This is a genomic window from Nonomuraea sp. MTCD27 (genome assembly GCF_041950495.1).
GTDB lineage: Bacteria > Actinomycetota > Actinomycetes > Streptosporangiales > Streptosporangiaceae > Nonomuraea.
The window spans coordinates 11780-68166 of sequence record NZ_JBGNUW010000034.1 but is presented as its reverse complement, the minus strand read 5'-3'; the positions used below and the strand labels follow the sequence as shown (position 1 = coordinate 68166).

51 protein-coding genes and 2 pseudogenes (1 of these 53 cut by a window edge) are annotated in these 56387 nt (G+C 68.3%); 25 read left to right on the top strand and 28 right to left on the bottom strand.

All coding sequences use genetic code 11. From position 1 onward, the window contains the following. From ACBJ59_RS56545 to ACBJ59_RS56535, 3 genes are all read right to left on the bottom strand, one after another. Positions 1 to 1015, bottom strand: partial view of a serine hydrolase domain-containing protein gene (locus tag ACBJ59_RS56545; RefSeq protein WP_375118257.1) — the 5' portion only. Its footprint begins 122 nt before the window's first position; the window shows 1015 of its 1137 coding nt (coding positions 1-1015); its start codon is at positions 1013 to 1015; the stop codon falls past the left edge of the window. A gap of 103 nt (positions 1016 to 1118) precedes the next feature. Continuing rightward, complete coding sequence (locus ACBJ59_RS56540; RefSeq protein WP_375118256.1) at positions 1119 to 1520, bottom strand: hypothetical protein; 402 nt, start codon at positions 1518 to 1520, stop codon at positions 1119 to 1121. A gap of 826 nt (positions 1521 to 2346) precedes the next feature. Further along, positions 2347 to 2487, bottom strand: a complete 141-nt coding sequence (locus tag ACBJ59_RS56535) for a hypothetical protein (protein WP_375118255.1) — start codon at positions 2485 to 2487, stop codon at positions 2347 to 2349. Between the two features lie 182 nt (positions 2488 to 2669). Here ACBJ59_RS56535 and ACBJ59_RS56530 point away from each other — a divergent pair, with 182 nt between their 5' ends. Next, positions 2670 to 3641, top strand: a complete 972-nt coding sequence (locus tag ACBJ59_RS56530; protein ID WP_375118254.1) for an ankyrin repeat domain-containing protein — start codon at positions 2670 to 2672, stop codon at positions 3639 to 3641. Positions 3642 to 3947: 306 nt separating this feature from the next. Then, positions 3948 to 4247 carry a hypothetical protein gene (locus ACBJ59_RS56525; RefSeq protein WP_375118253.1) on the top strand — a complete coding sequence of 100 codons (300 nt, stop codon included), beginning with the start codon at positions 3948 to 3950 and terminating at the stop codon, positions 4245 to 4247. Between the two features lie 109 nt (positions 4248 to 4356). Here the strand turns inward: ACBJ59_RS56525 and ACBJ59_RS56520 are convergent, their stop codons facing one another. Both ACBJ59_RS56520 and ACBJ59_RS56515 read right to left on the bottom strand, forming a co-directional pair. After that, on the bottom strand, positions 4357 to 5145 hold the full coding sequence (locus ACBJ59_RS56520) for a hypothetical protein (RefSeq protein ID WP_375118252.1): 789 nt from the start codon (positions 5143 to 5145) through the stop codon (positions 4357 to 4359). Positions 5146 to 5348: 203 nt separating this feature from the next. After that, the gene (locus ACBJ59_RS56515) at positions 5349 to 5714 is read right to left on the bottom strand and encodes a hypothetical protein (RefSeq protein ID WP_375118251.1); all 366 of its coding nucleotides are present in this window, start codon (positions 5712 to 5714) and stop codon (positions 5349 to 5351) included. Positions 5715 to 5862: 148 nt separating this feature from the next. Between ACBJ59_RS56515 and ACBJ59_RS56510 the strand changes: the two genes are divergently transcribed. Then, positions 5863 to 6072, top strand: a complete 210-nt coding sequence (locus tag ACBJ59_RS56510; protein WP_375118250.1) for a hypothetical protein — start codon at positions 5863 to 5865, stop codon at positions 6070 to 6072. Positions 6073 to 6210: 138 nt separating this feature from the next. Here ACBJ59_RS56510 and ACBJ59_RS56505 read toward each other — a convergent pair whose 3' ends face one another. The 3 genes from ACBJ59_RS56505 to ACBJ59_RS56495 are packed head-to-tail and all read right to left on the bottom strand — an operon-like array spanning position 6211 to position 7888. After that, entirely contained in the window at positions 6211 to 7230 is a 1020-nt protein-coding gene (locus ACBJ59_RS56505) for a DUF4331 family protein (protein WP_375118249.1), read from the bottom strand. 11 nt (positions 7231 to 7241) lie between these two features. Next, a complete protein-coding gene (locus ACBJ59_RS56500; protein WP_375118248.1) occupies positions 7242 to 7718 on the bottom strand; it encodes a hypothetical protein in 477 nt (158 codons plus the stop codon). An 11-nt stretch (positions 7719 to 7729) separates the two neighbouring features. Then, positions 7730 to 7888 carry a hypothetical protein gene (locus ACBJ59_RS56495; RefSeq protein ID WP_375118247.1) on the bottom strand — a complete coding sequence of 53 codons (159 nt, stop codon included), beginning with the start codon at positions 7886 to 7888 and terminating at the stop codon, positions 7730 to 7732. A 278-nt stretch (positions 7889 to 8166) separates the two neighbouring features. On the opposite strand from ACBJ59_RS56495, the gene ACBJ59_RS56490 reads away from it, so the two are divergent. Then, positions 8167 to 9099, top strand: coding sequence for an alpha/beta fold hydrolase (locus ACBJ59_RS56490; protein WP_375118246.1), 933 nt, complete (start codon positions 8167 to 8169; stop codon positions 9097 to 9099). A gap of 232 nt (positions 9100 to 9331) precedes the next feature. On the opposite strand, the gene ACBJ59_RS56485 is transcribed toward ACBJ59_RS56490, so the two are convergent. The 4 genes from ACBJ59_RS56485 to ACBJ59_RS56470 form a co-directional block, all read right to left on the bottom strand. Beyond that, on the bottom strand, positions 9332 to 9835 hold the full coding sequence (locus ACBJ59_RS56485) for a hypothetical protein (RefSeq protein ID WP_375118245.1): 504 nt from the start codon (positions 9833 to 9835) through the stop codon (positions 9332 to 9334). A 204-nt stretch (positions 9836 to 10039) separates the two neighbouring features. Continuing rightward, positions 10040 to 10168: a hypothetical protein gene (locus ACBJ59_RS56480; protein WP_375118244.1), complete on the bottom strand. Its 129-nt coding sequence runs from the start codon at positions 10166 to 10168 to the stop codon at positions 10040 to 10042. A gap of 314 nt (positions 10169 to 10482) precedes the next feature. After that, on the bottom strand, positions 10483 to 12153 hold the full coding sequence (locus ACBJ59_RS56475) for a hypothetical protein (protein ID WP_375118243.1): 1671 nt from the start codon (positions 12151 to 12153) through the stop codon (positions 10483 to 10485). A 709-nt stretch (positions 12154 to 12862) separates the two neighbouring features. Then, a complete protein-coding gene (locus ACBJ59_RS56470; protein ID WP_375118242.1) occupies positions 12863 to 13669 on the bottom strand; it encodes an LLM class flavin-dependent oxidoreductase in 807 nt (268 codons plus the stop codon). A 90-nt stretch (positions 13670 to 13759) separates the two neighbouring features. On the opposite strand from ACBJ59_RS56470, the gene ACBJ59_RS56465 reads away from it, so the two are divergent. The 3 genes from ACBJ59_RS56465 (at position 13760) to ACBJ59_RS56455 (ending at position 16410) form a co-directional block, all read left to right on the top strand. Then, positions 13760 to 14209, top strand: a complete 450-nt coding sequence (locus tag ACBJ59_RS56465) for an integrase core domain-containing protein (RefSeq protein WP_375118241.1) — start codon at positions 13760 to 13762, stop codon at positions 14207 to 14209. Positions 14210 to 14441: 232 nt separating this feature from the next. After that, positions 14442 to 15659: an MFS transporter gene (locus ACBJ59_RS56460; protein WP_375118240.1), complete on the top strand. Its 1218-nt coding sequence runs from the start codon at positions 14442 to 14444 to the stop codon at positions 15657 to 15659. A gap of 64 nt (positions 15660 to 15723) precedes the next feature. Further along, entirely contained in the window at positions 15724 to 16410 is a 687-nt protein-coding gene (locus ACBJ59_RS56455; RefSeq protein WP_375118239.1) for a CGNR zinc finger domain-containing protein, read from the top strand. A 56-nt stretch (positions 16411 to 16466) separates the two neighbouring features. On the opposite strand, the gene ACBJ59_RS56450 is transcribed toward ACBJ59_RS56455, so the two are convergent. From ACBJ59_RS56450 to ACBJ59_RS56440, 3 genes are all read right to left on the bottom strand, one after another. Next, complete coding sequence (locus tag ACBJ59_RS56450) at positions 16467 to 17288, bottom strand: alpha/beta fold hydrolase (RefSeq protein ID WP_375118238.1); 822 nt, start codon at positions 17286 to 17288, stop codon at positions 16467 to 16469. Between the two features lie 19 nt (positions 17289 to 17307). Further along, positions 17308 to 17877, bottom strand: a complete 570-nt coding sequence (locus ACBJ59_RS56445; protein ID WP_375118237.1) for a DJ-1/PfpI family protein — start codon at positions 17875 to 17877, stop codon at positions 17308 to 17310. A gap of 87 nt (positions 17878 to 17964) precedes the next feature. After that, the gene (locus ACBJ59_RS56440; RefSeq protein WP_375118236.1) at positions 17965 to 18708 is read right to left on the bottom strand and encodes a GntR family transcriptional regulator; all 744 of its coding nucleotides are present in this window, start codon (positions 18706 to 18708) and stop codon (positions 17965 to 17967) included. 461 nt (positions 18709 to 19169) lie between these two features. On the opposite strand from ACBJ59_RS56440, the gene ACBJ59_RS56435 reads away from it, so the two are divergent. From ACBJ59_RS56435 to ACBJ59_RS56395, 9 genes and pseudogenes are all read left to right on the top strand, one after another. After that, complete coding sequence (locus ACBJ59_RS56435; protein ID WP_375118235.1) at positions 19170 to 20516, top strand: extracellular solute-binding protein; 1347 nt, start codon at positions 19170 to 19172, stop codon at positions 20514 to 20516. Continuing rightward, complete coding sequence (locus tag ACBJ59_RS56430) at positions 20513 to 21463, top strand: carbohydrate ABC transporter permease (protein ID WP_375118234.1); 951 nt, start codon at positions 20513 to 20515, stop codon at positions 21461 to 21463. The genes ACBJ59_RS56435 and ACBJ59_RS56430 overlap by 4 nt, the downstream gene beginning before the upstream one ends. Then, positions 21463 to 22374, top strand: a complete 912-nt coding sequence (locus tag ACBJ59_RS56425) for a carbohydrate ABC transporter permease (RefSeq protein ID WP_375118233.1) — start codon at positions 21463 to 21465, stop codon at positions 22372 to 22374. The genes ACBJ59_RS56430 and ACBJ59_RS56425 overlap by 1 nt, the downstream gene beginning before the upstream one ends. Further along, positions 22374 to 23441, top strand: a complete 1068-nt coding sequence (locus ACBJ59_RS56420; RefSeq protein WP_375118232.1) for an ABC transporter ATP-binding protein — start codon at positions 22374 to 22376, stop codon at positions 23439 to 23441. The genes ACBJ59_RS56425 and ACBJ59_RS56420 overlap by 1 nt, the downstream gene beginning before the upstream one ends. After that, positions 23441 to 24517 carry an ABC transporter ATP-binding protein gene (locus tag ACBJ59_RS56415; protein ID WP_375118231.1) on the top strand — a complete coding sequence of 359 codons (1077 nt, stop codon included), beginning with the start codon at positions 23441 to 23443 and terminating at the stop codon, positions 24515 to 24517. Before ACBJ59_RS56420 ends, ACBJ59_RS56415 begins: the two co-directional genes overlap by 1 nt. A 276-nt stretch (positions 24518 to 24793) precedes the next feature. After that, on the top strand, positions 24794 to 26254 hold the full coding sequence (locus ACBJ59_RS56410) for an NAD-dependent succinate-semialdehyde dehydrogenase (protein ID WP_375118281.1): 1461 nt from the start codon (positions 24794 to 24796) through the stop codon (positions 26252 to 26254). After that, positions 26251 to 26694, top strand: coding sequence for an Ldh family oxidoreductase (locus ACBJ59_RS56405; protein WP_375118230.1), 444 nt, complete (start codon positions 26251 to 26253; stop codon positions 26692 to 26694). Before ACBJ59_RS56410 ends, ACBJ59_RS56405 begins: the two co-directional genes overlap by 4 nt. Positions 26695 to 26745: 51 nt before the next feature. Next, positions 26746 to 27981: an iron-containing alcohol dehydrogenase gene (locus ACBJ59_RS56400; protein WP_375118229.1), complete on the top strand. Its 1236-nt coding sequence runs from the start codon at positions 26746 to 26748 to the stop codon at positions 27979 to 27981. A 308-nt stretch (positions 27982 to 28289) separates the two neighbouring features. Beyond that, positions 28290 to 28904: pseudogene (locus ACBJ59_RS56395) on the top strand (HAD family hydrolase); the annotation flags it as partial. Between the two features lie 114 nt (positions 28905 to 29018). Here ACBJ59_RS56395 and ACBJ59_RS56390 read toward each other — a convergent pair. Further along, positions 29019 to 29504 carry a hypothetical protein gene (locus ACBJ59_RS56390; RefSeq protein ID WP_375118228.1) on the bottom strand — a complete coding sequence of 162 codons (486 nt, stop codon included), beginning with the start codon at positions 29502 to 29504 and terminating at the stop codon, positions 29019 to 29021. A gap of 193 nt (positions 29505 to 29697) precedes the next feature. On the opposite strand from ACBJ59_RS56390, the gene ACBJ59_RS56385 reads away from it, so the two are divergent. From ACBJ59_RS56385 to ACBJ59_RS56365, 5 genes are all read left to right on the top strand, one after another. Next, the gene (locus tag ACBJ59_RS56385) at positions 29698 to 30087 is read left to right on the top strand and encodes a hypothetical protein (RefSeq protein WP_375118227.1); all 390 of its coding nucleotides are present in this window, start codon (positions 29698 to 29700) and stop codon (positions 30085 to 30087) included. A 340-nt stretch (positions 30088 to 30427) separates the two neighbouring features. Then, positions 30428 to 30802 carry a GntR family transcriptional regulator gene (locus ACBJ59_RS56380; protein ID WP_375118226.1) on the top strand — a complete coding sequence of 125 codons (375 nt, stop codon included), beginning with the start codon at positions 30428 to 30430 and terminating at the stop codon, positions 30800 to 30802. Next, the gene (locus tag ACBJ59_RS56375) at positions 30799 to 31704 is read left to right on the top strand and encodes an ABC transporter ATP-binding protein (protein ID WP_375118225.1); all 906 of its coding nucleotides are present in this window, start codon (positions 30799 to 30801) and stop codon (positions 31702 to 31704) included. The genes ACBJ59_RS56380 and ACBJ59_RS56375 overlap by 4 nt, the downstream gene beginning before the upstream one ends. Beyond that, on the top strand, positions 31701 to 32396 hold the full coding sequence (locus ACBJ59_RS56370) for a hypothetical protein (protein ID WP_375118224.1): 696 nt from the start codon (positions 31701 to 31703) through the stop codon (positions 32394 to 32396). Before ACBJ59_RS56375 ends, ACBJ59_RS56370 begins: the two co-directional genes overlap by 4 nt. Before the next feature lie 112 nt (positions 32397 to 32508). After that, complete coding sequence (locus tag ACBJ59_RS56365; RefSeq protein WP_375118223.1) at positions 32509 to 32754, top strand: hypothetical protein; 246 nt, start codon at positions 32509 to 32511, stop codon at positions 32752 to 32754. 296 nt (positions 32755 to 33050) lie between these two features. Here the strand turns inward: ACBJ59_RS56365 and ACBJ59_RS56360 are convergent, their stop codons facing one another. After that, positions 33051 to 33338 (bottom strand): hypothetical protein, encoded by a 288-nt coding sequence (locus tag ACBJ59_RS56360; RefSeq protein ID WP_375118222.1) that lies wholly within the window; start codon positions 33336 to 33338, stop codon positions 33051 to 33053. 1591 nt (positions 33339 to 34929) lie between these two features. Between ACBJ59_RS56360 and ACBJ59_RS56355 the strand changes: the two genes are divergently transcribed. The 3 genes from ACBJ59_RS56355 (at position 34930) to ACBJ59_RS56345 (ending at position 43829) form a co-directional block, all read left to right on the top strand. Then, on the top strand, positions 34930 to 41778 hold the full coding sequence (locus ACBJ59_RS56355; protein WP_375118221.1) for a DNRLRE domain-containing protein: 6849 nt from the start codon (positions 34930 to 34932) through the stop codon (positions 41776 to 41778). Between the two features lie 92 nt (positions 41779 to 41870). Beyond that, positions 41871 to 42461: a hypothetical protein gene (locus tag ACBJ59_RS56350; protein WP_375118220.1), complete on the top strand. Its 591-nt coding sequence runs from the start codon at positions 41871 to 41873 to the stop codon at positions 42459 to 42461. A gap of 306 nt (positions 42462 to 42767) precedes the next feature. Beyond that, positions 42768 to 43829 carry an integrase core domain-containing protein gene (locus ACBJ59_RS56345; protein WP_375118219.1) on the top strand — a complete coding sequence of 354 codons (1062 nt, stop codon included), beginning with the start codon at positions 42768 to 42770 and terminating at the stop codon, positions 43827 to 43829. A 594-nt stretch (positions 43830 to 44423) separates the two neighbouring features. Here the strand turns inward: ACBJ59_RS56345 and ACBJ59_RS56340 are convergent. The 7 genes and pseudogenes from ACBJ59_RS56340 to ACBJ59_RS56310 form a co-directional block, all read right to left on the bottom strand. Next, positions 44424 to 44996, bottom strand: a complete 573-nt coding sequence (locus ACBJ59_RS56340; protein ID WP_375118218.1) for a hypothetical protein — start codon at positions 44994 to 44996, stop codon at positions 44424 to 44426. Between the two features lie 194 nt (positions 44997 to 45190). Further along, the gene (locus ACBJ59_RS56335; protein ID WP_375118217.1) at positions 45191 to 45889 is read right to left on the bottom strand and encodes a class I SAM-dependent methyltransferase; all 699 of its coding nucleotides are present in this window, start codon (positions 45887 to 45889) and stop codon (positions 45191 to 45193) included. 12 nt (positions 45890 to 45901) lie between these two features. Continuing rightward, entirely contained in the window at positions 45902 to 46243 is a 342-nt protein-coding gene (locus ACBJ59_RS56330; RefSeq protein WP_375118216.1) for a hypothetical protein, read from the bottom strand. Between the two features lie 212 nt (positions 46244 to 46455). Then, positions 46456 to 47765: pseudogene (locus ACBJ59_RS56325) on the bottom strand (aldehyde dehydrogenase family protein). Positions 47766 to 47872: 107 nt separating this feature from the next. Then, positions 47873 to 48076 carry a hypothetical protein gene (locus ACBJ59_RS56320; RefSeq protein ID WP_375118215.1) on the bottom strand — a complete coding sequence of 68 codons (204 nt, stop codon included), beginning with the start codon at positions 48074 to 48076 and terminating at the stop codon, positions 47873 to 47875. Positions 48077 to 48362: 286 nt separating this feature from the next. Then, entirely contained in the window at positions 48363 to 48767 is a 405-nt protein-coding gene (locus tag ACBJ59_RS56315; protein ID WP_375118214.1) for a nuclear transport factor 2 family protein, read from the bottom strand. Between the two features lie 107 nt (positions 48768 to 48874). Beyond that, positions 48875 to 49855 carry an aldo/keto reductase gene (locus ACBJ59_RS56310; protein WP_375118213.1) on the bottom strand — a complete coding sequence of 327 codons (981 nt, stop codon included), beginning with the start codon at positions 49853 to 49855 and terminating at the stop codon, positions 48875 to 48877. Between the two features lie 206 nt (positions 49856 to 50061). Here ACBJ59_RS56310 and ACBJ59_RS56305 point away from each other — a divergent pair, with 206 nt between their 5' ends. Then, a complete protein-coding gene (locus ACBJ59_RS56305) occupies positions 50062 to 50973 on the top strand; it encodes a helix-turn-helix transcriptional regulator (RefSeq protein WP_375118212.1) in 912 nt (303 codons plus the stop codon). Positions 50974 to 51272: 299 nt separating this feature from the next. Here the strand turns inward: ACBJ59_RS56305 and ACBJ59_RS56300 are convergent, their stop codons facing one another. The 4 genes from ACBJ59_RS56300 to ACBJ59_RS56285 all read right to left on the bottom strand — a co-directional run bounded on the left by ACBJ59_RS56300 (position 51273) and on the right by ACBJ59_RS56285 (position 56308). Continuing rightward, entirely contained in the window at positions 51273 to 52169 is an 897-nt protein-coding gene (locus ACBJ59_RS56300) for an alpha/beta fold hydrolase (protein WP_375118211.1), read from the bottom strand. 116 nt (positions 52170 to 52285) lie between these two features. Next, positions 52286 to 53110: an alpha/beta fold hydrolase gene (locus ACBJ59_RS56295; RefSeq protein WP_375118210.1), complete on the bottom strand. Its 825-nt coding sequence runs from the start codon at positions 53108 to 53110 to the stop codon at positions 52286 to 52288. 152 nt (positions 53111 to 53262) lie between these two features. Next, on the bottom strand, positions 53263 to 53943 hold the full coding sequence (locus ACBJ59_RS56290) for an alpha/beta fold hydrolase (protein ID WP_375118209.1): 681 nt from the start codon (positions 53941 to 53943) through the stop codon (positions 53263 to 53265). Between the two features lie 112 nt (positions 53944 to 54055). Then, positions 54056 to 56308, bottom strand: a complete 2253-nt coding sequence (locus tag ACBJ59_RS56285) for a tetratricopeptide repeat protein (RefSeq protein ID WP_375118208.1) — start codon at positions 56306 to 56308, stop codon at positions 54056 to 54058. Positions 56309 to 56387: the final 79 nt, after the last annotated feature.

Here is a 56387-nt window from a genome sequence, read left to right as displayed (position 1 = left end):
GGGTCTTGCTGCCGTCGGGGGTGCTGTACATGAGCGCGGCGTGGCCGGCCATGCCGCCGTTGTGGGTGATGACGGTGCCGCCGCCGGGCGCCTCCTGCACGAACACGCCCAGGCCGTAGCCGGCCTTGGCCTCCGGCGTGCACATCTCGGCCAGCAGCTCGCTGGGCAGGAGCTTGCCGCCGACCAGCGCGGTGATGAAGGTGTGCAGGTCGCGGGTGGTGGAGATCATGTCGCCGCCGCTGGAGATCCAGGACGGGTTGTGGCGGGTGACGTCGATCGTCTGCTGCTCGCCGTCTTCGTCGTAGCGGTAGTAGGCGTGCGCGTGCGGCTCGGGGATGTCGGTCTGGGTGGTCGGCTGGACGGTGCCGGTCAGGCCGAGCGGTCCGAGGATGAGCCGGTGCATCTCCTCGGCGACCGGGCGGCCGGTGACCTTCTCGATCAGCAGCCGGGCCAGCACGTAGTTGGTGTTGGCGTAGCTCCAGTCGGTGCCCGGCTCGAAGCGGGCGGGCTTGGACAGGGCCAGGCGTACCAGCTCTTCGGGCTGGTAGGTGTGGAAGCGGTTGTCCACCCATTCCTTGCCCGCGGGGGTGGCGGGGATGCCGGGCACGAACGTTCCGTCGGGGTCGAAGTCGCCGGTGAAGTTGAACACGCCGCTGGTGTGCTGCAGCAGCATCCGCACCGTGATCCGCCGGTCCAGCCCGAACTCGGGCAGGTAGTCGTCCACCGGGGTGTCCAGCCCGATCCTGCCCTCGGCCACGAGCTGCAGCACCACGGTGGCGGTGAAGGTCTTGGTGTTGCTGCCGATCCGCACGTGCCCGTCGACCGGCGGCGCTTCGGTCCCGCCGAGCTCGGCCACGCCCGCGCTGCCGGTCCACTCGCCCCGCTCGTCGTTCACGCGGAGCGTCACCCCGACGAAGCCGGAATCGACCATCTCCTGGATGACCCGCTGCAGCTCGGGGCGATGCTGCCCGGTCTGCGGGGTGAACTCGTCCTGGCCGGTACGGATGGTGGACATGATGGGCTGCTCCTTCAGAAGCTATTGATCGGGCGGTTGGAGTGTCACGGGGCCCGGAAGGGACCCCGTGACGTGCTGGAGTTGCGCAGGGCCGGCGTGGCCATCAGGCGGCGTCGAGGGCCTCGGTGATCTTGCGGGCCATCTCGGTCATGGTGGGGCTGGGCGCGCCCTTCTGGGACTGGACGGAGGCGTCGACGGCGACGGTGACGGTGCGGCGGAAGTTGTCGACCTCCTCCGGAGCCTGCTGCTGGAGCAGGGTGATGGAGGCGGTCAGGGCGGGCAGCACCTGGTCGGCGAGCGCGGCGACGGTCCTGCCGGTCAGGCCCTTGGGGGCCTTGGCGAGGACGTGCCCGACCAGGCCGGTGGCGGAGGTCAGGGCGATGGAACCGTTGGTGGCCGCCTTGTGGGCCGAGCCGGCGGCACCGGCGGCCGACATGAGCGAGACGGCGCCCCAACCGGCGATGCGGAGGGTGAGCTGGTCCTGGTCGGAGAGGATGATCGACATGATGGGGGTGCTCCTTAGCGTTTCGGTGGAACGGGCAGGCGCTGCACCGTTCATGGCGTTTACGATCGCCGACCGCTCTGATACGGGGCCGTCGCCGTGCTGACGCGACCGCTGACACCGACGACGCCGTTGGGCCGGTGAGACGCCGGACGTCTCCATCCGAGATCGCCCTCTGACAATCGACGTCGCGCGGGGATCGCCGGGCGGGGCGGCCGGTCTTCGATGGGCGGTGGCCATGGAGGCGATCTGGGTGAGCTGCTCGGCGCGGAACGCGCTCTGCCGGCGGCATTCGTGCGCGGTACGTGGGCTGGATCTCCGTACCGGAGAGGCCAAGGAGGACGACCCGGCTAGGACCGTCAGGGCCGAGGTGATCAGGGCATTGCTCCTGGGAGCCGCCGCGAGCGCGGGCGTCGAGGGACGTAGAGATTCTGGTACTGCGGCATCAGCCGGCTCGGCTGTGCTCCGCCGCCGGGTCGCTGCTCCCCGGCCGTTGTGGACGGATCGGGCGATCCTCACCGCCCTGCCCCGACGTCGCCGATGTCACCTGTTCACCACACCGCGGACGCTCCTGCGTTGGCACGCCGACCTGGTGCGGCGACGCTGGACTTACCCCGAGCATGGGCCGGAACGCCCACCGATCCGACCCACCATTCGCGCCCTGGTGTTGCGCCATCCGGACTGGTGGGGGATACCGGTGCATCGCTGGACAGATCGCCGGTCTGGGCCGGAAGGTCGCCCCGGCCACCGTGTGGGCGATCTTGAACAGGGCCGGCTTCGATCCAGCGCCGCGCCGCGGTGGTCCGACGTGGTCTCAGTTTCTGAAGGCTCAGGCGTCCGGGGTCTTGGCCTGCGACTCCTCCAGCGTGGAGACGGTGATGCTCGCGCGGCTGTACTGCTTCGCCGTCGTCGAGCACGCCACCCGGCGGGTCCACGTGCTGGGGGTGACGGCGAACCCGACCGCGGGCATCCACGTGGTACGAGACCCACTTCAAAAGGCATCGCGCGCATCAAGCTCTGCAGCAGGCCAGCCCGCTGCGAATACACCCAGGCTGCATGAGGGGACACGACATTCGGCACCCAAAGGATCAGCGGCCAGTTCTGATACGGGAAGATCGTCCCGTCCGTGAAATGCCGATCCGAGGGAGCGTTATGACCGAGCCTCAGTTGGCAGGATGGTCCGGTATCGATGGGCGTGGGTGGGCTGATCTCGAGACGATCCGCATCAGGTTGGAAGCGGGTGCCGACCCCAACTCGGGCGTCTACGCCTTCGGCGGTTACGAGGGGAAGCCGCTGCTCTTCGCGGCCGAATGGGGGACTCCTGAGACGGTGGCCGAGTTGGCCCGTCGCGTCGAGGACGTCGATGCCGAGTTCGACGACCGGACCGCCCTGTGGACGGCTGTGTTCGCCCGCCGTCCGGACAACGCCCGTGCCCTGGTCGCCGCCGGAGCGGACCCATGGCGGCCCATGATGGCCGGATGGTCTCCCGGGCGGCTCGCCCTCGCCGGTTCGACGCCCGGCCTGTTCCCGATCCCCGCCGGGTACCCCGGCCTGACCCCCGACGAGGCCGCGACGGTCGCGGAGGCGCGGCGGCTGATCACCGCACTGGAGAACGTCGACGACTACATGGGTGTGGCGTGCGTGGCGGATCTCACCGCGGCTGAGGCTGCGCGGCGGCTGGAAGCCCGGCCGGCCGACGACACCGCCATCGAGACGGTCCTGACTGATCCGTGGGCCGATCCCGATGCCCATCTGGGAATCGTCGGAATCACCGACGTCCCCGGCGGATGCGTCGTCACCCAACCCTGGGGATACGTCCCCTCCACCCCCGAAGTGACCTTGCCACTGTCCGAGGGAACCGTCTGCTACAGCCTGTTCGCCAACCCCAAGAGCGGCGACCAAGGGCTTGTGAGCCGCGATGGATCGATCGAGGACTCCGACACACATCCCGGCGGCGGCGACGCCGGTGGACACTTGACGGCCGACGAGATCCTCACCGAATACCTCTACCAGGGCGAGGCCGTGGCATATTCGTGCGCCATGGCGGGACTGCGCCTGCCTGACGCTCGGGCCGTCGTCGGCCTGCCGGATCTGTGGTTGCGGCTGCCGGAACGCGACCGCTGAAGGCAGATGGTCAAGCTCGTGACGATCCCATGATCGCCGCAGGCACCGGCTCCCGAAACATCCGCAGGACGGTACGGAGAGCAGCACCCCGGTCCATGCCCAGAGCACGTTCCGCTGCGACAAGTCGCCGCAGGTCATGTACCACAACAAGCGGGGAGGCGGTTGCGCTCACACGGCGGCGGTCCCGGCGTTCACGATGACCAGGAACGACGCCAACGCCCGGGGCGCCACCTTCTACGACCACATCAAGACGGCTCTCACCCCAGGCGCGAAGACCTACCCCGAACTCATGGTGGAGCCGATGACATGCCTGACAGCGCCGTCGAGGAGCCGGTCACCGCCCCGCGTCGGCCCCAGGCCCGCACCGAGGAGGACCTCACCCTCGTCCGCGCGGTCACCCCCGACCGCGTGGACACGGCGGTCACCAAGTTGCCGCCGGCCATCGACCAGGGTCTGCTCCGCCTGTCCTGCACCGGCTCGAGCGGACGCCGGGTCGACCTGCCCGAGTCGGGGCGGGGCGAGCTCACGGGCCGGTACATGGGCCGCGACGGCCGGCGCGGCCGCCATTCGGCCGAACGTTTCGCGGACGACTTCAGCGACCTCTGACCCGATCGCGTGGCCTTTCCGAGCGACCGCCACCCTCATGGTGGCGGCCGCATGCCAAGTCCCCCCACCAGCGTTTGCGCGCTGATCCCGCCGCCTGATCCGCCCACGGTCAGCAGCCCACTCTCCGGCTGCTCAGCGCGATGTCGTCCATCCACACGTCGAAGCCGGCGGGCGTGGGGTTCGCCTGGTAGAGCTGCCAGCCCAGCTTGACCGTGTCGAAGCGCGGGAAGACGAAGTCCACCGGGTTGCCGCCGTGCTCGCGGGTGGACACGGTGAGCTCCGGCTTGGCCACCCCGTCGAACCACAGCGAGATCCGGTTGTCGGCGGCGTCCATGCGCCACTCCACGCAGGTCCAGGCGCCGGCGACGGAGGGCGCGGTGGTTCGCCAGTTCGTCCAGTCCCCGGTGGGGCCGCCGTCCGCGCCGACGCCCCAGTACGCGGCTCCGCCGTGGGGTGGCGGGGCGTACTGGCCGCCGAGCGGGCGGACGATCTCGGGCCCGTCGCCGGTCGCCTCGACCAGCGTGTAATGCGCCCAGTCCGGTGCCGTCGGGAACGCGGCGACCCGCAGCCGGACGCGTCCGTAGAAGCTGTTGCCCGGCGCGGCGAAGTCGTCCACCTTCAGGAACGCGCGGCCGTTGCCCTCGGTGTGCACGCGCAGCACCTTCTGCCCCCGCGGCCCGCCGCGCTCGACGGTGAGCGTGCCGTGCTCGGTGTCGATCCCCCAGCGCAGGCTGCTCGCGCCGCCGACCGGCATGGCCTGGAAGTCCTCGCAGAACAGCAGGCTCGCCTTCGCGCACGTGCGCACGTCCGTCCGGGCCGAGGCGGCGGGGGCCGCCGCGGCGGCCGTCAGCGGCAGCATCAGGAACGACACAACGGCGCGAACTGACCATGTACGCACGACGACTCCCTCTGACGCGGATGCGGATGAGCGGGAGTAAGCTACGCCATCCGGCGCCCGGGGGAGGGCCCGCGGCGGCAGCCACCGACAACGGTGCTGGTAGAGCGGCTGTGACCGGAGAAACTTTCAGCGCCCAGGCCCACGTCAGGGATCGGCCCGCCCGGCGAACCCGATGGGGACGGGTTACGCGGGCCTGGCGGCGGTCACGCGTCTCCAGGGTCGATATCCGGCTCGGGGGCGCGCAAGGCGGAGTAGTCGCCGGCGAACACCGCGGCCAGCACCTGGTTGACGCGCTCGGCGTGCACGGGCACCGACAGCGTCGCCTCGCCTCCGCCCATCGCCGGACCGAGATGCACGATGACGCCGTCGCCGGTGTCGTAGGACTCGGTGATCCACAGCACCGGCAGGCGCAGCGGCCGCTCCTCGCTCCGCCAGAGCGCTCCCGTCAGCAGCTTCGGCGCGGAGCGGTGCTCACCCACCCGCTTGGTGGTGAGGTGGCGGCCGAAGCTGAGGGCGGCCGTGCACCGGTCGCGGTCGCACCACGAGGGATGGTCGTCGGAGTCGATCACGCGCCTCTCCTTTTCGTCGGGGGAAGATCGTCCGCCCCCGTTGTCCGCCAACAAAGATCGCTTAGTGTGGACAGCTGCCGGACTCCAGGGATCTTGCCGCAGCCGGCGTGATCCGGCTAGGTACGAACAGGACGGTAGGGGCACTGTTGTGGACGACCTGCTTGAAACGCTCGACACTCTGCTGGTGATCGTCCTCGGCTCAGGACTCTGGCTCGGGATCATCTGGTTCTGCGAGAACATCCTGGGCGGCGGCGACAGCGGGGGCTCTTCCGGCGCTGGGGGAGCGGGCGGCGACTTCGGCAAGGACGACGGCTTTGACGGTGACGGATATGGGTGTGGTGGGGGAAGCGGCGACTGACCGCTCCCGTCCATAGATGAAGAGACCCCGCCGGCGTGTGCCGGCGGGGTCTTGACGTGCGGGTGCTCGGAGCCGCCGGGGCGCGTCCCTGCGGGGACGGTCAGGAGGCGGCTGCCGGGCGTGTCCCTGCGGGGACGGTCAGGAGGCGGCTGCCGGGTGCGGGTCGCCGAGGTACGGGAACCGGTCCAGGGTGTCGGTGTGCGGCTGCAGGCCGGTGGGCGGGGCCTCGTTCTTGGTGAGGAACGCGACGCGGATGTCGATGACGTCTTCGGTGAAGGTCCGGCCATTGGGATACGCGGCCGGCTTGGACGGGTCGAAGCGCAGCACGTCCGGCAGCAGGCCGTGCTCCTCGATCGCGGCGATCGCCTCCTCGCGCGAGTAGCCGCCGGTGTGCCCCAAAAGGTGGACGAACTGGTCCGTCCAGTTGTCCCGGTCGTCGACCGGCTCACTGGCGTTGTAGTCCTCTTTGGTGTCGTCGGTGTTGAAGAAGCTGCTCATGGACGGGTGCCCGGCCCGGTCGGCGTGGACGAGCTCGCCGTCCCGCAGGACGCTGCACCGGCCCCAGATGTGCAGCTCGGGCTGGGGCGCCAGCTCCGCGGTCGGCAGCTCGATGGCCATGGAGAAGACGTTGGCCGTAGTGTTGGAGTCGACGCCGGTCCACGGGGACTGCCCGCTCAGATGCGGTGCGGTGAAGTTCCGCTTGCCGCTGGTGTCGAACAGGTTCTTGATCCCGTCGAAGTCGAAGAAGAAGGCGTCGCTGCGGCTGCCGGCGGCCACCTTGTACTCGCCGCTGCTGACCACGTTGGCCTGGGGGCCGAAGGAGACGGCCGCGTCCGACACGATCTCGGTGCCGGCCGCCTCGGGGCTGCGGGCCTGCGCACCCGTGGCCATGTAGACGCTGTAGGTCTGGGAGCCGTCGGCGGCCGGCGGGCTGAAGACCCAGCTGAAGGCGATGTCGGTCAGGTAGTCGCCGTCGTTGTCGATGTTCAGGCGGTACACGGCGTCGGGATGCAGGGCGTCCGCGTTGGGATTGGCGTTGAGGATGATGACGGTCCTGCCCGGATCGGCGGGCGCTGTGAAGGCGTACAGGTCGCACAGATCGAGGCGCTGGTCTCCGAGGGGTGGCCCGAGGCTGAGGCCGGTGAAGTGGTTGGACATGTCAGGCCCTTTCATTGCTCGCTCACCAGATGCCTTTTGGAACGTTCCATCGAACGCCGGGTGCGGCGCGGTCGCGTCCCGTGGAATGGCGTCGGAATCGATCTGCGCTTGATCCTGTTTCTGCAGGTTAAGCCCTGTCCGCCGAAATGACCGAGAGGTGTGGACGGGTGGCGAGTCGCGCCGGTCACCCGCGCGTTCACATCCGGGCCCGCGCGTTCCAGTCGGCGGTGCGTGTCGGCGAGTCGCTCCACGAGCCAGCCGGCCTGCGAGTGCGGGTGGGCGACGAGCCGGGCGCCGGCGATACGCAGGGCCGGCGGCAGATGGCCCGCAGAGCGCGGCGATGTCGCGGGCCGCCGGATCCCGGCTCCGGCCGGGATGAGCGGCTCGACCTGACTTTCACCGGCGGCGTCGTCCAGCACCACGAGGACGCGCCGCCCGGCCATCCTGGATCGGTAGACCTCGGCTCGCTCGTCCAGCGTTTCGGGCATCGCCTCACCGCTCACGCCGAGCGAATCCAGGAGTTTCGCCAGGCATAGCGCGGATCGACCGGCCCGGGTCCGACGCCCCGCAGGTTCACGTAGAGCTGGCCGTCGGGGAGGTCGGATCGCCGGTCGTGCGCGGCTCGTACGGCCAGCGCTGTCTTTCCCACACCAGGCATACCGGAGATGACACAGACGACGGCCGTCCCGGCGTGGCGCCCGCCCAGCGAGTCGGCGAGTCGGCGCATTTCGTCGTCGCGCCGGTCAGGTCGGGCACAACCGGCTCGTCAGTGAGCGTCTGGCCGCCGAGTGATGGCCACCTCGAGTTCGTTTCCCCCGGTCTATCGCACCCCGAGAGCACGCCATGCAGGACCAGGCGGTGACGGCGGCACGCCGCTCAGAGCGCCCGGCGCCCTCGTAAGATGAGATCATCCGGCATCGGAGAGCAGGCCACCAGATGACCTGGGCGTACAACCGCTTCGCGAGCCACCGGCGGGCTGCCCTGCGATCCGGCAGTACGGTGACCGGCACAAGGGCAGGACCGGTCGAGTACGTCCAAGACGGCCCGCAGGCCGCTGTAGCCGTGCTGCTGTTCCACGGCAGCCCCGGCGGATACGACCAGAGGTGGTTACTCGACCCGCTCCTCGATCTCGGCTGCCGGGCCATCGCGTGGTCCCGCCCAGGCTACCTGCGAACACCGCTGACGACCGGCGCGGGCTTCCCCGCACAGGCCGACGCCGCGGCTGCGCTGCTCGACCACCTCGGAGTGTCCGAGGTCATCGCCTACGGGATCAGCGGGGGCGGGCCCTCCGCCCTGGAGTTCGCCCGGCGCCACCCGGCCAGGACCGCCGCGCTCATCCTCGAATCCGCCATCACCCGCAGATACGATCCCAAGATCCCCGTCCTCGCCCGGACCGTGTTCCTGAGCAGGTACGGAACCTGGGCCACCGCCACCCTTTCCCGGCTCCGGCTACGGGCCGTCCTCGGCGATTTCGTGCGACAGGAGTCGACCCTCGACGACCGGGCCCGCGGGCAGGCCGTCGACTGGATCATGGCGGAGCGCGAGAGGCGAGAGATCACGCAACGCCTCGTCCTCAGCCTCACGCCCCACGAGGATCGGGCGCCCGGCCTGCGAAACGATCTCGCGCGGTTCGCCATGCTCGACGACTCGCTCACCGCCGACGTCGGTTGCCCGGCACTCGTCCTCCACGGCTCCCACGACGGTGACGTCGACGCGGCGCACGCCCATCACGCGGCCGCGACCATCTCGGGCGCCGTCCTGCACATCGTCCCTGGAGGCTGGCACGTACTGCGGCTGTCGGCCGGCCACGAGTCCGCGCTGGAGGCCACCCGCGACTTCCTCAACGTCCATGGCTCGAGCATGCACTAGGGGTGTCCTGAAGATGTGGTGGGTGGCCAGGTGGAATCCCGGGATCCAGGCTCAAGTCATGATGGGGCGTCGACATGTAGGCCGGTCAACGGACGCCCGCCGGTGCCGCCGGTCTGCCGGCCACGGCCGTGGTGTCGCAGGCGCTGCACGGCCTGTCGGATGGGGAGCGGTCGCGGCGCTGCGGTCCGATCCGCGGTGGAAGGCCGCCGCGCGCATACGACACGACCCGGCATCAGCCTTCGCCGAGGTTGCGGCGAGCCGCGTCCGCGATCGCCCGCAGGTCGTCCCGGCCGGCTGGTCCGCTGACGATGACCAGGCGGTCCCCGGCGAACCCGGCGATCTCCGTCTCGTTCCCGTGCGAGGCCACGTACCGGGGCCCCGGCTCGCTCTCCACACCGCCCACCGCCAGGCACTCGGCGTAGAACCGCTTGAACGACTGCGTCCCGTCCACCCGGGACACCACCAGCTGCACCACCGACGCCCCGTCGGCCGACCGGAACTCCCGGAACCGCACCGGCGACCCGCCGGGCACGATCGCCCGGCGGGAGCACGGCACGAGGTCCTCCTCCAGGTCGGCCCAGGTGACGTCCGCCGTCCGCACCTCGGTCCACGACCCGGCCAGTTGCCCCGCCTCCAGCAGCACGTCCGGGGCGGAGGGGGAAGGGACGCCCGCCGGCGCCGCGGCGCAGCCTCCAAGAGCGACCAGCAGCATGACGAGCTGTGACAGGCGCATCATCCACTCCTCCTCCCATCGGGCGGCATACCCGCTACGGCCGGTACGTCCAACGTCCCCGGAGCCAGAAACAGCCCTCCGCCAAAGCCCCGACCACCGGCGCAAGGACGAAGCCCGCGGCGCACACCCGCCCGATCCAGGCCGGCCGCCGCGACAACACCCGGTCCCAGCGCTGGGGCTCGCCGCTGAGCGTGCGCGTCAGCGGCATCAGCACGCGCCCGAGGCCGAACCCGGCCCCGGCCGGTACCCCGGGAGGATGCCGCCGGTCAGCACGGCGGCCAGGACGGGCGCGTGCGGCAGCGCCGTCGTCGTGAACGTCCACACCCCCGTCCCCATCTCGAACCCTATCTGGAACGGCCCCGTCGAGCTGCCGCCGGGGGATGATCTCCTGGGGCACGGGCCGGCGGTGCTGGCTTGGTCTTCTGGTGGTCGTCACCGGGGTCTGAACCGACGATGGCGGTCTAAACGATCAACCGTCGTACACGGCCGTGCACAAGAGCAACCACCGAGCAATCCACCATGATCAAAGACGAGATCGGAGGCCGGCGGAAACCGAGAAATTCCAGGTCGGTATGGGCTGAGTTCCGTGGTTCGGCGTGGCCAACGACATGGGTGACGGCGATTCGGATCGCCGTCACCCCGTCGGGAGGTTACGCGGGGGGCTGGGAGACGACGACCACGTGGGTGGTCTTCGCCGACTCGATTGTCGAGTTCCCTACCAGCTGGATGACGTACGTGTGCTTGCCGGCCGTCGTCGGCGTGTCAGTGAAGCTGAATGACCCGTCGGCAGCTGCAGTCATCTTGGCCAGGGCTTTCGAGGTAGTGCCATCGGGGTTGGAGACGTTGCGTACGACGGTGATGATGGTGAGCGGGAAGGTGATGCCGTCGGCGGCGAACGTTCCGTTGAATTCGAGTGGCTCGCCGACGACGCCGGTGGCCGGGCCGGTCACCGTGAGCACCGGCTGGTACCGGCCCACCGCGACGACAGCCGTGTCCCAGCTGCTCTTGAACCATGAGTTGCCCGGCCAGGACAACCTGTATTCGTACGACCCCCTTGTCGGTGCGGTGTCGGTGAACTGGTACGTGCCGTCCGCCTCCGTGGTGACTTCCCGGAAGGGCCGCGAGGTGCCGTCGGGGAGCCAGCTGTACAGCTCGAGCGTCTGCACGCCGGGCAGCGCGCCGGTGCTCAGCGTGAGCCGCCCGCTGAAGGTCAGCTGCTTGAGCGCGGTCGCCTCGGAGGGAGCCGTCATGGTCAGGGTGGAGGCGTGGTAAGGCGAATGCGGCAGCCGCCAGAGGTGCATCCGCCCGGTGCCAGGCTCCTTCAGCACCGCATAGGTGAGTACGCCGTAGAAGGCGATGCTGCCCGCCACCAGCGCCTTCCCCTGGTGGGCGGCCGAGTAGATCACCTCCGCCGTGGCCGGGTCGTACACCACGAGCTCCGCCGCGTCGCCCGCGGGAGAGTTCCAGCCGCCCACGACGTAGGCGCCGTTCGGGCTGGCCGCGACGGCGGTGGGGAGGCCGTGCTCGCTCAGCTCGCCGCTGTCGTAGGCGCGTGTCCTGGCGTTGGTCGTCGTGTCCCAGGCGTCGAACCGGTGGGTGTCGGCCAGCGCCGACAGCGCCGCTGACCCGTAGTCGGCGAGGGCGAGGTCCCGCAAGGACGTGTCAGCGCGGATCTCGCCGAGCGGGGTGGCCGGGGTGGTGTCGACGTCGTACACCCTGATCGAGGCGGGGTCGGCTCCCGGCTCTCCCACCGCCAGAGTGCGCCCGGCGACGGCGACCAGCGGAGGCTGCGTCGTGCCCGACTCGACCGGCACGAGAGCGGGTGTGGGCCTCCACGTCTCGAGGGCGACGACGCCTCCTTCCCCCGCCTGGCCGCACCCGTACCCGACCCACACCCGCTCGTACGCCTGCGCCAGTGTGGACGGGCACGGGTAGGCGCTGAGGTCGACCCGCCTGGTGATGGCTAGCGTCGCGATGTCGATCTCGATCACTTCATGTGAGTCGCGCAGCGCCGCGTACACATGCCTGCCGTTGTCCGCCACGGACAGGGCCACGGCACCGGACAGGCCGCTGATCGTGTCGATGAGCGCGCCGTCGCTCTTGGTGACCACGATCCGATCGTCGGCGGCGACGAAGATTTTGCCGCTCTGCCCCACCACGTCGCCGCCTCTGTCGGCGGCGACGCCGAGGTCGGTGATGGTGTCGGCGGCCGAGGCGGCGGGTGCCTGAGCGACGAGCAGGGCCGCTGCCAGGAACAGGGACCCAGCCAGGGCGACTAATCGGTGGGAAAGAGGAGCATGGCCAGAGCTTGAGAGGCGCACATGCACTCCATTCTGGAGGACAGTTGTCGAACGTATGTTCGCACATTGGATCATCGTCGTCCAGAACGGCCTCGGAGAAGGTGGTCCCATCGCCCGCCGCCCCAGGCGGACCTCGTACGGGGCGTCGCCGACAAGGTCCTGGCCGCGATGGGCACGGCGTGGGTGTGCCATGAGAGGTGCATCCATCGTCTTCTCGGCCGCCCGTCCAACGGGTTGCCGCTCTCGGCAGGGATCGGGTGCCATCCGAGGTCCATCGTTATCGTCGGCGCGGTGTCGCCTCCCGAGCACATGCCTGCAAGGCCGGCCAACCTGCCTTACGTGCCTATTTGGCCTGCTGGGCGGCCCGGCGCAGGCGCCCGAGGTCCTGGCGGCGCCTTGCTGTGGTGGCCCGCCCAGGCCACAGCTGATCGGCTCGGGCATGGACCCCGGCGGCGGCGCCGACCGGGCCGACTACCACACCTGGAACCTTCGCCGCGGGCGGGCTCGCGGGGGCAGTTGCGTATCTTGGGTATGAGACGGCGCGACGACGACGCCGTGGTTCGAGTACTGGCTCGCGACGCCGGACGAACTCTCAGCCGCCGTCGGTGCCGAGTCGGCGTGAACCCTGGAGGCTCTGGAACGCGACCCGGCAGGCCCCGGCTACATCGCCCGCCTGAGCTGCTGAATGCTCCCGCAGACGCCAAGGTGCCGCGCCTCCACCGCAGGTGCTTCACGCGGGCGGGCCCGCCTTCACGCGCTGCACCAGCCGTTCCACCGACCCCCGGTAGCCGTGGAGGTGCTCCAGCCACCACGTGGCGCCCGCCTCGGCGTAGGCCCGCACCGGCGAGCCCGGCTCGCTCACTCCGATGACCGCCACGTCGAGGTCGCCTGCGGTGGCCCGGTGCCGGCGCAGCTCGCTGACCTGAGCGGCCAGGGAGTCGGGCGAGAGCGTCATGCGGCCCTCCTGGTCGTCGCCGGCGACGATCCAGCCATCCCACCGGGCGGCCCGCCGAAGGGCGCCTGCGGCCGTGCCGCCGACCCACACCGGGACCCGGGGCCGCTGGAACGGCAGCGGCGCGAGCCGCACCCCGTCGACGGTGTAATGAGCGCCCCGGTGATGGACCTCGTCACCGGACCAGAGCGAGGCCATCACGTCGAGTGCCTCATCAAGCACCGCCCCGCCGGGACGCGCTGAGCCGAAGGCGGTGAACTCCTCCCTCACGCCGCCCAGTCCGGCTCCCAGGATCACGCGGCCGCCGCTCAGCCTGTCGAGCGTCGCCACGGTCTGGGCCAGGATCTCCGGGCGATGCCGGGCCACGGCCGTCACCGCCGTGCCCAGCCTGATGCGCGAGGTCGACTGGGCCGCAGCGGCCAGCGCCACCCACGGGTCCGCCGACGGTGTGCCCCAGGCGAAGGCCAGATGATCCCACACCAGCACGGCGTCCCATCCGGCCGCCTCGGCCTCCTGGGCGAGAGTGACCAGGCGCGCCGGCTCCGCGAGCTCACCGAGGATCGCGACGTCGATGCCGTAACGCATACCCACACCCAAGCACCCGGCACCGACACTTCCGTCATCGGACTTGGCCTCAGCGATGACACCGCCATCACGCCCGCGGCCACGATGCAGATGAGCGAGCCGGTGGTCGTCCTCCTGCAGGACCTGTCCGAGCAGGGCAGGCAAGCCCGCGCCTACCTGTTCAACCAGTTCTCGCAGCAGGAAACCGACCCGGAGCGGCAGCTGACGGCCTGGGAGGCGCCCGAAACCGACGCCGGCCTGCGCATCATCAAGAGCCCGCCGCAAGCTCCGAAGACGAACGCGCACTGTAAACGGCTCATCGGCACCCTACGCCGTGAACTCCTGGACAGCACGCTCATCCGCAACGAGCACCATCTACGCTGCACCCTCACCCGCTACCTGGCGCCGTACGACACGGCCCGACCTCACCGCGGCATCGGACAGCTGTCCCCATCGCAAGCCGAAACAGGACCGCCAAGCCCCATTGACCGGGCCGACCACGGTGTCCACCGCAAAGCCATCCTCGGCGGCCTCATCAACGAGCACCGGATCGCCAGCTGATAGCCGGCCCGCTGACACCACCCGAGAACCGGCAGGTCAGACCCCGCATCCTATTGATGAGCCCCACAGGAACCCGCCCCCGTGCCCGGAGTCCTGCAGCGTACCGCCTAAATTTCATTGACCGGTAGCACGCACACCTCTACATTCGTATCCAACAGGACATTTCCGCGAAGCGACCTGAAGAAGCTACCTTCATCATCCAGAACGATGGTGAACCAGCCGAGGAGACCGCGTGCAAGAACGCTTCGGAAGCAAGTCGGCCATCGTCGCACTGACCGCCCTGACCCTGGCCGTGTTCATCTACGTGACCACCGAGTCGCTGCCCATCGGCCTCCTCCCACTGATCGCCCAGGATCTCGGCACCAGCCCGTCGGCGGTCGGGCTCCTGGTCACCGGATACGGCCTGATCATCGTGCTGGTGTCCCTGCCGCTCACACGACTGACTCGCCGGCTGCCCCGGCGGCGGCTGCTGTGCGTCCTGTTAGGCGTCTTCATCGTGGCGACCTGCCTGTCAGCCATGGCGGGGAACTACTGGCTGCTCATGGGCGCCCGGATGGTGACCGCGCTGAGCCAGGCGCTGTTCTGGGCCATCGTGACGCCGGCCGCCGCCGGCCTCTTCCGGGCCGAGGTGCGCGGCCGGGCCCTGTCCATCCTGTACGCCGGCGCCTCCAGCGCCGCGCTGACCGGCATCCCGGCCGGCACGTGGCTCGGCCAGCAGACCAACTGGCGGGTGGCGTTCCTCGCGCTCAGCGGCCTGGCCCTGCTCGTCCTCGCCACGATCGCGGCCGTCCTGCCCGACACGCCCGCCGGGCAGGGCGCGGCGGACCGGGGCAGCGCGCCCGACCGCGGCCGGTACCTGTCGATCGTGGCCACCACGGCGGTCGCGGTCACCGGCGCGTTCACGGCGTTCACCTACATCAGCCCGTTCCTGAGCGACGTCAGCGGCTTCACCGAGTCATCGATCGGCCCGCTTCTGCTGGCACGCGGGATCGCGGGCCTGACCGGCGTGTTCGTGGTGGGCTACCTCGTCGACCGCCACGGCTGGATCACCATGACGGGGCTCATAGGCCTGCAGGCGTTGGCGCTCGCCGGGCAGTACGCGTTCGGCGCCTCCCCGGTCGGGGCCGTCATCGCGATCTCCCTGTCCGGCTTCACGCTCGCAGGCCTGACCGCCGTACTGGGATCGCGGGTGCTCGTGTACGCGCCGGGCGAGTCGGTCATGGCGAGCGCCGCTACCTCCACGGCGTTCAATGTGGGCATCACCGCGGGCGCGTTCCTCGGCAGCGTGCTCCTGCCCGGTCCGGGTGTGCGCAGCACGGCACTGGCCGGGGCGCTGCTCAGCCTGGCGGCGTTCGCCATCGTGCTGGCCGAGCCGGTCCTGTCCAGCCGGCGGAAGATCGCGCCGGCCACGGCCGCCGACCCCCTGCCCGAGGGCGCCCGAGTCACGTGATCCCATGCTCAACGCACCGAACCGTGCAACCTCCTTGCCTGCCTTGAGTGGTAGCCTCAAGGGCATGTCACTCGACGTGGGACACCTTCCCCTGGTCGGCGGGCACCCCGCGCTCGATCTGGTCAACACGCTCGAACGAGGGGCACCGCTCGACGGCGGGCCGCCCCACGACTATCTGTCCGACGCCCCCGCATTGCTGCGCTGGGCGGCCAGGGCAGGCCTGATCAGCGACGCGGAGCGCGATCGGGTCGGCCAGGCGTGGCACGACGATCCCGCGTCGGCGCAGGCGGGGCTGGCCACCGTACGGGACATCCGGGAAGGGCTGCACCTCGTGGCGCTCGCAACCATCCGGCCCGCCGACGGCGGGCCGGCGGGCGACACGGGCGAGGGGGATCCGATCGCGGCCGGGGCCGCGCTGGTCGCGCTGCACGAGCGATGGGCCGGGGCAGCCGCCAGAGCCGCGCTGGTGCTCGACAGAGGCGACCCGCCGCAGGTGCGGCTCACCTACGGCACGATACCCGCCATGCTGATACCCGACCGGGTCGCCGAGGCCGCACTCGACGTCCTGCGGACGGCCGACCTGACCCGGGTACGCCGCTGCCCCATAAGCGACGGCGGCTGCGGGTGGCTGTTCCTCGATCAGAGCCGCAACGGCTCCCGCCGCTGGTGCCGCATGGCCGACTGCGGCAACACGGCCAAGGCCCGGCGGCTCACCGAGCGCCGCCGCGCCGCCCGGGGCGGCACCCCGTAGGACTCGTACGCGATCAACGGTCGACGCCGCCACGGGCTGCGGACCTGTCGCAGCAATTAGGGACCTCGTTCCCGGCCGAGGAAGCACGACAGGAGTCGCCTGAAGTCGTGCGGGTGTTCGAGCGCCGGCACGTGCCCGCATCGGCCGAGCACGTACAGATGGACATCGGCCAGGTGTTCGAGCAGGGGCAGGGCTGCCGTCCCGAGCGGGGTGACTCGGTCCTCGGCGCCGTGGACGAGCAGCACGGGCGCGCGGACCCCCGCCAGCGTTTGCGCCGAGAGGGTGAGGTCGTCGGCCCAACGTGCCCTGGGTGGAGGGAACAACGACGCGAATGCGGCCGCCCCCGCTCGCATCGCGGCTGCACGGGCAGCGACGGCCGACTCGGTCACGAGCGCTTGGTCGAGGACGAGGCGACTCAACATGTCTCGTGCCCCGAGCGGGTCGGCGGCGGCGGCCCAGACCGCGTCGAGCTCGGCGGACAGCGGCGCCCCGGGGGCGCCCATCGTCGAGACCGCCACGACACGGGTGACCTGCTGGGGACGCGCGGCCGCCAACGCCAGCGCCACGGCACCGCCCATGGAGTGGCCCACCACGGCGTAGTGCTCGACACCGAGAGCATCCATCAGGCCCGCGGCCTGCTCCGTCCACAGCCGGAGCCCACCCCTGGAGTCGGCCGGGATCGGTGTACGGCCGAACCCCGCCTGGTCAGGAGCCACCAGGTGCCAGGACGTGCCCAGCGCCTGTGCCGTCGTCGCCCAGGCTCCGGATCCGGTCGTACCGGGTCCGGAGCCGTGCAGCATCAGCACCGCGGGCCCGGTGCCGCTCTCCAGGACGTGGACGGGGGAGCCGTCGACTGTGACGGTCCGAAGTGCCGTCACCGGGACAGGCCAGGTGTGCTCATGCCGATGCGGAGGTGATGGACTTCGAGAAGACCTCCATCATCGCCCTGCCGAATTGCGGCATGTCGGGCCACCCCCGGCAGGAGACGAGGTTGCCGTCCACGACGTCGGGAGCGTCGATGACCGTCGCGCCCGCGTTCTCCATGTCACCGGTGATGGGAGGGAAGCACGCCGTCTTTCGCCCCTTCAGCAGCCCGTACACAGCTGGCACCTGAGCGCCGTGGCACACCAGCGCGATCGGGAGGTTGCGCGCGAAGAAGTGCTCGGTGATGCGCCTGACGTCGGCGTCGACCCGGATCCACTCGGGGGCACGTCCCCCAGGGATGATGAGGGCGTCATAGCGCTCGACGTCGACCTCGGCCCAGGGCACGTCGACCGGCAACTTTCGGCCGTTCTTCTCCACGTAGGCGTCGGAGTTGGGGTCGAACTCGTGGATGACCAGCTGAACGTCACGCATCGTCCGTGACGAGACGTCAACGTCCCAGCCGCCCTCCTGCACGCGATAGTAGGGATACATGGTGTCGAGCTCCTCGGCGGCGTCGCCGGTCAGGAGCAGCGCTCTGGGCACCTGCTTCTCCTCGCATCTGGGGCGGGTGAGGTGGATCCAATCCGATCCGATCGGATTGAGTCAGCATTCCTCGGCCCAGCCCGCCCGTCAAGCCTCTACCGCCATTCCGTCCGCGCCCTCGGCCTCGTCGAACAATCGTCGGAACCGCTCGCCGGACAACAGGATGTGCCGGCGCATGGCGTAGGCGGCGGCGTCGGGGTCACGCGCGGCGATCGCGGCCAGAACTTCTTCGTGCTCGGCCATGGCCAAGTGAGTGACCTGGGTGTCGTGGAGAAGCCGGAACAGGTGCACGTGCGTGTGCAGGCGAGCGAGCGCTTCGCGGATGACCTGGTTCTCCGCGCTCAGGGCGACGAGATCGTGAAAAGCGGCGTCGCGTAGCCCGAAGGCGCCATAGGCCATGGGCCCGTCGCCCCCCTCCAACTCCGCCATCTCCTCCAGCATTCGTCGCAGACCGGCCACCTGCTTCAAGGATGCGCGTTCGGCGGATCTGCGCGCCGCTGCGGGCTCGAGGAGCAGGCGGACCTCAAGCATGTCCTCGAATCGGTGACGGGTGATTTGGGGGGGAATGCGATAGCCGGCATGGGGCACACGCACGACCAGGCCCTCGGCCTCCATGCGGTTCAGAGCGTCTCGGATCGGCGTCTGTGAGACCCCCAGCTCTCGCGCCAGTACGTCGATCGTGACGCGGGAGCCAGGCTCGATCCGTAGCGACATCATCTGTCCGAGCAGCGTGTCGTAAACCTCGTCGGCAAGCCGGCCGCGAGATCTTCCCGGCGGCGTTCCGCCCGTCATGGCCCCACGGCGCCGCGCGATCACCGCTTCGTCGTCCATCGTGACGTGAGGTCCTTTCTTGCGTCTTCGGGAACCTGTTGACATCGGTCGCAACACTGCGGGATGTTGACGCTCCCACTCGGATCGTATAGGAAAGGTGGCGGACGCCAGCCATCCTTCACCCATCGGGGAACCGCCCGCCATCGCTCCGCTTCGATCAGTTGGAGCCCCCATGAGCATGCTCGACGTCCTATTCGGTTCGCCACCGGGCCGCACCAGGACCGAAGGCCTTCTCGACTGCTTGAAGCCCCATTACATCGCGGCGTACTCGTGACGCCGGTCTGCGGGTCAGCCCCTGCGACAGCCGGCAACACGCCTGAACAACCCAGCAACTGCTCGGCGAAGCACGCAGCAAGGCTCCAGAAGTCCCCACCCAGAAAGCAGGCAAGAAGATGCGGTATCCACAGCGAATAGGACGATTGTCCGTTCCCGGGCGAAAGGTGCAGCTGGCGACGGCGGCCATGTTAGTGGCCACGACCGTGGCGGCTTGCGGCGGCCAGGCCGACAGCGCGCCCAAGGCACCGGCGACCATCCCGGAGCTCACCAAGGATCCGCTGACCCTCAGCTTCATCTGGTTCGACTGGCCCCCCGCCCACGCGCTGGAAGCCTTCGCGAACGCGGAGTACACCAAGGAGCGGTCGAACGTGACCATCAAGGTCAAGACCGTGCCGAACGCGAACTGGCACGACGCGATGTTCACCCAGTTCGCCGCGCACAAGACCGACTTCGACATCCCGATCCTGGACTCGCAACACATCGGCGAGGCCGTGACGAACGGCAACATCCTCGACATCACCGACTTCGTCAAGAAGAACATCGACGTCAAGGCCTACAACCCGTACCTCCTGGCGGCCTACGGCCAGTTCCCCCAGGCGGAGACCGGGAAGCGCGACGAAAACGCCAGCCTGTACGGACTGCCGCTGCTCGGCGACACCTGGACGATGATCTACCGCAAGGACCTGATCGGCGACAAGCCACCGCAGACCTGGGACCAGATGATCTCAGTCGCCGAGAAGTGCCAGGCTGACCACCCTGGCGTCAGCGGGCTGGCTTTCCACCAGGCCAACGGCTCCGACGCCGCGGCCGTGACCTACAACACGGTCAACGGCGTCTACGGCGGCAACCTCTGGGACCCCAAGACGCGCAAGATCGACGGCGTCCTCAACGACACTGCGGGCCAGGAGGCGATGGACGTCCTGGTCAACAAGATGAAGCCGCTGACCGCCAAGGGCTCCGGCAACTGGTTCATCGACGAGGTGAACGCGGCGGTCGCCCAGGGCAAGGCATGCATCGCGTTCAACTGGATCGCCGCGAGCGGCGGCCTGCTTGACCCGAAGCAGTCGACGCTCGGCACCACGCGGGAGCAGATTCTCGACAAGCTGGGTTTTGCCACCCTGCCGAGCCAGAAGACGAACCTGGTGCCTCTCGGCGGCATGGGAATGCACGTGTCGGCCTACTCGCCCGAGGCGAACCAGGCGGAGGCCCTGAACTTCATGAAGTGGTTCGAGCAGGCTGACATCCAGAAGAAGTGGGCCGCGGCTGGTGGCGTGCCATCGCGTACGGACGCCCTGGAGTCGCCCGAGTTCCTCAATGCCCAGCCGTTCAACCAGGTGTACACCGACTCGGTTCCGCGGATGCGGGACATGTGGAACGTACCCGAGTACGCGCGCCTCGTCGACATTGAGAACACCAACGTGAACGCGGCTCTCAACGGCGCGAAGACGCCGAAGGATGCGCTCGACGACATCGCCAAGGAGCAGCAGGGCGTGCTCAACGCCAGCAGCCGCAAGGGCGGCGGCGGACTGTGAGTGACTCCGCCCCTCTGACGACCGACCACCCGGTGCAGGCGGCGGCTGCGACGCCGCCCGCACCGGGTCGGTCCCGCCGCCTGAGCGACCGCGGGCTCGCCGTGGCCTTCATCTCTCCCGCGCTGCTGCTGTTGCTCGCGATGTCGGTGTTCCCGTTGCTGTGGGCGTTGTACCTGTCTTTCACCGACTACTCGGCCACCCGCGGGGGGCCCGCCCAGTTCATCTGGTTCGAGAACTACACCGCCATCGTGACTTCGGCGCAGGTCCACCTGAGGGCCTTGACGACGTTGATCTACGTGTTCGGCGCGGTCGCCCTGCAGACCGTGCTCGGTTTCGCCATCGCCTACCTGATCTCACGGCGCACGCACGGGCGAGGACTGCTGACCACTCTGTTCCTGGTTCCGATGATGCTGTCGCCGGTCGTGGTCGGGCTGTTCTGGCGATTCATGCTCGACGCGCAATTCGGCGTGATCAACAGCCTGCTCGGCTCGCTCGGCCTGGGGCAGGTGGAGTGGCTCACCCGGCAGCGAACGGCACTGATTTCCCTGATCCTGGTCGACACCTGGCAATGGACGCCGTTCATCATGCTCATCGCGCTTGCGGGCCTCACCGCGGTTCCCAGGTACTTGTACGAGGCCGCCTCGATCGATCGGGCGTCCGAGTGGTTCCAGTTCCGCACCATCACTCTTCCGCTGGTGTGGCCGCTGCTCCTCATCGCCGTGTTGTTCAGGGCCATCGAGGCCTTCCGGCTGTTCGACCTCGTCTACATCCTCACCAGCGGAGGTCCGGGGGTCTCCACCGAGACGTTGTCGTTCCACGTCTACAAGGTCGCGTTCCTGGGCTTCAACACCGGAACCGCCTCGGCGTACGGGATCCTCATGGTCCTCGTCGTCATCGTCCTTACGCAGCTCTACCTGCGCTACTTGAACAAGCTCAAGGAGGACTGATGGCCCTGTCCGTTGACGAGGCCGTGTCCACAGGTCCTGGCCGGGATCACACGCCCCCCGCGCGCCGTTTCGGCGGCAGGGGCCGCTCCGTGCTGGAGGTCGCGCTGCTGGCCGTGCTGGCCGTCGTGATGCTCTTTCCGGTGCTGTGGATGATCGAGACGTCCATCAAGGAGAACCGGGACGTCTACGCCATCCCGGCCAAGTTCTTCGACTTCAAGGTCACTATGGACCATTTCAAGGACGTGTTCGTCGCCTCCGGCGGCGGTCGTTCGACCTTGTCCGCCTCGTTCCTCAACTCCGTCGTGGTCGCCGGGGTCTCCACGGCGCTGGCCACCGTGCTGGGGGTCCCGGCGGCCTGGGCCTACTCACGCTTCGCCGTGAAGGCCAAGAAGGACCAACTGTTCTTCATCCTGTCCACCCGCTTCATGCCGCCCGTGGTGGTCGTGATCCCGATCTTCCTCATGTACCGCCAAGTCGGACTCATCGACACCAAGCTCGGTCTGATCCTCATCTACGCCGCGTTCAACGTCCCGTTCACGATCTGGATGATGAAGGGGTTCGTCGACGAGGTGCCCGCAGAGTACGAGGATGCCGCCATGCTCGACGGCTACACCCGCTTGCAGGCGTTCTGGCGATTCACCCTTCCCCTGCTCCTGCCCGGCATCGCCGCGACGGCGGTCTTCGCACTCATCTTCTCGTGGAACGAGTTCGTGTTCGCCATTTTCCTCACCTCCAGCGACGACGTGCGGACGGCCCCACCTGCCATCGCCGGCCTCATCGGTGGAACCACTGTGGACTGGGGTCTCGTGGCCGCCGCCTCCGTAGTGTTCGCCCTACCGGTGCTCATCTTCGCCTACCTGGTGCGCAAGCACCTCGTCGCCGGTGTGACGCTCGGGGCGGTGCGACGCTGATGGCGGGCATCGAGGTGACGGCCCTGCACAAGCGCTACCCGGACGGGACGGTCGCAGTCGATCACGTGGACCTGTCCATCGGCGACGGCGAGCTGTTCGTGATGCTCGGCCCTTCGGGTTGCGGCAAGACGACCACGCTGCGGGCCATAGCCGGCCTGGAGAGGCAGACGACGGGCGACATCCGCATCGGCGACACGCTGGTCAACGACCTGCCGCCCGCCGAGCGCGACATCGCCATGGTGTTCCAGTTCTACGCTCTCTACCCGCATCTGAGAACCCGCGACAACCTGGCGTTCCCACTGCGGGCCGAGGGACTGCCCAAGGCGGAGGTGCGCGAGCGGGTCGACGAGGCCGCCCGGCTGATGCGGCTCGGTCCGCTCCTGGACCGGCGACCGCGCCGGCTGTCCGGCGGGGAGCAGCAGCGCGTCGCGCTTGCTCGCGCCCTGGTACGACGACCGCGCGCATTCCTCATGGACGAACCTCTCACCAATCTGGACGCGGAGCTGAGGGCGGACATGCGCACGGAGATCAAGCACCTGCAGGGGGAGCTGGGGACGACGATGGTCTACGTCACCCACGACCAAGTCGAGGCGATGTCGCTCGGTCACAGAATCGCCATCCTCAACAAGGGCCGCGTCGAGCAGATCGGCACGCCGCTGGAAGTCTACGACCGTCCGGCGAGTCTTTTCTGCGCCGCGTTCATCGGCTCCCCGCCGATGAACCTGATCGAGGTGGAGGTGGCCGACGGGAAGCTGCGCAGTCAGGGCGGACTGGCCCTCACGCCACCGCCAGGCCTGCCACGCGACCGTCGTCTGGTCGCAGGCGTCCGGCCTGAGGCGCTGGAAGTCACAGAACCACGGGCGGAACGTTCGGTCCCGGCCCGCGTGGTCTCGGCGGAGTGGCTGGGCGACGAAATCATCTACGTGGTCGACCACGGCGGCCGGCGCGACGTACGGGTTCGGATGCCACCGACTGTCCGTTTCGCCGCTGACGCACCGGTCGGGCTGCGGCACACCGGCGGGACCCCGGCGGTCTACGACGTGAGCACGGAAGAGCTGGTGGCCTGATGGGAACCGTGGCAGTGCACGGGCTGTGCAAGTCCTTCGGTAAAGTCCAGGCCCTGGACGGGGTGACGCTGGACGTACCGGACGGATCGTTCTTCGTCGTGCTCGGACCCTCCGGGGCAGGCAAGACGACGACCCTGCGAGCGATCGCCGGCCTTGAGAAGCTTGACGCCGGGTCGGTGCATCTGGACGGGAGGGACGCGACCGGTGACGCCCCGGCCGCACGCGACCTGGCCATGGTCTTCCAGAACTACGCCCTCTACCCGCGACACACGGCGTACGAGAACATCGCTTCGCCGCTACGGGCACGCCGCTGTTCTTCGAGCGAGATCGCCGCTGCCGTCGAGCAGATGTCGAGCCTGCTGCACATCCAAGGTCTGCTGCAGCGTCGTCCGGCGCAGTTGTCGGGCGGTGAGATGCAGCGTGTCGCCCTGGCCCGGGCACTGGTCCGTCGCCCACGCGCGTTTCTCATGGACGAGCCGCTGACGAACCTCGACCTCAAGCTCCGCGTCGAGATGCGCACCGAGCTCACCCGCATCCACCGGAGCCTCGGAGCAACCTTCGTCTACGTGACCAACGACCAGGTCGAGGCCCTGTCCATGGCCGACCAGGTCGCTGTCCTCAAGGAGGGGAAGGTGCAACAGGTCGGAACGCCGACCGAGGTGTACGAGCGTCCAGCCAACCAGTGGGTCGCGGGATTCGTCGGGAGCCCGCCGATCAGCCTGCTCGCCTGCCACGCCGAGGGAGATCGTCTGGTCGGGGCGGAAGGCTGGACGCTGCCGCGGCCCCGCTGGACCACGGCCGAGGACAGTCGTCCGCTGCTGCTGGGCCTGCGCGCGGAGGACCTGTCCGTCGAGCAGCGTGGGGACGCGTCGTTGTCGGGTGAGCTCTACGGCCTTGAGCCGCTCGGTGACCGAACGGTGGTCGACGTCCGAGTGGGGACGGCGATCCTCAAGGTCAAGGCACGAACCACCGTTACCGGTACGCCGGGCGAGCGGCTGCTTGTCACGGTCGACCTCAACCGTGCGCACCTCTTCGATGCGCGCACCGGGCTGGCGCTGTCCGAGGCCGGGAGGTAATCGCGCAGGGCGGCGACGTCAATATGCGCCGGCACGTGGCAATCGAGCCTCGGCGGGCCGTCACCGGTGAGCACGGCCTGACGACGCTGAAGCAGCCATGGCCCGAGAAGGCGATCGGTGGCGCGGGGCGTCGCCCCGCAGCCAGGGCCAAGGCCACATTCGACCCGCTCGGCAACCTCCACCCCGACGAGGTCGTGTGACCCGTTCGTCAACGCGCGTGGCGCGATCGCTGACGTCACGCCGGACATCACCAAGAACATCACAGGAGGCGACGCAATGAGTGACCCGATGAACGTCCTGGCCCCCGAGCACCGGCGGCTCCGGATCGGCGACGCCTGGCGCGACGCCGCCGGCGCAGCCACCTTTGTCGTCGAGGACCCGGCCACCGGCAAGACCATCGCCGAGGTGGCGGACGCCGACGTCGTTGACGGGCTCGCCGCTCTGGACGTGGCGAGCAAGGCAATGGCGGAGTGGGCGGCGACCCCGCCGCGAAAACGGTCAGAGTTGTTGACCGCGACGTACCGGGCACTGACCGAGCGATCCGAGGAGGTCGCCCGGCTGATAACGCTCGAGATGGGCAAGCCGCTCGCGGAGGCTCGGGGAGAGGTGGCCTACGGCGCCGAGTTCTTCCGTTGGTTCGCCGAGGAGGCGGTGCGCGTCGAGGGGCGCTACAACACCGCTCCCGCTGGTGGATATCGCATCCTCACCGTGCCGAGGCCGGTCGGACCGTGCGTCTTCGTGACGCCCTGGAACTTTCCGTTGGCCATGGGTGCCCGCAAGATCGCTCCTGCGCTGGCGGCGGGCTGCACGACGATCACCAAGCCGGCAGCCCAGACGCCACTCACCATGCTGTTCCTGGCCCGCATCATGGAGGAGGCCGGCGTTCCCCCGGGCGTCGTCAACGTCGTGACAACCAAGCGTGCCGGCGAGGTGGTCTCAGCACTGCTGGCCGACCGTCGGACCCGCAAGCTTTCGTTCACCGGGTCGACCGAGGTCGGGCGCGTGCTGCTACGACAGGCGGCGGACAACGTGCTGCGCACCTCCATGGAACTGGGCGGCAACGCGGCCTTGATCGTGTGTGCCGACGCGGACCTGGACGTCGCGCTCGACGGTGCCATGGTGGCCAAGATGCGCAACATCGGGGAGTCCTGCATCGCGGCCAACCGAATCTACGTCGAGGAGCCGGTGCGCGAGGAGTTCACGGCGCGCTTCGCCAAGCGGATGGGCGCGCTCTCGGTGGGCCATGGTCTCGACGACGGCGTGGACGTCGGGGCGTTGATCGACGAGGCCTCGGTCACCAAGATCGACGAGCTCGTCGCCGACGCGGTCAATCGCGGAGCCCGTGTCTTGGTGGGCGGCGAGCGTCCGGATGGGCCGGGCCACTTCTACCCGCCTACGGTCATCGTCGACGTGCCCGAAGACGCGCGGATGCTGGAGGCGGAGATCTTCGGCCCGGTGGCCCCGATCATCTCGTTCACGTCCGACGACGAGGTGATGGCGAAGGCCAACGACACCGAGCACGGCCTGGCCGGATACGTCTTCACCCGTGACCTCCAGCGGGCGCTCCGGTTCGCCGAGGGGCTGGAGACGGGGATGCTCGGCATCAACCGTGGTCTGATCTCGGACCCGTCAGCTCCGTTCGGAGGTGTGAAGCAGTCCGGGATCGGCAAGGAGGGGTCGCACGAGGGCATCCTTGAGTACCTCGACGTCACCTACGCGGCGATCGACCTCCCGTGACCGGCCTACCGCTCCGGGTGCCCGCCGAGGATCACCGCGCCCCGTGCGTACATGACCCGACCGGCCTCCACCCGTGGAGCGGGACCCGGGCCATGGTCGGCACGGATCCGCCGGCACCAGGGGACGCCGTCGACTCCGCCGGTGTGCGCGCCACAGACGCGGCCGCGGCGGTGGATGGGGCGATCAGCCCTTTCGGCGGTCCCAAAGGCTACGCCCTCGGGCTCATGATCGAGGTGCTGGTCGCGACCTTGACCCGTACCGACCTTGGCGACGATGTCCGCGGGACCCTCGACCCGACTGACCAGCCCACCAAGGGCGACGTCTTCATCGCGATGGACCCCCGAGGCCGGCCCGGGCACGACCGAGCCCGGGAGCCCGGCGCGCGCGCCTGCGCCACCCGGCAGCCAACCTTGCCGACGCCGTCCCGGTCTCGCAGGTGACCCGGACGTCCGCTCAGCAAATCACCGCCGACGTTCCAGAGAGGCACTGACATGCTTGAGACCGTCCGCGGACCACGCCAGCTGATAGTGGGCGAAGGGGTCGCGCAGAACATCCCACGAGTGGTGGCCGAGTGTGGCTCGCGAGTCCTCATCGTGACCGACCGGGTTCTTCTGGGGCAGCCGGGCGTGGCCGAGATCGTGGCCGCCGTACGGGAGAAGGTCGAAGTCGTCGGGGTGTTCGCCGACGCGACTCCGGACGTGCCACTCACCGATGTCACCCTGGCCGTCTCGGTCGCCGCGGAGGTGGACGCCGACGTAATCCTCGCCATCGGGGGTGGCACGGTGATCGACCTCGCCAAAATCGTCGGTGTCATCCGGTGCCACGGTGGGACGCCGCGCGACTTCTACGGGGAGTCGAAGGTGCCGGGGCCGACGATGCCTCTCGTCGCGGTCCCGACGACGTCAGGCACCGGCTCCGAGCTCACGCCCGTCTCGGTGTTGACCGACCCGGACCGCGAGCTGAAGGTGGGGGTCTCCAGCGTCCACATCGTGCCCGACTTCGCCATCGTCGACCCCGAGCTCACCTACACCTGCCCGGCGACCGTCACTGCCCACTCCGGCATCGACGCGTTCTGTCACGCGGTGGAGAGCTACACCGCGCGACCCCGGGCCCACGGACCGCGCGACCCGGTGGAGCAGGTCTTCCTCGGCCGCAACCCCATCACCGATCACTACGCGCTCCTGGCCGCGGAGCGGATCGCCCGCAGCCTGCCCCATGTCGTCAGGGACGGAGGCGACAAGGACGCGCGCGCGAACATGTCCTATGGGTCCATGCTGGCCGGGCTCGCGTTCTCCCACGCAGGCAACGCGGCTCCGCACGCTCTTCAGTACCCCATCGGCGCAGCCACCCACACACCGCACGGCCTGGGCGTCGGGCTGCTGCTGCCCTACGCGCTGGACGCGGCCAGGCATGCGATCGGCGACCGGTTGGCCATCCTCGCCGGTGTGTGCGGGCTCGACGTGACCGACGCCTCGGATGCCGAGGCCGCAGACACGTTCCTCACCTGGCTCGACGGGCTCCTTGCCGACATCGGCATCCCCACCACCTTGGCGGACATCGGCGTGGCACGCGCCGACCTCCCGCGCTTCGCGGAGATGGCCAGTGGCGTCACCCGCTTGATCCAGAACCATCCAGGCCCGACCGACACCGCCAGTCTGACCGCGATCCTCGAAGCGGCCTGGCTCGGGGACCGGACCCGACACGTCCTGACGCCGGAGCAGAGATAGTGACGGGCCTTCCACCTGACGACGAGTTCGCTGCCCCCTGGGTATCGGAATTGTCGGCTACGCCGTCACACCTGTCTCGAGGCCGAGGTGATCTGATCGCCGGGCGTTGTCGGGCCGCCGTGCCGTTGTGTGCAACCCCTGCACCGAGCCGATTCCGAGCATCCCCGTCGAGACCTCGATAGAGTTCAGAACCGCCCGAATATTTCTGAACGGACGGCGTCCAAAAATCCAGCGGGGCTCCTGCGAGGGCGCAGCCGGCCGCTGCGGCCACCGGGAGGGATCGAGGCAGTGAAAAGTACGTACTCCACGATCACGATGGTGTTCTGGTGGACACCGAGTTCTGGTACTACAAGGCCGGGGAACGCGCCCTCGCGGACATCGGCTTGACCCTGGACCAGGACCAGTACCTTCGGGAGATGAGCCAGGGTTTGGGCACCTGGGCCCAAGCCAGGGCGGCCGGCGTCGATGAGCAGACCATCAGCAGGCAGCGTCAGCTTCGTATTGATTATTATCAAGAGTATCTGAGAACAGAATCCATCGAGATCGAAGGCGTCGTGGAAGCTCCGGCCGAGCTGTCAAAACACGTCCGGACGGCCATCGTGACAACCGCCGAACGCGCGGATTTCGAGCTCATCCATGAGAAGCGCCAGATCAAGCAATTCATGTATCTCGTCGTCGTTCGCGAGGATTACGAGCTCGCCAAGCCGCATCCAGACCCGTACCTGATCGGCCTGAGACGCTTCGGAGCCACCAAGGAAGAGACACTGGTCGTTGAGGACTCGTCCAGAGGGCTGAAGTCGGCCGTAGCGGCCGGTATTGAGTGTGCTGTCGTCCACAACGACTTCACCCAATCAAACGACTTCGCGCAAGCCACCTATCGAATCCAAACTCTGGCCGAATTGAAGGACATCATCCTCAAGTAAGCCGAAGGAGAGGAAAAGAATCCGGCCAGGTCTGTGCGCTTCGCCGAAGGACCTGGCCGCGATCAGGAGGGGAAGCGGCCGGCGTGGGTCACGCGAGCCGAACCGGATCCAGGCTCAGGCCGAACCGGACGGGACGCCATAGGTACGGCCCAGGGTATGGAACCAGTCCTCGTCGAGGAAGCGGCCCGTCATCCGTCCCACGACGGTGAGATAGGCGTGCGCCAGCTTCTCCTCACCCGCGTTCAGGTCTTCGCCACGGAGGAGACCATGAGCATACGGCTCGAATTCCGGCCCGGGGAGGAACTCACCGTAGGGCAACGCCGGGATCTCGGCGACCAGGTTTCCGTCCCGGTAATAGGCGAGGTCGGAGAGGCCGTCGATGTCCCGGTCCCAGTCGACCATGAACATCGAGCGGTTTCCTGAGCTGAGCCACCACCCTCCCGTTTCCGGACCGCTGACGCCGATCACTACGGACCAGCCGGGACTGTGTGGTCCGATCCAGAGGCTGTCTTTCTCATCGATCGGGACGGTCGAGTCTGTCATCGTGGCCGCTTCCTGGATGAGCCGCACATCGCGCCGGGATCGCGGATCGAGGCGCATCAGCCCGGCGAGCTCTGCGCCTGCCGATAATTACATCCGCGCAGGTCATGACTCTGCAAGGGCTTCGCGTGGCATGCGCGAGTTCCGGTCACCAGGGAGGCGGAAGCGGGTACGGCAGGATGATCCGCTGTGCTCCTTCGCCTGGCCTGCCTCACCGTTACGAATGCCCTTCGCCGCGCTGCGGTTGCTCCCCATGAGCGATCGGGACAAGGACGTGGAGATTCTCGTCCTGCGTCACCAGATCGCCATCCTTGAACGCCAACTCGGCGCTGACAGCAAAGTGCGATTCGCGCCCGAGGACCGGGCCTTCCTTGCTGCTCTCCTGACCTCGCTGCCCCGCGAGGTTCTGCGCCGGTTGCGGCTTCTCGTCCGGCCGGACACTGTCCTGCACTGGCACCGCGACCTGATGCGACGGCGTCACGCCCGTATCTGCCGGCCGAAGCGGCCCGGGCGCCCACCCACCGTCCGCTCCATCCGCGCCCTCATTCGGCGCCTGGTCCGGGAGAACCCGAGCTGGGGCTACCGGCGGATCCACGGTGAGCTCACCACGCTCGGCATCAAGGTCGCGCCGTCCACGGTATGAGAGATCCTCAAGCAGGAGGGCCTTGACCCGGCACCCGAACGGGCGTCCAGCACGTGGGCCGACTTCCTGCGCTCGCAAGCCGATGCCCTGCTGGCCTGCGACTTCATCGAGACCGTCCCCGATCCGATCACGGATTCAGAGCGAATCATCGACCTGAAGGTACGCCGACGAGATCGGCTCGGCGGTGTCCTCCACGAGTACTCACATGCGGCTTTAACTGCACGGACGTAATTTTCGGCAGGCGCAGAGGTCGCGGGACGCCCGGTGGCTTGACAGCCGCGGCGCAAGGTTACATGGTTAGTTGCACATGTAGCTAACCAGTTGGGCGGCTAAGCCAGCGATGGACCACGACCGACCGATCTTCCTTCAGATCGCCGAGCTGATCGAGAACTCGATCATCGACGGGTCGCTGGTGGAGGAGGCCCAGGTCCCGTCCACCAACGAGCTTGCCGCCTTTCACCGGATCAACCCGGCCACCGCGGCCAAGGGCGTCAACCAGCTCGTGTCGGAGGGAACGCTCTACAAGCGACGCGGCATCGGCATGTTCGTCGCCAGTGGCGCCCGGGCCAGGCTGCGCGAGCGGCGACGGGAACGGTTCACCGAACAGTACGTGGAACCCCTGCTCGCCGAGGCCCGCAAGCTCGGCATCGGCCACGACGAGCTGATGAAGATGATCGATTCATTCGGTGCGGTTGTCGGAAGGGACCTGGGATGACGGCGGTAGTAACCGCACACGGGGTGACCAAGCGCTTTGGTGACGTCACGGCGCTCGACGACGTGAGCTTCGCGCTGGCCGAGCACACGATCTACGGCCTGCTCGGGCGCAACGGCGCGGGCAAGACCACCCTGATGCAAATCCTCACCGGGCAGGCGTTCGCGTCGTCGGGGAACGTGTCGGTCTTCGACGCGCCACCGGTGGAGAACCCGGCCGTCCTGTCGAAGGTCTGTTTCGTCCGGGAGAGCCAGCGCTACCCCCACGTCTACACCGTGCGCCACGTCTTTCACACCGCACGCCGGCTGTTTGCGAACTGGGACGACACGTTCGCGCACGGCCTCGCCGCGGACTTCCAGTTACCGGCCGGGCGGCTGGTTCGCAGGCTCTCGCGGGGCATGCTGTCGGCCCTCGGCGTGACCGTCGGGCTGGCCGCGCGGGCGCCCCTGACGTTCTTCGACGAGCCGTACCTCGGGCTCGACCCGGCCGCCCGGCAGCTTTTTTACGACCGTCTGCTCGCCGACTACGCCGGGCATCCCCGCACCGTGGTGCTGTCCACCCACCTCATCGACGAGGTGAGCGATCTGGTCGAGCGGGTGCTGCTCATCGACCGTGGCCGGCTGCTGCTCGATGAGGACGCCGACGACCTGCGCGGGCGGGCGGTGGCGGCCACCGGGCGGGCGGAGGCCGTGGACGGGTTCGCCGCCGGACGCACCGAGTTGCACCGCGAGCGGTTGAGCGGCCTGGTCCGGTCGACCATCCTCGATGGGCTCGGACCGCACGCGAAGGCGCTCGCGCAGGCGCTGAACGTCGAGCTGGAGCCGCTGTCGCTGCAGCAACTCGTGGTCCGCCTGACCGTACCGCCGACGACAACGGCGCCGGCGGACCGGGAGGCCGCCCGATGAACCGCATCCGTCAGGTGGCCCGTCTCCAGATGCCGGCCTGGCCGCAGATCCTGGGCTGGACGTGGAGCATGGTGGCCGTCGCGTTCGGCATCAACCTGTTGAGCGTCATGGCGAACTACGACCCGGGCGACGGCGTGACGACCACCGGCGGCCTGGTCCCCCTGTGCGGCATCGCGATCGCGATGGCCGCCGTCTCGGTCACCCAGATCTTCCCCTACGCGCTGGGCATGAGCGTGACCCGCCGGGAGTTCTACCTGGCCTGGTCGCTGCTCGCGGTCGTCCAGTCGGTGCTCTACGCGCTGGTGCTCTGCCTGCTGCGCGCCGTGGAACAGGCCACCGGCTACTGGGGGATGAGGATGCGCTTCTTCGACCTGCCGTTCATGGATGACGCCAACCCGATGCTGCTCCTGCTCGGGTACGCGGTACCCATGCTGGTCGTGACCCACCTCGGGATCCTGTTCGGCACGTTGTACCTGCGCTGGGGCACCACCGGCGTCCTCGCCAGCCTCACCCTGGCGTTCACAGCGCTCGGGCTGGCCGCCGCGCTGATCACGTGGACCCGGCAATGGCACGCGATCGGCCGCTGGTTGCTCGACCAGTCCCCCACGGCGCTGCTCGCCGGCTGGCCGATCCTGGTGGCCGCCGCGTTCGCGGTCGGCGGGTACAGGCTCATCCGCCGTGCCACGGCGTAGGCGCGGCCAGCACTCGGCCGCTCCGGACACCGGACAACGCGAACACCAACATCCGCCGTGATGAGCCGCCAGATTGTCAGCCCTGTCCGCCCCCGTCCTTGGGAGAGATGCAATGACGAACAACAACACGCCCCCGCCCGCCCCAGGTCTCGGGATCTGGGCAAATCTCGGGATCTGGATCGCATTTGGCGCTGCCTTCGGCGTCGTCGTCGGCGTCGTCGTCGGCGTCGTCGTCGGGGGCTTTTTCGACAACCTCGCTTACGGTGTCGCGCTAGGTTCGTCCATCGGTCCGGGCCTGGGCATAACCGCCTGGGCCGTCTTCATCGCGCCGCGAAGGAATGCCCGCCGCGACTCCTGAACCGTCGAACCCGAGTATCGGCTACGGGGTCATAGGCGCCACCGGGAAGTCCAGGAAGCAACGCAACGGCGCTGGCGATGGTGGCCGCGTCAGATGATCGCGCCCCGGCGGGCCGAGATCTGGTGGCGGTTGAGTTGGATCAGCAGCCGGCGCGGAGCGCGCCACCACCATGGCGATGTGGTATCGGTACAGCTTGGTCGAACCGACGCCAGGCCGAGCGGTGTTCCATACTCGGCCCACACTCAGCGTCATCGACGCAGCCGGCGGTCCAGGCGCTCCCGGCGTCGCGGCTGCCGTCAAAGCACTCGCCGACCGGATCGTCGACTGGGCGGATGGCTACGCCGCACCTTGATGTCGTCGCGGCGCTTCTCCGACACGGCGCCGACCCAGACCTCCAAAGCGACCCTCACGAGATACCCCGAGAGCTGGCCGAGCGACTGGGTTGAACGCCGGTGTTCAACGATGCCCGCGCGGACAACGACGCCTCGACTTTCGATCATCGCCATCAGTGACCTCGACTTGGCGAACCTTATCCGCTCAAGCCAACGCTCGCGGACCCAGCGTTCGGGGACCCAGCGCTGCACTGGTTCCGATCGTAAATATGACAAGTTGATTGAGCGAGAACACGCTCGGCGCACTTAACCGACCAGCTCAAACACTGCGTGTGACGGTTGTTGGACGAGCAGGTACTGTTGCTTCGCGCGTGCCGACTCAGCGGGCGTCGACGAGTTCACCCAGGCGGGGCAGCCGGTCCCGGATCCTTTTCCGAGCTACGGAGATCAACTCGCGGGCTGCGCTGCTTTCGCAGGTCATCGGCGTTCTCCGGGAATGATCGGCATACCTGGAGACACAGGCGCCGCTGGTACCTCGGAAGGTGATTGTCGGAGAGGCGTCCGAAACGGGCGGTCTCCCTTCGGTCTCCCATCTCGAGGCCCGCCGGACGAAAGACACGCCGGCAGCTGACAACTCCCAGGTCGAAGGCAGTTTTAGAGAGTAGGGCGGGTGGGACTTGAACCCACGACCCACGGATTATGAGAATCCTCGGTAAATATCGCTCCCTGTCATCAAGTGTTGTTTTGTATCGCTGTGGTCGGGATCGTCCACGCCGACGTGTCGGCCAGTGTTATCCCGTACCGGGTTGTAGGGCGTACACGCGAGCAACCACCGAGCAACCATGCGTTCTTGACCATCGGCATTATGTGCAATTTGTCCTAATTCGGCGCTGCTGTGTAGAGCCGAACTTGCGGGATGGGTTCGCGCTTCACGGAAGATTGAACGCGCAGGAGCAACCGCCGAGCAATCATCTGCGAGCGATTTGCACCCGTTGCTCGCCACTCGGCAACCTGTGATGCTCAGGTGTTGCCACCATCCGGGCGGGGGCGGTGGCCGCCACACCGGCGCGGGCTGGGTCAGCGCGTCCAGGTCCAGCGGCGGGACGTCCAGGGTACGGCCGAGCGCGTCGAGGCGGGTGCGCGGGGCGCGGAGCAGTGAGGAGCGCAGCAGCGTTTCCAACTCCTCGACGTGGGACTCGATCTGACGGGTGCGCTCGATCGCCTCGGTGTCTCGTGCGGCGGCTTCGCCCTGCAAGCGCTGCTGTTCCTGCGCCTTGCGTTCGCGTTCCCGTTCCGGGCCTGCTCGACGGCGCGTTCCTGCCTGCGCCGCTCGGTCTCCAGCCCCGGTATGACGTCGGCGCACTTCACCTGCCGAGCGTGCCGAACCTCCAATTCACGCCACTCGAACGTAACCGGCCGATCAGCGCCGACAATGCACCGTAACCAGAAGGTGCACACGCAGTCAGGACACAAGCTGCCCATGAGCAACCTCGGACCCGCCCGATTCAATGCACCCTTCGACATCGTGACGCGAGCGCGAGGGATCAATGTGGGGTCTAGCAGGTGAAAGAACCCGGCTCAGGACAAGCTCGACGTCCGTGACTGAGTAGCCCGCCCTTGGTGCCATTTCACTCTTTCTTTAAGTGATCTTTACTGATAACTTCCTGTCCGAAATGCCGCCTTTGGCAGCCCGTACACCTTGGTGCGGGCTCCTCGGCATGCCTCAGAGGAGCAACAGTAAGTGACACCAGACACGGGGAAGCAAGGCTTATCCCTCACAGCCGCACACACGCGACGCCGAGGTTTCCTCGGCCGCGCCGCGGTCATCGGCATCGCCACAACTATGCTGATCAGCCTAGCCGCCGTACCCTCCTGGGCGCAGGAGCCCACCCCGCCGCCCACACAGTCACCAGCGCAAACCGAAACCCCGCAGCCCTCCGGCACCAGCTCAGGGGACAAGGTCCTCGATGCCGCCAAGAGCAAGGCGGCCAAGTCCGGCAAACGGGTGGAGATCCCGGAACGCAACACCGAGACCACCACGCTGTACGCCAACCCCGACGGCAAAACGCTCCGGCTGGAACTCAGCACCCAGCCAGTTCGCGTCAGGAGCGCTGACGGCAAGGGCTTCACCCCGATCGACACCACCCTGGTGGAAGAGTCCGGAGCCATCAAGCCCAAGGCGATAGCCGGAAGCCTTGCTCTGTCCGCCGGCCAGGACAAGACTCTGCTGAAAAGCCAGGAGGCCAACGCCACAGCGAAGATCACCACGCCGTCAGCGTTGGCGAAGCCCACCCTGAAGGGCAACACCGCCACCTACGCGGACGCCTACGGCAAGGGCCGCGACCTGCTGGTGGCCGCGAACCCGACCGGCTTCCAGCAGAGAATCATCATCCGTGAACGGCCCACCGGCCCCATCTCGTTCCGAGTCCCGGTGGACCTGCCCACGGGAGTGTCGTTCAAGAAGAACACCGCGGGCCGACCCACGATCGTCGGCAAAGACGGCAAGACGCTCACCGAGGTGCGGCCCACCCTGATGCAGGATGCCAAGGCCGCCGACGCCAACGCCCCACTCGACGCGGGCAAGACCGGCAAGGCCTCCGTCGCACTCGCCGATGACGACAAGACGCTGGTGTTCACGCCGGACGCCGCGTTCCTGGCCGACCCGGCAACGACGTACCCGGTGACGGTGACCGCCGCCGCGTCTGACTGGTGGGAAAGCCACACCGGCAAGTGGGCTGACGGCGGCATGGACACCTGGATCAACGACGTTGACGCTCAGGACAGCTGGTACCAGCTGGGTCAGACCCAGATCGTGGCCGGCAAGTCCTATGCCAGCGGCGTCGCTAAGCGCTGGCGCGGGTACCTCCAGTTCCCGGAAATCCCCGACACGTTCGCGGGCAGCAGGGTGGAGAACGCCGACCTGCACCTGTGGAACTACCAATCCAACGACTGCGGGCAGTACGAAGGCTCCGGTATCACGGCACGGCGGATCACCTCGGACTGGGATGAGGTGGACCTGAAGTGGTATGAGCAGCCTTCGGTCACGAGCTTGGGCGCAGAAACCGAGTACGGCGCCTACAGCGAAGACTGCACCGGCGTCGCTGGAAACCTGATCCACTCGCTCGACGAGATCGTCCAGGCGTGGATCGACGGCTCCACCAACTACGGCATCCAGCTCACCTCCGGTGACGAGTCAGAGGTGAGGAACTGGCGGCGCTACACCTCCGAAGACGCCGGCGGTTGCACTAGCGCACCGCTGGAAGACTGTAAGTTCGAGCTCCACCCGCCCATCCTCACGGTGGACGTCGAACTTCCAGCGCCGCCTCTGCTGGACGACGTCTTCATGTTCACCGACACACAGTTGACGACCATGCCGGAGTATGAGGAAGCTTTGGCTATGTCGGGCTATGTGCCTGAGGAGCCTGAGCCGGTCATCGTCACCGAGGAGCTGGCCAACAAAATCGCTGGGCAGCGTGACGGCGAAGTTCACACGGCCGGAACGGACGACCTTCCCCCTGTAGAGGTCGACCCCGGAGACGACACCGAAGGCACCACCCCAAGGGTGACAGGTGTCGAACCTGCTGACGGCGCCAAGGACGTACCGTTGGACGCGCCGATCAAGGTGACGTTCTCCGAGGCGGTCGCCGATGCCAAAATGATGATCAAGGACGCTGGCGGCACAGAGGCCGTGGGGACATCGGTCTATGACGACACCCGCACGGTGCTGACCTTCACCCCTGCACAGGCATTGAAGCCGGGCACCACGTACACCGCTGAGGTGTCCGAAGCCGGCAACTCGTGGGAAATTCCCATCAACCCGTATGCGTGGTCTTTCACCACACTCCTCCAGTCGGCGGGCCACTGGACCTTCGACGAAGGAGACGGCCGGACGGCTGCGGACTCTTCGGGCAATGATCACGATGCGACGCTGAACGACACGGCGACGTGGATCGCCGGCAAGAGCGGGAACGCGATCTCCAACGCGCCGTCGCAGGCGCGGATCGCGGCCTCCCAGGCGGCGGCTCGGCAGGGCAAGGCCGTCGAGGTCGCCGACGAGACGACCGCGACCAGCATCACCCATGCCCAGCCTGACGGGAAGACATTCAAGACCGAGGTCACCCCCGGTCCGGTGCGGACCCGGCGGGGCAACGGATGGGTGCCGATCGACACCACCCTGGTGGAGCAAGGCGGGAAGCTGGCGCCGAAGGCCATTGCGGCAGGCGCCGTGGTGGAGATTTCCGCAGGCGGTACGGATCCGTTCGTGAAGATGGCTGCGGACGGGAAGTCGTACGCGTTGCGCTGGCCGACACCGTTGCCCAAGCCGACCGTCAAGGGCAGTACGGCCACCTACACCGACGCCGCGGGTGCCGGGGCCGACCTGGTGGTGACGGCGTTGCCGGCCGGGTTCCGGCATGAGGTGGTGCTGCGCCAGCGGCCGTCCCAGCCGGTGGAGCTGCGGATCGGCGTCGAGGACGAGGGCCTGACCCTGACCGAGGGCAAGGGCGGCCGGCTGCTGCTGAAGGGCAAGGACAAAAAGCTAGTCGCCTCGGTGACACGGCCGTTCGTCGAGGAAGGCACCGCCAAGGACAAGCTCCCGGCGACCAAGCGCGGAGAGGCCGACAGCGAGGTGGTCTCCAAGGGCGGCCGCACGGTGCTGGTGGTCAAGCCGGACCAGGCGTTCCTGGCCGATGCCGGCACCGCCTTCCCGGTGCGGGTGGCCGCGGCGGTCACGCTGCCGCTCAGCGCCGACGTCGATGTCAGCACCAATGACTCGGACGTCTCGCCCGCGTACCCGGACAACCAGTACATGCTGGCCGGCACCGTATCGGGCGGCACCAAGGCCCGGGTGCATCTGAAGTTCGATACCGCAGGTCTGCAGGGCAGCACGGTGACCGACGCCACGCTGTCGATGAACACCATCGACAGCCACAACTGCGGCGCCGCCCTCGCCCGGGGCATCCAGGTCGCCCGCCTGACCGCAGGCTGGGACCCGGACAACCTGTACTGGGCCAACAAGCCCGCCTTCACCACCGAGGACGCCTCCACCAACTTCAAGGGCGTCAACTCCGACTGCGCCGTCTACCCGGACAGCATGGACTGGAACGTCACCGGCATCGCCCAGGACTGGGCCGCCGGCGCCGCCAACCACGGCCTGGTGCTCAAGTCACCCGGCGAGACGGACGTCGACAACTACCGGGTATTCACCTCCTCGGAAGACACCGACTTCGCCCAGCCGCCGACGCTGACCGTCACCACCAGCGGACCGGCCTCGCACCCGGCCGTCTCCGCCCCGGCCATCACCCCGGCACAGACCGTGGACGGCGTCACCGTGACCGGCTCGCTCACCCCGCAACTCGCCGCCACCGTCACCGACACCGCCGGCGGCAACCTCACCGGCGCGTTCGAGGTCGAGCACGACCCGGCCGCCACCGGTCAGGGCAGCGGCCAAATTTGGACCGGCGCCTCACCGGCGGTCACCTCCGGGAGCCATGCCACAGTTGCCGTGCCCGCCGGGAAGCTGACCGACGGCTGGAAGATCCGCTGGCGAGCCCGCGCGGTCTCATCATCCACCGCCTCGGCATGGTCGGACTGGCAGACCGCCACCGTGGACGTGCCCAACCCCACGGTGAGCGCCCTCCAGGTCACCCCGTCCCAGGTGGTGGACGGCGTCACGGCGGTCACGAGCCTGACCCCGACCTTGCGCGCCACGGTCACCGACCCGGCCGCACAACCGGTACGGGCCGAGTTCGAGGTCGAGCACGACCCCGCTGCGACCGGTCAGGGCACCGGCCAGATCTGGGCCGGTGCCGTCGACAATGTCGCCTCCGGCGCCCAAACCTCGGCGACCGTTCCGGACGGGAAGTTGAGCGACGGGTGGAAGGTACGCTGGCGCGTCCGGGCGATCAACACGGCCACCACGGTCGGCTCGCCCTGGTCCGGCTGGCAGGCCCTCAGCGTCGACGTACCGGACCCGGTCTCGGAACCGGCCGTCGATGCACTCCAGGTCACCCCGTCGGAGCTGGTGGACGGCACCACCGTCACCTCCACGCTCACCCCGTCGCTGCTGGCGCAGGTGATCGACCCGGCCGGGAAGCCGCTGCGGGCCGAGGCCGAGATCGAGCACGACCCTGCCGTCACCGGTCAGGGCAGCGGTCAGATCTGGGCCGGGAGCGCCGACGGCGTGCCCGCCGGAACCCAGGCGAGCATCGCTGTTCCGGCGAACACGCTCACCGACGGATGGAAGGTGCGTTGGCGGGCCCGCGCGGTCTCCGCCACCGCCTCCTCCCCCTGGTCGGACTGGCAGTCCTTCACCATCAACCTGCCCAAACCCACCGCGACCGGCCTGACCATCACCCCGTCGAAGGTGGTGGACGGCGTCACGGTGACCACCAGGCTCACCCCCACGCTGCAGGCCACCGTCACCCACCCGGACGGCCGGCCTTTGCGGGCCGAGGCCGAAGTCGAGCACGACCCTGCGGGGCAGGGCACCGGCCAGATCTGGGCGGGCGCTGTGGACGACATCGTCTCGGGCACCCAGGCGAGCCTCATCGTCCCCGAGGGGAAGCTGACCGACGGGTGGAAGGTGCGCTGGCGCCTGCGCGCGGTCGCCGGTGACGCGTCCTCGGCCTGGTCGGACTGGCAGCAGGTCACCGTCGACGTCATCCAGCCCGGAGAGGAGCCCCTGGCGCAGACAACCCAATCGGTGATCCGCACCGACCAGAGCTTCACCGCCGCCGCCTGGCTGCGGTGGAGCGACAAGGACGGCGACTACACCGTCCTCGAGCAGAAGGGCAGCCACCAAGCCCCATTCCGCCTCGGCATCACCGCGGATCACGGGTTGGTGTTCACCTTCACCAGCGCCGACGCCGCCGATGCAACCGTCGAGGGTGTGCTGTCCGGCGTCGAACCGCCGATCAACGAATGGTTCCATCTGGCCGGCGCGTACGACGCAGCCGCGAAGACCGCGTCGCTGTATCTCAACGGCACCTTGGTCAGGTCCACGCCGATCAGTTTCTCCGCGTGGAATTCCGACACCCCAATGTCACTAGGCGCCGGCATGCTGGGCGATCTCGACGATGTCCAGGTCTACCAGCGGCCCTTGACCGCCGATGATATAGCGGCTCTCATCGCAGGCACGATCCAGCGGACTGCCCAGAAGACGAACTCTTCGAGTCAGCCCCCGCAGGATGCGTCTCGCACCTCGACCACCGCCACGGAATTCGATTACGACCATCTTAATCTGGAGAACTGTCTCCAGACCCCCAAGCATCCGACCATTGATTATGCCCGCATCCAAGAACGTCCGTTCACTTCCTGCTGGACGAGCTGGGTCAGCATGGGAACGTACGAAGCGGCAGAGAATGGGGACGGCCCGGACGGAAAGCGATGGGTCAAGGCCAGCAATAAGGTCGGCGTGAGCAGAAGCGGCGGCAGAGCCGGCATGACCGCCTCCATTCTGGAGTCGGTCCTGGGAGAACCCCTGCCCAATGACATCATCTTTCAGTTCCGTGCGACCTGGGTGCTCAACAGCTACGTGGGGAACAAGGCGGGCACGGAGGTGGCCAACGCAGAAGGCAGCGGTCTGAGGCCGCAGAACATGAAGCTCTTCGTGCGGCTGACCGACTTCGCCTTGTACTGGAACGGCAGGAGATACCCTCTCGACGAGGAGAGCGCCGAGGACATCCAGCGGCTCCCGCTGACATTGGACGTGCAGACCGAATCGGACAACCTGACGCCTTGCCGGAGCACCACTGGAAGCACCACCAAGACGATCAGGGAATGGGAGACGACCAGTAGCACCATGTTCCTGCTGGAAAGCAACCCAATCGAGGGAGGGGCTGGCTCGATTTGCACGATCAAGCCGATGCTCACCCGCTTCCACAACAATCGCGCGGATCTTCCCCTGTGGAGTTATGAGATAGTAGGAGCGGAGGGGAAGCGGCTCGGCGTAGCCCGGCATGGCTACGCTCGGCTGCCAGGGGACGTCAGTACTCTCGCCGCCCCCTACTACCGGTGTGATCGGGAGAAGGTGATCAATCACACCGGCGGATGTGTCAACGACCGGGCGCACCGGGTCTTCGAGATGTCAGAGACCAAGAACCCTGACTTCGCCGAAGTCACCAGGCATATCAAGGCTGCCCTGGACCCGAACATCAACAAGTACACATCCCCTCCGCTTCGGCCAGGACACGACTGGTCGAAGCCGGAATACCCGCCCTCGAAGACTTGGGACGGACGCGAGCAGCCGAAGACGATCCCTGGAAACTGGAACGTCGCCTCCAGTCCGCCGCTGCACAAGCGCCCGGAAGGCACCTCCAGCTTCAACCGGAATTTCTTCTCCAACCTGGAAATGAATATGGATGTCGGATCGGCCAATCCAATGAAATGGAGTAAGACACCGGCAACCAATTACTGCAAGTACTACTTCAGGGACCAATATCCGAAGGCTGAAAACAGCGAAGGGATGCCGTGGGCCGGCGGCAGGACGCGGGACGACAGATTGGAGTGCGACGAGTATCCCTTCGCCTCGACCTACCAAGGGGCAGCCGGCAGCGGAAGAGGAAACGGCCACTACTCCATCAGGGCCGTCAACGGCGGACATAATGAACGCCATGGAAACGCGCTGAAGGCGTTCTATGACAAATATCATGTCGCCACCCATCACGCCTTCTGGGTGAGCGTCGTGCCGTAGTCGTCGTCGCCGTCGGTGAATTAAAGCAGGGGTGCCGGTCGGGCACGACCGGCACCCCTGCTTTCCACAGATAAACCAACAAGAGGCCAGTGATGCAGAAACCCTATAGCGCCCTTCCTGAGGAAAGTCAGTGGGATCTACTGACCGAACACGGTCTGGAATCCTGGTTTAGCTGCCAATGGGTGGACACAGAAGACGGCAACGAGATCGCCCGGCGGCTGGGTGTCGACCCCCAGAACGGCACCGTGTGTGACTTCCAAACAGCGATGCAATCCTACGAGACCAGCCCGGAGAAACTGATCGTCTGGGTGGGGGAGCACTCGGCCGGCTGGTCCGCTATCCTCACCATCAGCGGCGTAACGGTGCCGCCGAATTTGATAGAGGCGCTGAGCGCCGACGGACAACGCGTACTCGAAGCCTATTTCATGGAAGAGGCCGATCCCGGCAAGCTGCTGTACAATCATGACAGCGAATACATTGGGGAGATATTTCCTCCTTCCTCCCCTGGGGGATGGATGGAGGTTCCTGAATTCGAGGCGCACGCGAGCGGACTGGAGCTCATCGGCGAAATCAGCGAAGCTGAAACCTTCGACCGCTTTCTGTGCATGGCAGGACGGATCACCGGCCGGTTCATCGACCGGGCCTGGTTCGCATCAACGCGAACCCTGTACCACGTTCCATGAACGCGTGAATGAGTTTCCCGAACGTCAAGCGGCGCCGGCGGTCCTGCCGGCACGAGCAAGTCCTACGGTTCATCCGCGGCATCAGAGGCCTGCACGGTTGCGATGCCGATGACGGTGGCGGTGGCGATCTGCGCAGGACCGCCACCCTCGCGTGTCGCCCTGACCGTCGCCGCGAGCACGCTGGCCCACGCCACTCCCGCGTCGGTGGCCTGTGGGGTGCGGAAACTCAGCTGGCGAGGTTGACTTGGTGGTTCGCGGCTTGAGCACGATGAGGTCTCGGGCATCCTGCTGACGGTGTCGTGGTCCTTGCTCTACCTCGTCCTCGGGCGTGTCTTTCAGCTTCTGGTCCTGCTGGGCCGCGGTGATCGGGCCAAGACGGCTGAGATCGTGGTGCTTCGCCATCAGGTCGCCGTATTGCGCCGTCAGGTTAACCGGTCCGATCTCCAGCCGGCGGATCGGGTCGTGCTCGCGGCGCTGTCGCGGCTGCTTCCCCGCTCGTCGCTGGATGTCTTCTTCGTAACCCCCGCGACGTTGTTGCGCTGGCACCGCGCCCTGGTGACGCGCCGGTGGACCTACCCACCCAAACGCCCAGGTCGTCCCTCCACACGCGCGGACATCCGGGAGGCAATGTTGCGCCTGGCCCGGGAGAATCCCACGTGGGGTTACCAGCGCATCAGCGGCGAACTAGCCGGCATCGGCCTTCGGGTACCGCCCAGCACCGTGCGCGACATCCTTAAAAGAGCCGGGCTCAGTCCGGCTCCACGCCGCACCGGACCGAGCTGGAGTCAGTTCCTCAAAGCGCAGGCCGAGGGCATCTGGGCGTGCGATCTGTTCCACATCGACACCGTGTATCTGAAGCGGCTCTACGTTCTGTTCTTCATCGAGCGCGCCACCCGCGTGATTCACATCGCGGGCGTCACGGCGCATCCGACCGGAACCTGGGTCGCTCAACAGGCCCGCAACCTGGTCATGAACCTGGGAGAGCAGGCCGAGAGCATAAGATTCCTCATTCGCGACCGCGACGCCAAATTCACCGCAGTCTTCGACGAGGTGTTCACCTCACTCAGCGCTGGCGTCATCAAAACACCGGTTCGCGCCCCGCAGGCCAACGCGATCGCCGAACGCTGGGTCGGCACCGTGCGAAGGGAATGCACCGATCGGCTGCTGATCTACGGTGAAATCCATCTCCGCCGAGTCCTGCAGGCATACCAGCGGCATTACAACCGGCACCGTCCTCATCGCGCACGAGACCGTCGGCCGCCTCAACCACCACATGACCCGGCTCCACCAAGCGATCTCGATCAGGTCCGCCTGCAACGCCGACAGGTACTCGACGGCCTGATCAACCAGTACCGGCGGGCCGCATAGACGGGGCGGATAACCGCAGACCGAGGCCGCATCCGGGTTTTCGCACCCCACAGGCCGGTCCGTCAGGGCCGAGCTGCAGAAGCCAGCCCAGCGCGATCAGCCGGCGGAAGTCGTGCACCCGCCCGACTTCGCCTGCGGCCAGGTCGATGCGGGCTGCGCCGCCTGGTGGACGACGGTGTCTCAGTCACCGAAGCCGCCCGTACCCTCAAAATCGGTCGTTCCACTGCCTGCATCGCACTCGCGCGACACTGATCAGCGGGTGCCCCATCCCGCATCCCGCACCGCAGCGGGCCGCTGGGCTCCTGACCGTGTCGGCCTGCCGGTAAGGATTGCGCCACACGGCCCAAACGAACGGCATTGCCGCAGGTCACGGCGTGCAGGCACGACAAGTGAATGTGGGTTCTGGGCGTATGTGGTTCTGCCTCTTGCGTTCAATTTCGGCCTGATAGTCCCAGGAGGAGACCTGTTCGACGGACACAACATGATCGTTCGCCAGACAATCGGAGCCATACCGAACGAGAATCCCTACAGGGGGGCCAGACCAAGTACGGGAGAAAGGGACAGTGGCCCATTCCGCGCTGACGAAACTGCTGGTCAGTGGGTACGGCGGCGGGGTGCCAGGACCTCGGTGACCTTGGCGATGGCCTCAGCACCGGGTTTGACGTAGCGCATGGCGGTGCGGGGTTCTTGTGGCGGGTCTTGCCCATGATGAGCTGCAGCGGGACTTCGGCGTCGCCGAGGTGGGTGGCGGCCGAGCAGGGATTCCAGGGCGAGGAACGGGATGGACAGGGCGGCCATGCCCAGGGCCAGCCCGAGCGCGGTGAGCCAGTAGGTGTCGTGCAGGGGACCGAATCCATACTGCAGGACGGCGGCTCCGGCGACCAGGGCGAACAGGATGACGCCGGTCAGGCGGCGGCGCAGGTTGGCGTGGCCGGGGAACAGGCGTAGCAGGATGATGGCGGGCATGATGCCGCCGAAGATCAGGGGCAGTCCGCTGGCGGTGAATCCGGCGCCGCGGGGGTCGTCAGCGGGGGAGGGCATCACGTCGGTGACGGTGGCCTCGCTCTGCTGCTGGGCGGCCATGGCGGTGCCCAAGGCGGTGATCGGCGCTGGCCTCGTGCCGTACGTCGACCACTGATCGGAGACGTGCGTGTCCGTGGACAGCACCGTGCCAACCTGGGCACCGCCGCGATCACCGGTGACCCGCAAACCCGTGGCAGGGACCTCCCCAGCGTTCAGCGCGCCAGCAGCAGCACCCTCAACCAGCTTCGAGCGGCCGTGGGGCGCAACATCGCGCACCTCGTCAGCGGGAAGATCCTCGACACCGGCTGGCGCGGACGCCTGGCCGACTTGCGGAGGGACTACACACGGTCACCAGCGGTGCTGGTCGGCGGCGCTGGCATCTGCGGCACCGAATCGATCTGCGACTCGGCGTGGCCTGGTACGCCGGCCGCCGGGTGGTCGCGCTGTCGTGGCCGGGGACGACGGCAGTGATACACCAGGGCCGGAGGCAGATTCGCCCACACAGTCCGCCCCAGGACGACTTCCTCGAACCGATCCGCCAAGGACCGGCGAAACCGGCGAGCCGGGATGAACCGGCGAGCATGGACATAGGCGAAGGTCGTGAAGGCACCTTGTGGTGATAAGGCGTCCACGACGGCGTCGAGCAGTTCACGTTGTCGTTCATGCCGAAACGACGCCCATGGCAGGCCGCTGACGATGGCATCAGCCTGACCGAGGCCGCGCTCGGCGAGGATGGCGGAGAGGTCACGGGCATCCGCCGTGACCGCTTCGAGGCCGGCGAAGCGTTCGGCCAGCAGGGCGGTGAAACGCTCATTGACGTCGAGGGCGAGATGCCGCCCCCGCCCGTCGAGTCGCTCTTGAATCGTCCGGCTGAACGCACCGGTGCCGGGGCCGAGTTCCACGACGACCGGCTGCCCCAGCGACGGAATCGGTGATGTCACTTGCCGGGCGAGAGCTTCGCCGCTCGGTATCACTGATGCGACAACGGTTGGCGCCTTGACGAATTCACGGATGAACGGAATGAGGGTGTTGTCCACGAAGCTTCTTTCTCACCGGCGAAACGGGCGGATTCGATGTGTCGGGTCATCGGTCATTGCAGGGTCGCCGGGCGGCGGGTCGGCGATGAGTGTGTTCGCCGCATCGCCCTGGTCCGGGGCGAACGCGGGGATGTACACCACTGCCGTCGCGGCGTCGTGGGTGCCGGCCCCGGAGAGGACGACTGCGCCGTAGGCGTGCCCGACAGCGCGGAGGGACCGTTCTGGGCGTTGAGGACCGTTGGGTGGCCCGATGTCGCCGGCGGGCGAGTACGTGGTGTGCTGCACGATGCCGACACCGAAGCCGTCGGCGGTCGGCAGGTCGTAGATGCTCTGCCGGCCGGATCCCGTCGACAAACCCGCCGTGCACGAGTACGACGTTGGTCACGGGCGGACTCGCAGGAAATCCCTTGGAGTTCGGATGTTGTTCCGGACAGGTGTGAGGGTGGGACTTCCACCGCTGACCGGCTGCCTGGAGGGATGCCGGTCGGCGGTGGAAGTGCCAGCGGAGCTGATCCGAGCGTCTCGTTTGGCTGCGTCCGCCTGAGAGTGGGCTGCCAGGCGCCTTCTTAGCGGTGGATGGCCTTGGCCTCGAGGAACTCCTCCAGCCCGAAACGGCCCAGTTCCCGGCCGTTGCCGCTCTGCTTGTAGCCGCCGAACGGCGCGGTCAGGTTGAACTCCCCGCCGTTGACCATGACCTGGCCGGTGCGCATGCGCTGGCCACGGCCAGGGCGTGGTCCGGCTCGCCGAACACGCTGCCGGACAGGCCGTAGATGGAGTTGTTGGCGATGGCGACGGCCTCGTCCTCGTCGGCGTAGGGGATCACCGAGAGCACCGGGCCGAAGATTTCCTCCTGGGCGATGACGGCGTCCGGCGCGACGTTGGCGAAGATCGTCGGGCGGACGTAGGCGCCCCCTTCGAGGCCCTCGGCCGGGCCGGAGCCGCCGAACGCGACCGTGGCCCCGTCGGCGATGCCGCGCTCGATGTAGCCCGACACCCTGCCCTGCTGGGCGGCCGAGGACATCGGGCCGATCCGGGTGGCCGGGTCGGTCGGGTCGCCCACGCCGTAGGAACCGGCGGCGGCCACCGCGAGCTCGACGATCTCGTCGTGCCGGCTCGCGGGCACCAGCATCCGCGTCCACGCGGCGCAGGTCTGGCCGCCGTTCATCCAGGCGTACTCGAGGCCGAGGTTGACGGCGTTGTGCAGGTCGGCGTCGTCGAGGATGATGTTGGCCGACTTGCCGCCCAGCTCCAGCGCCACCCGTTTCACGGTGCCGGCCGCACTGATCGACACCCGCTTGCCGGCGCCGGTGGATCCGGTGAACGACACCATGTCGATGCCCGGGTGGCCGGAGATCGCTTCGCCGACCACCGACCCGGCGCCGTACACGACGTTGAAGACGCCCGCCGGGATCCCCGCGGCCGCGGTCAGCTCGGCGAACAGGGCGGCGGTGAGCGGGGTGAGCACGCTGGGCTTGAGCACCACCGTGCATCCGGCGAGCAATGCCGGCGCGACCTTCGCGACGGTCTGATACAGGGGGGCGTTCCACGGCGTGATCGCGCCGACGACGCCGATCGGCTCGCGCACGACCAGCGCGTTGCCCAGTTCCTCCTCCCAGGCGTAGCCGTCGGCCAGCGCGGCGAAGCTGCTCGCCACCTGGTAGGGCAGCCCGGCCTGCACGATCTTGGCGTAGGAGATCGGCGAACCCATCTCTGAGGTGACGGTGGCGGCGAAGTCGTCGATGGCGCCCTTGATGCCGTCGGCGATCCGGGCGATCGCGGCGGCCCGCTCGCTGACCGGCACCGCCGACCACGCCGGGAAGGCGCGCTGCGCGGCCGCGACGGCCCGGTCGACGTCGGCCGCCGTACCCGCCGGCATGTCGGCGATCACGGTGGCGGTGGCCGGGTTCACGACCTCGATGCGCTCGCACCCGTCGCCGGCGGCTTCGGCGCCGTCGATCCAATGCTGGACTGCTCGCTGCTCGCTCATGCGGCGATCTCCTCGCTGTGGAACGGGCCGTAGGTCTCGGCGGTGTCTGTGTGGGGCAGGAGGAGGTCGAGCGCGGGATGGATGGTGCGGATGGTTGCGGTGTCGTCCAGGCCGCCGCCGGAGGTGCGGGGGTCGGCCATGGCTATGGCGCTCAGGCCGATCGGGGAACCCCGCAGGCTCCCCAGCATGACGTGTTGCATTGGAGAAACTTGTTCCTTGTCGAGTGTCGAAGGAAGGTGCATCAGAGGTAGGTGGCGCGGGCCGGTGTTCGCGGCATGCATGCCGTCCTCGACCTCGCCGACGCCCAGCCGACATCGGATTCGCCACATCCCGGCAGGCGCCGCTCAACGGGGTAATCACAGGAGCCCCTTGCGGGATGTGGGCCGGGCCTCCCCCCTTTCGCATGAAAGGCGAGGAGGCTGTGGTCCGCGAGTTTCCTCTACCGGTGAGGACTGTTGGAGGGTGATCAGGGAGGTCGGGTGTGCGCTACACGACCTTGGGCTGGTCGACCATGGTGCCGGCGTTGCTGTAGAACAGCCGGTTCTCGACGATCTTGCCGTCCTTGATGGTGAATTGCTCGATGAAGTGGGTCAGCTCTCCGGTCTTGACGTCCGGGATGCCGACGCACGCCGCGACGCGGTCGCCGTCGGCGATGGTGTAGTGCACCGTGATCGCGGCAAGGTCGAGGTAGTTCGGCAGGATCTGGGCGAGGCCGAAGAATCCTTCCTTACCGTGATAGATCTTCCCGAAGGGCAGAAACAGCGGCTCGTTGATCTGGACGTCGTCGGACAGAAAGGAGACGACGCCCTCGACGTCGCCGCGTTTCCCCGCTTCGAACATGGCTTCGACGATCGCGCGGTTCTGCTCGGTCAGTGATGTTGCTTCGGGCATGGGGTTTCTCCTTTGAGACGAAGGCTCTCGTGCGTCGAGAACCCTGTTGGGGGCCGGTGTTCGGGCCGGTGTTCGGGTTAGTTGCGGCACGCTCGTCGATGCTGGTTTCAGCGGTCGATCGTGGACTCGTTGAAGTCGTCGTGACGGGCGCCGGTGGCCGGTGTGAGGGTGTCGAGCCGCTGCAACTGGTCGGCGGTCAGGACGACGCCGTCGGCGGCGGTGTTCTCCTGGACGCGAGTGACCCGCCGGCTGCCGGGGATCGGGGCGATGTCCTGGCCCTGGGCCACCAGCCAGGCCAGCGCGATCTGTGCCGGGGTGGCATCGACCTCGGAGGCGATGGTGCGTACTTCCTCCACGAGCTGCAGGTTCTGGTAGAAGGCCGCGCCGATGAAGCGCGGATTGGTCTTGCGCCAGTCGCCGTCGGGGATCTCCTCCGGCGTGCGGATCTGGCCGGTCAGGAACCCGTGCCCGAGTGGCGAATAGGGGACGAGGCCGATGCCCAGCTCGCGTAGCAGGGGCAGCAGCTCGGCCTCGACGTCGCGGGTCCACAGGGAGTACTCGGTCTGCAACGCGGCAATCGGGTGCACGGCGTGAGCGCGGCGGATCGTGTCCGGCGAGGCCTCCGACAGGCCGATGTGCAGGACCTTGCCTTCGGCCACCAGCTCGGCCACCGCGCCGATGGTCTCCTCGATCGGGGTGTTCCGGTCGACCCGGTGCTGGTAGTAGAGGTCGATCCGGTCGGTGCGCAGGCGCTTCAGGGAGCCCTCGACGGCGGTGCGGATGTTGGCCGGCCTGCTGTCGAACAGTCCGGTTCCATCCCCGGTGTGGGACAGGATGCCGAACTTCGTGGCGAGGACGGCCTGGTCGCGCCGACCCTCCAGCGCCTGACCGACGATCTCCTCGCTGTGGTACGGGCCGTAGCTTTCAGCGGTGTCGATGTGGGTGACGCCGAGGCCGAGTGCGCTATGGATGGCGCGGATGGACTCGGCGTCGTCCAGGCCGCCGCCTGACAGGAGAGTGCCGGCCATGGACATGGTGCCCAGACCGATCCGGGAAACCCGCAGCTTCCCTAGCATCGCGTGCTGCATCGCAGAACTCATTTCTCGTCGAAGGTGTCGAAGGACGGTGCATCAGAGGTAAGCGGCGGGGGCCGGCGTCCGCGGCACCCGGGGCGTCGATCTCGATCTCGCTGACACCAGACAACATCCGGTTCACCACATCCCGACAGGCACTGCGAAAAGGGGTACTCACAGAGACCCCTTCCGGGACGCGGGCCGGGCGTAGCCTCGATCTCATGGATGAGAAGGAGGCGGCGCGGGCGGCGGTCCGCGAGTTCCTCACCACCCGCCGTGCCCGGGTCACCCCAACCGAGGCCGGCCTTCCTCCGCAGGGCACCCGCCGTCGGGTCAAGGGCCTGCGCCGGGAGGAGGTCGCGTTGCTCGCCGGGGTCAGCCCGGAGTATTACGTGCGGCTCGAACGCGGCCAGGCGACCGGGCCCTCCGCCGGAGTCGTCGATGCCGTCGCCGACGTCCTGCGTCTGGACGATGACGAACGCGCTCACCTCGGCCGGCTGCTCGCCGCTCTGACCCCCGCGGTCCGCAAGCGGAGTCGCGGCGCGGCGAAGGACCTGGTCACCCCCGGAATCCGGGTGCTGCTGGACTCGATGGACCACCTGCCCGCAGTGGTCTTCAACGGCCGGTTCGACATCCTCGCGGTCAACACGCTGGGGCGCGCACTCCTCGCACCCGTGTACGACATGCCCGGACGGACGAACAGCGCCCGCTTCCTGTTCCTCGACGAGCCCAGGGCCCGCGACCTGTTCCCGGAATGGGATCGGATCACGGCCGACACCGTGGCGATGCTGCGCATCGAGGCCGGCCGCCACCCCGACGACCCCGACCTGACCGAGCTGATCGGACAACTCGCGACCCGCAGCACAGAATTCCGGACGCGCTGGGCGACCAACGACGTGCGAATCCACCGAACCGGCACGAAGACTTTCCGGCACCCACTCATCGGCGAGATCACACTGCCCTACGAGACCCTCAGCATCGACGCCGTCTCCAACCAGATACTCACCGTCTACACCCCTCAGCCCGGCACTCCCGAAGCCGACGCGATCCGCCTCTTGGCCAGCTGGAACGCCGACAACCAACGCAGCAACAACCCGGCAGCAGGAACACGCGGCCGAAACCTCGAGGGCTAACGTGATCCTCAACCTGCGTCCGGTCGGAATCGGCCCCCGCCCGACCGTGGGACAGCCCTTGACGGATCCTTCCTCTTGCCTGGGGAAGAAGATCAAGAACGCGCGGAGCACGGTTTCGACGGGCTGCAAGGGTGGTTGACGGCGAGACCCGCCGTCGGTGGCGTCGCCGGTGATGAGAACGAGTTCTGCGAGCGCATTCGCGTCCCGAAGAGCCCGGCAGCCGATGTTTGATCGTGCGCTGGGGGCGGCTCGTTTCTGAGGAGGCCATGCCGGGCCCAGCGCTACAGCAGCGTCCGTGATCACGTCGCCTCCGCCGGCCGACCGGCGCCAGAGGTGCAGGCGTTGACGGCCGCTGTGAACGCGCCGGGTTGTTCGAGGTGGCCGAGGTGGCCGCTGTCTTGCAGAAGGAGGAACTGGGCGTGGGCGATGCCTTCGTGCAGCAGCCGTCCCCAGCCAGGACCGCAGATGAAGTCGTGGGCGCCGCTGATGATCAAAGTGGGTGTGGTGATCTGGCCCAGACGGTCGCGGACGTCGAAGGGGGGTTGCTCCGCGCGCAGCGGGTCGGCCCAGGCGCGCAGGGAAGCCCGGAGAGGGGCCAGGTCGCCTTCGCGGGCCCAGTAGTCGGCGAAGTAGGCGGGCAGGACAGCACGTAGCGCCTGGGTGCAGGATTCGTTGTCGGTGGCGGCGAGAGCGTGGCGGAACAGGCGCGGGATGGTGGCGGCCTCGGGCTGGTCGGGGTGGCGTTGCGGGAGGCGGTCGAGGGTGGCGAGCGCCTGGTCCCAGAACTCCTGGCCGGTGCAGGGCGAGGTGTCGTAGAGGATCAGGCCCGCCAGGGCGGCGGGGTGGGTCAGCGCGTACTGCTGGGCGACGAAGCCGCCGTGGGAGTGGCCGAGCAGGAACACGCTCGGCACGTTCAGGTGTTCGATGACGCCGTGCAGGAAGTGGGCGTAGGTGTCGATGCGGTAGTCCTGCGGCCGGGGCAGGTGTCCCGAGCCGCCGGTTCCGATCGGCTCCAGGTAGAGCAGGGTCAGATGCTGCTCCAGTTCGGGCATTCGCAGGTACTCCCAGCCGAGCCCGGGGCCTCCGGGGTGGACGAGGCAGAGCGGGCCGGAACCGGTGACGTGGTAGCGCTGCAGTACTCCCTGGATGCTCACCGTGTGGGTGCCGGGTAGCAGCGGGCCGGAGGAGAGGCTCACGAACGTACTCCTGACATGGGCCGTGCTGCCCCGGGGGTTCCCAGGGGCAGCACTCAGGTGGTCGCGCCGCGGCTGCAGTGGCCGCGCGGGTTGCCGATCGGCGTGGCCGGGCCGGTTCAGCCGACGGTGCGGGCCGCGTCCTGGATGATGCGGGTGACCAGGCTCGGCTGGCTGATCATCGGCACGTGCGAGGCAGGCACTTCGTAGATGCGCGACTTGGCCCGCTTGTACATGTAGCGCTCCAGGGCCGGAGGGATGGCTTTGTCCTCCGTGGCCACCAGCGCCCATGACGGGACGGTGCGCCAGGCGGCGCCGGTGGTCTTGTCGGTGAAGGAGGAGGCGCTGAACGGCCGCTGCCCGGCCTGCATGAGGCGGGTGGTGGAGACAGGCAAGTCGGCGGCGAAGGCGCTGCGGAACTTGTCCGGCCTGAGGTACAGGTCGGTGCCGGTGCTGCCGTCCGGGTTGGGGAAGGCCACCTCCCGGACGGCGCCGGGGATCTGGGTGCCGGGGTACTTGTTGATCAGGACGCCGAGCTGTTCACCCTCGTCGGGGACGAACGCGGCGATGTAGACCAGCGCCTTGACGTTGGGGACGTCGACGGCCGCGTTGGTGATCACGGCGCCGCCGTAGGAGTGGCCGACCAGGACGATCGGCCCCTCGATCGACTTCAGCACGCTGGCGATGTACGGCGCGTCGGTGGGCAGGCCGCGCAGCGGGTTGGCCGGCGCGATGACCGGATAGCCCCTCTCCTGGAGCCTGCTGATCACGCCGTTCCAGTTGGAGGCGTCGGCGAATCCGCCGTGAACCAGGACGATCGTGGGCTTGGCCGGGCTGTTGGAGGGTGCCGCGGATGCGGCAGGGACCGCGAGGAGCGCGGCGGCCAGGCTGCTGGCAGCGGCGGCGAACACGAGGCGGCGCGGCAGTGGGGTGGAGCGGTTCAACGGTGTCTCCAGAGAGCTGGTGCGAGAGATGACGGGGCAATGCATGGGGAGGACGGCCTGGGCGGCACGCCGCCCAGGCAGGAGAAGATCGTCCGGCGCCCAGTCGGCGGCCGGGGCAGTGACTCGGTGTGAGCGCGCAGGCAGCCCGGCCGTCAGGCGGCGGCCTGGCGGATGAGATCGGCGACCGCGGCAGGCTGGGACACGTAGACGGCGTGGCTGCCGACGACCTCGACGACGGACGCCTCGGCGCGCTGGGCCATGATCCGCTGAGCCGGCGGCGGGATCATGCGATCCTCGGTGGCCACCAGGTACCAGCTCGGCTTGTGCCGCCAGGCCGGCTCGGTGACCGTCCCACCGAGGGCGTCCACCCCCCAGGGAACCTGGGAGTCGGCCATGAACGCGGCGGTCTGCGCGGGCAGGTCGGCGGCGAACGAGCCGTGGAACCTGTCGCGGTCCAGGAACAGGAAGCCCTCACGCGGAGGCAGGATCGGCGGCACGGGCGCCCCGGGCGGCGGGTCGGCAATGAGTGTACTGACCGACTCACCCTTGTCAGGGGCGAAGGCGGCGATGTAGGCCAGCGCTGCGACGTTGGGGTGCGTGCCGGCTTCGCTGATGACGACCCCGCCGTAGGAGTGGCCGACGAGGACGGCCGGTCCGTCGAGGCTGTCGAGGACCTGGCGGGTCGCGGCGACGTCCCCCTCCAGCGACAGCGTCGGGTTCTGCACGATCCGGACGCCGAAGCCGTCCCTGGACAGTTCGTCGTAGACGCCCTGCCAGCCGGATCCGTCCACGAAGCCGCCGTGCACGAGCACGATGTTCCTGATGGTGGTCATGATCGCTCCTGACCTGGAGGGACTGGCCCGATGCCTGTCCTGTGCCCTTCATCCAAGTGGCGCCCGAGGGAAGAGACCATGCGGAACAGGAGGCAGAAGTAGTGCGGAACCGTCAGGGCGCGGCGCTCGCCAGCTTGCGGCAGCGCTCGGCCGCCTCGATGTCGCCGATGGCCTGGTACACCTCGGCCGCCCGCGCATAGGCGTGACGGCTCTCGCCGGTCCGGCCCTCCTCGTCCAGCAAGGCCGCCAGCGTCTGCAGGGAAGCGGCCTGCGGGACGGGCAACTGACCCTCTTCCATCAGGGAGATCGCCTCGGTGAGCTTAGCGATCGCCTCGGAGCGATGGCCGAGCAGCGCCAGACACTCGGCGATGCGGGCAAGCGCAATCGGCCGGATGAACGCCGCGGCGCTCGACGTCACCCCCGACCGCTCGTCGTTCACCAGGGCCCACAGGCCGAGATACTGCTCCAAGGCCTCACTGTGACGTCCGGCATCGCGCAGGCAACTGCCGAGGGAGCCGAGACTCTGACCGTAGGTATCGATGTCGCCGACGGCCTTGAACAGCTCCGCCGCCCGGGTCTCCGCGGCGATGGCCTCATCCAGCCGTCCGAGCCTGCGAAGCGCGCCCGCCGCATTGTGGTGCGCCGAAGCGATCTGCGCCGTGGCGCCAGTACGGGTGGCCAGCTCCAGCGCCTGGGCCGTGTATCGCAGGGTGGTCTCCGGGTCGTCTCGCGGCACCAGATGGGCCCAGGCCAGCAGGTTCAGCTGCCTGGCCTGGCGGGCCTGATCATCCAGGGCGGCGGCGGCCTCGGCGCCGAGGGTGAAGACCTCGTGCCAGTGCGGCGCGTGCATCCACCGGTCGGAGAACCAGTCCATCGACTCGGCGCAGTCGAGAACGTCGGCATGTCGGCCGCCGCCCGCCGCTGCCCGCAACGCGCCCAGCCAGTTGTCCACGTTCACGCGCAGCCAGTGGCCGGCCTCCTCCGAAGAGGACAGATCGGCCTCGGGCGGGTCGGGACGGCCGTATGCGGGGTCGAACCACCGCCCGGCGACGGTGGCCATGCGTAGCAGCCACGACGCCACCGTCACGGTGAGCGCGTCGCGCTCGGACGGGGGCTCCTCCGCGTGCAGCCGGTCGCGGGCGAACAGCCGGACCAGGTCGTGGAAGCGGTAGCGTGCCGACGCGCTGTCCTGCAGCAGACCGAGGTCGACGAGTTCGTCGAGGGCTTCCCACACCCCCTCTATCGAGGTTGCGCCCGCCACTGCCGCGAGAGTGGCGTCGAAGTCTCGGCCGGGCACCAGGGCGAGCCTGCGGAAGACCCGCCGCGTCGAGGCGGCCAACTGCTCGTAGGACATGGCGAACGCGGTGGCCACCTTGAGGTCGCCGGCTCTGAGCTGGTCGAGGCGCCGTTCTTCGTCCGCCAGCCGGTCGGCGAACTCCGCGGCACGCCAGCCGGGCCGGCTGACCAGCCGGTTGCCCACGATCCGCAAAGCCAGCGGCAGACCGCCGCAGAACTCGGCGAGCTCACCAACAGCCGATCCTTCGTCGGAAGATCCCCGTCTGGCCAGAATCCCGGTCAGCAGCTCCCCCGCTTCCGCCAGCGGCAACGGGCCCAGACTCAGCCGGTGCACACCCTGCAGTCCGGCCAGCAGCCGCCGGCTCGTCACGAGCGCGCGGCTTCGGCCGTCGGCGGGCAGCAGCGGCCGTATCTGCTCCTCCGACCCTGCGTTGTCGAGCACGAGCAGCACACGCCGCTCGCGCAGCAGGGACCGATGAACCGAGGCGCGCTCCAGAGTGTCGTGAGGCAGGTGCCGCTCCGTGGTGCCGAGCGCGCGCAGCAGTTGCATGAGGGCGTCGTCGGCCGTGAGCGGCCGAGGAGACATGCCGTACAGGTCGACGAAGAACACCCCGTCGGGGAAGCTCGGCCGCAGCACATGGGCGGTGTGTACGGCGAGCGTCGTCTTGCCCAGGCCGGCCGCGCCGGTGATGAGGGCCACGCCGGCGGCGCCCGGCGCGTCGCCGGCGTGCATGACGTCGTCGGCCCAGGCCAGCTCGGCGGCCCGGCCGGTGAAGTCGTCCACGGATCGGGGCAGCTCGCACAGGCCGGTCGGGCGCGTCCAATGATCTCTCAGCCGGCCGGAGCGCGCCAGGTCGATGAGCTGTTCGCGGTCGTCTTCGCGCAGCGCGAGCGCATCGGCCAGCGCGACGACGGTCCGGTGCTGAGGTCCGGTGCTGCGTCCGCGCTCCATGTCGGACAGGGCCCGGAGGCTGACTCCCGAGGTCCCGGCGAGTTGCTCAAGCGTCAGCTGCGCCGCGCGCCGGTGGCGGCGCAGCAGTTCCGCGAAGCCGGATGGGGTGGTGGACACGCGCTTCTCCGCGACCTGTCAGGGGTGGATCGAGGCCCGGGGCCCCGCCAGGCCGGGCGCCCGGGCCCGGGGGAAACCA

What these genes read in the sequence shown, in the direction of transcription:
- ACBJ59_RS56390 (WP_375118228.1), bottom strand. Translation starts at nt 29,504, where the DNA reads ATGCGCCTCGATCCGCGATCCCGGCGCGATGTGCGGCTCATCCAGGAA.
- ACBJ59_RS56465 (WP_375118241.1), top strand. Translation starts at nt 13,760, where the DNA reads ATGAGCGAGCCGGTGGTCGTCCTCCTGCAGGACCTGTCCGAGCAGGGC.
- ACBJ59_RS56310 (WP_375118213.1), bottom strand. Translation starts at nt 49,855, where the DNA reads ATGCAGCACGCGATGCTAGGGAAGCTGCGGGTTTCCCGGATCGGTCTG.
- ACBJ59_RS56440 (WP_375118236.1), bottom strand. Translation starts at nt 18,708, where the DNA reads ATGGACGACGAAGCGGTGATCGCGCGGCGCCGTGGGGCCATGACGGGC.
- ACBJ59_RS56470 (WP_375118242.1), bottom strand. Translation starts at nt 13,669, where the DNA reads ATGCGTTACGGCATCGACGTCGCGATCCTCGGTGAGCTCGCGGAGCCG.
- ACBJ59_RS56505 (WP_375118249.1), bottom strand. Translation starts at nt 7,230, where the DNA reads ATGTCCAACCACTTCACCGGCCTCAGCCTCGGGCCACCCCTCGGAGAC.
- ACBJ59_RS56530 (WP_375118254.1), top strand. Translation starts at nt 2,670, where the DNA reads ATGACCGAGCCTCAGTTGGCAGGATGGTCCGGTATCGATGGGCGTGGG.
- ACBJ59_RS56420 (WP_375118232.1), top strand. Translation starts at nt 22,374, where the DNA reads ATGGCGGGCATCGAGGTGACGGCCCTGCACAAGCGCTACCCGGACGGG.
- ACBJ59_RS56380 (WP_375118226.1), top strand. Translation starts at nt 30,428, where the DNA reads ATGGACCACGACCGACCGATCTTCCTTCAGATCGCCGAGCTGATCGAG.
- ACBJ59_RS56410 (WP_375118281.1), top strand. Translation starts at nt 24,794, where the DNA reads ATGAGTGACCCGATGAACGTCCTGGCCCCCGAGCACCGGCGGCTCCGG.
- ACBJ59_RS56495 (WP_375118247.1), bottom strand. Translation starts at nt 7,888, where the DNA reads ATGCCTGGTGTGGGAAAGACAGCGCTGGCCGTACGAGCCGCGCACGAC.
- ACBJ59_RS56485 (WP_375118245.1), bottom strand. Translation starts at nt 9,835, where the DNA reads ATGATGCGCCTGTCACAGCTCGTCATGCTGCTGGTCGCTCTTGGAGGC.
- ACBJ59_RS56290 (WP_375118209.1), bottom strand. Translation starts at nt 53,943, where the DNA reads ATGACCACCATCAGGAACATCGTGCTCGTGCACGGCGGCTTCGTGGAC.
- ACBJ59_RS56355 (WP_375118221.1), top strand. Translation starts at nt 34,930, where the DNA reads ATGCTGATCAGCCTAGCCGCCGTACCCTCCTGGGCGCAGGAGCCCACC.
- ACBJ59_RS56535 (WP_375118255.1), bottom strand. Translation starts at nt 2,487, where the DNA reads ATGCCCGCGGTCGGGTTCGCCGTCACCCCCAGCACGTGGACCCGCCGG.
- ACBJ59_RS56500 (WP_375118248.1), bottom strand. Translation starts at nt 7,718, where the DNA reads ATGCCCGAAACGCTGGACGAGCGAGCCGAGGTCTACCGATCCAGGATG.
- ACBJ59_RS56425 (WP_375118233.1), top strand. Translation starts at nt 21,463, where the DNA reads ATGGCCCTGTCCGTTGACGAGGCCGTGTCCACAGGTCCTGGCCGGGAT.
- ACBJ59_RS56370 (WP_375118224.1), top strand. Translation starts at nt 31,701, where the DNA reads ATGAACCGCATCCGTCAGGTGGCCCGTCTCCAGATGCCGGCCTGGCCG.
- ACBJ59_RS56315 (WP_375118214.1), bottom strand. Translation starts at nt 48,767, where the DNA reads ATGCCCGAAGCAACATCACTGACCGAGCAGAACCGCGCGATCGTCGAA.
- ACBJ59_RS56455 (WP_375118239.1), top strand. Translation starts at nt 15,724, where the DNA reads ATGTCACTCGACGTGGGACACCTTCCCCTGGTCGGCGGGCACCCCGCG.
- ACBJ59_RS56400 (WP_375118229.1), top strand. Translation starts at nt 26,746, where the DNA reads ATGCTTGAGACCGTCCGCGGACCACGCCAGCTGATAGTGGGCGAAGGG.
- ACBJ59_RS56350 (WP_375118220.1), top strand. Translation starts at nt 41,871, where the DNA reads ATGCAGAAACCCTATAGCGCCCTTCCTGAGGAAAGTCAGTGGGATCTA.
- ACBJ59_RS56375 (WP_375118225.1), top strand. Translation starts at nt 30,799, where the DNA reads ATGACGGCGGTAGTAACCGCACACGGGGTGACCAAGCGCTTTGGTGAC.
- ACBJ59_RS56435 (WP_375118235.1), top strand. Translation starts at nt 19,170, where the DNA reads ATGTTAGTGGCCACGACCGTGGCGGCTTGCGGCGGCCAGGCCGACAGC.
- ACBJ59_RS56365 (WP_375118223.1), top strand. Translation starts at nt 32,509, where the DNA reads ATGACGAACAACAACACGCCCCCGCCCGCCCCAGGTCTCGGGATCTGG.
- ACBJ59_RS56415 (WP_375118231.1), top strand. Translation starts at nt 23,441, where the DNA reads ATGGGAACCGTGGCAGTGCACGGGCTGTGCAAGTCCTTCGGTAAAGTC.
- ACBJ59_RS56305 (WP_375118212.1), top strand. Translation starts at nt 50,062, where the DNA reads ATGGATGAGAAGGAGGCGGCGCGGGCGGCGGTCCGCGAGTTCCTCACC.
- ACBJ59_RS56525 (WP_375118253.1), top strand. Translation starts at nt 3,948, where the DNA reads ATGCCTGACAGCGCCGTCGAGGAGCCGGTCACCGCCCCGCGTCGGCCC.
- ACBJ59_RS56385 (WP_375118227.1), top strand. Translation starts at nt 29,698, where the DNA reads ATGAGCGATCGGGACAAGGACGTGGAGATTCTCGTCCTGCGTCACCAG.
- ACBJ59_RS56480 (WP_375118244.1), bottom strand. Translation starts at nt 10,168, where the DNA reads ATGGGGACGGGGGTGTGGACGTTCACGACGACGGCGCTGCCGCACGCG.
- ACBJ59_RS56540 (WP_375118256.1), bottom strand. Translation starts at nt 1,520, where the DNA reads ATGTCGATCATCCTCTCCGACCAGGACCAGCTCACCCTCCGCATCGCC.
- ACBJ59_RS56320 (WP_375118215.1), bottom strand. Translation starts at nt 48,076, where the DNA reads ATGCAACACGTCATGCTGGGGAGCCTGCGGGGTTCCCCGATCGGCCTG.
- ACBJ59_RS56490 (WP_375118246.1), top strand. Translation starts at nt 8,167, where the DNA reads ATGACCTGGGCGTACAACCGCTTCGCGAGCCACCGGCGGGCTGCCCTG.